Genomic DNA, 53,596 nt, shown 5'->3' with positions numbered 1-53,596 from the left:
GACAACCGCTCGCCCGCAGGCGCCTTGACCTGCCCCACCCTCGCCACACCACAACCAACGAGACAGACAGGACAAAGTCACCGGCATTGGGCCTAAGCCGCCGGAGTAGCCCGGTCCAGACGGGGCCGCTCCGGGGCTCCGTCGGCCAGGCAAGCCGCCCCCGCCACCCATTCCCCGGTCCTCCATGCGTTGTGGAGGCTCAGGTGTTCGGGCACGACCTCAGACTCGCCACTGTAGGTTTAGCCCTGTCATCAGCGCGGCCCGCCGGGCTTCCCTCCAGGGACATGCCCCCACCCGCACGAGTCACTTCGTGCTGCCTGGGAGCATGTCTTGCTGTTCCGCGACTCCGCGTCCTCGGTCGCCGCCGAGAGCCTGGCCGGATCACTGTTCGTGCGCCTCATCGACCAGTTCGTCCACAAGCACGGCCACAAGCCCAGCCCGTCCGAGGTGCGCTCCTGGGAGCGGAGCATCCCGGTTCTGACCAACGCGCTGCTGGACGCCGGGCTCGGCATGGTCGAGGTGCTCCTCGAGTACTCGCTCCCGCTCAACAGCAAGCGAGCCGACGTCATACTCGCCGGCGTCCACCCGGGCACGGGCGAGCCGTCGTACGTGGTGGTCGAGCTCAAGCAGTGGAGCAGCGCGCTGCCGGAGGACGGCGAGCCGCTGCTCTGCCGGGTCGACGCGTACACCCGGCCGGTGCTGAACCCGATCGAGCAGGTCCGCGGCTACTGCGACTACCTGATCTCCTTCAACGGCGCGCTCGCCGCCCATCCCGAGCGGTTGTCCGGCGTGGCCTTCCTGCACAACGCGACGGAGTTCGGCGTCCAGGGCCTCTACGAGGTGCCGCAGGACGAGCGCGGTCGGCTCTTCACCGCCGAGCGCCGCGGTGAGTTCGTCCAGTACCTCCAGTCGAAGCTGAAGCCGGTCTCCGGCGCGGGGGCGGCGGACCAGTTGCTCGCGGGCAAGGTGGCCCCGTCCAAGCAGCTGATGGCGGTCGCCGCCGACGAGGTCCGCGAGCGCGAGCAGTTCGTCCTGCTGGACGAGCAGCGCGTCGCCTACGAGCTGGTGCTGCGCGCGGTGCGCCAGGCGCAGCAGTCCGACCACAAGGAGGTCGTCGTCATCACGGGCGGCCCGGGTACCGGGAAGAGCGTCATCGCGCTGTCCCTCCTGGGCGATCTGTACCGGCGTGGCGTCACGGCTCTGCACGCGACCGGGTCCAGCTCGTTCACCACGACCATGCGGCGGATGGCCGGGGCGCGGAAGAAGCAGGTGCAGGAGCTGTTCAAGTACTTCAACAGCTTCATGACCGCCGAGCGCAACGGTCTGGACGTACTGATCTGCGACGAGGCCCACCGGATCCGGGAGACGTCGGCCAACCGCTACACGCGGGCCGCCCAACGCACCGGCAAGCCCCAGATCGAGGAGCTGATCGACGCCGCCCGGGTGCCTGTCTTCCTGCTGGACGAGCACCAGGTCGTCCGGCCGGGCGAGATGGGCACGGTGGCCCAGATCCGGGCCGCCGCCGCGGTGAAGGGTCTGGATTGCCAGGTGGTCGAGCTGGACAGCCAGTTCCGCTGCGGCGGCAGCGACGCCTACCTGAACTGGGTGGTGCGTCTGCTGAACCTCGAGCCCGGCGGCCCGGTCGGGTGGGAGCCCGACGGCAAGGTCGCTCTGGAGGTGGTCGACAGTCCCCAGGAGCTGGAGGCGTTCCTCGACGCCCGCCGCGCTGAGGGATACGGCGCCCGCATGTCGGCCGGGTACTGCTGGAAGTGGACCACGAAGGTGGCCCCCGGAGACCAGCTCCCCCTCGACGTGCACATCGGTGACTGGGCCCGCCCGTGGAACGTGTACGGCGACCGCTCGATCGCGGGCGCCCCTCCGGCCGCGCTGTGGGCCACCGACCCTGCCGGCTTCGGCCAGGTCGGCTGCGTGTACACCGCCCAGGGCTTCGAGTACGACTGGAGCGGTGTCATCCTCGGGCCTGACCTCGTCTGGCGGACCGACCGGTGGATCACCGACCGGACGGCGTCCAAGGACCCCGTCTTCCGCAAGTCCACCACCGACGCCGACATCGACCGACTCATCCGCAACACCTACAAGGTACTGCTGACACGCGGAATGATCGGCACAGTCGTGTACTCGACGGACCCCGAGACGCGCGCCAAACTGCGGAACCTGGTGGCCAACCACCAGGTGGAGCCCCTGCCTGCGGGCCGATGAGACCGGCCGTCCGGCCGACGCCGGCACGTGCTCGCGGCTTGCCTCGCCGCGTCCGACGAAGCGCTGCGAGGTTCCGCTCGCTCCCCGACGCCAACGCGTCCACGCGGTAGCATCATTGCGCTGCGCACCTTCCCGGAGGGTACGAGGCCTAGGTTCCATGCGCCCTCGACAGGCGGCGATTGACGAATGGTTGTGCCCGTCAGGTGGTCGACACCTGACGTGAGCGTGGTTGCCCGGTAGGGTGCCCCCTGCCATTTCTGATCACCACCTGGAGATGGCCGCATGACCTCGATCGAGTACAAGCCTGCGCGTCGTGGACGGATCCGCGAGATCCTCACCGACATCGCTGTCGGAGTCGCTTCCAACATGCTGGTGGCGGCGCTGACTTCGGTGGCGCACCTGCTCTTCTGACGCAGGTCAGTGGCGGGCCCGGCGAGCCCGCCACTTCCCCTTTCCACACCTTCCGTCAGAACAAGCGAAGGTCGTTCTTGGGCTTCTTCCGTCCCCGCTTCGGAGGGGCAAGATGCCGTGGCAAGCTCTCCCGAGTCGGCCGCAATCCGTGGATCTCGGTCTCCCCGACAAGGCCCTTGAGGTAGGCCCGGGTCTCCTCGTCCGTGGAATAGAGCACCGTCGCACGGCTGGCCCGGGTCATCAGCACGTGGTAGGCGTGCCGAATCAGGCGGGCGAACTCCTCGTCACCGACACTGCTCGCACTGACCTTCGGATCAAGCGATCCTGGAACTCTCACCCGTCTTACACCTTGCGCTGACTTCTCCGTCTCCTTGCCTCGGCGGAACACCCACTGGTCGTCCCGGCGCACCATGTCATCCCCCATGATCACTCCGCACCAGTCCCATTCGAGGCCCTGCGCGGTATACACACAGCCGATCTGGCCGATGCCGTTCTTGTGCATCGACCACCTGACACCGGGCGGGACATCGTCCGCGCAGAAGCTGTCGCTCTTCGCGTTCCACGGCTCGTGCCAGTCACCGATCCTGACATCCCGCTCCAGTCGCTTCTCCCGGCCCAGAGGCTCGGTCCAAGGCCAGCAGTAGCCGGCAACCATACGCGCGGTTGCCCCGGCGCTCTCCTCGCCGAGGATGATGTCCCTGAGCACGTCCGGCGTGTCCACCACCTCGACATGCATCAAGCCGTCCGGCGTCCAGTTCTCGGGTTCGTCATCCGACATACCGAGCAGCGCGTGCACCCAGCGGACGTACGCGTCACTGCCGCCGCATCGGAACTGCTCGCGGAGGCCGTACCGCACCACCTTGGCTCCGCGCCGATCGGCCGCCTCCTGGATCAGGTCGACCGTGCCGACCTCCTTCGGACGAACGACCTGGCCTTCGTCGAGGAAGAACACCGTCAGCCGGGACGCATCGAGGAGTTCGTCCACCTGCGGCCGAGATCCCTGCTTCTCCGGCGGCCAGAACCGGTTCTCGGAGCGGTCACGGAGTCGGTGTGCCTCATCGCAGATCAGAACATCGAGCAGCGGGTCGGGCGTCGTGACGTAATTGAAGAAGTAGGTGAAGGTCTCCTTGAACTCCCGGTCACCGACACCGACGTGCTCCTGCATCGCCGCGTTGAAGGCCCTGCTCCCGCTGGCATAGTTGACGTTCCGGCCGGCCGCCTCCAGCTCCGCCTTGATCTGCAGGCCGATAGCGCTCTTGCCGGTGCCCGCGCCACCGGTCACCAGGAAAACCACTCGTCGCTCGTCCGGAACCAGCGCGGGCTGCTTCGAGGAGGGCAGTACCTTGGCAGCTGTCTCCAGGATCTGATCAGCCACCTCCTTCTGCCGCCCCCGCAGGGAGAAGACCGTGTCTGTGCCCCGGGACAACATCATCGCGTCGAGCAGTGGTGCGTTGCGCACGCCGATGCCCCGCAGCAGCAGCTCGGCCTCGGTGCCGCCGCCGTCGGCGGCAAAGTGCCCCTGCAAGTCGGTCAGCAACCGGCGACGACGATCACCGGTGTACACCTGCGCATAGACACCCGTCGGTGCGTCCACGTCGATCAGCGGACGGACAGAGTCCTCAGTGGCGTTGTGCAGGTAGGCAAAGCCGCCGCACTCGATGTCGACCGTGCCGAAGGGACCCCGGCCGCCGGTGAACGCACGGTAGTACTCACGCAGTTGCAGTGCGGGGTGCTTCTTGGGCTTCGCCAGGCCCGCCACGTAGATCTGGTCCGCAACGGCCCGCTCGACCCTGGTCACGGTCGACCAGCGCTTCAGCTCCACCAGTTGGACGGACGGCCGGTTCTCGCGCGGGTGGCGGCCCACCAGGACGACGTCCACGATCCTGGGACTGCCCCCCTTGAGGTCCTCGTCAGCAGTCGCGGCGCACTCGACGACCATCTGCACATTGCCACGATCAGCGGCGACCAAATCGTTCGCCAGACAAATCAGACTCTCCGCCCATGCGAACCGCTCCGTCTCCGAAGCCTCGTTTTCCCGGAACTTTCGCCACCGTTCGGCAAGATGCGGCACCATCCGGCGACGCGAGTTCAGAGTGAGCAGATCCTGCGCCGACAACTTCAGCAGGAGCATGGGCACGAAGGGACTCCCCCAGACCAGACCACGAGTGATTCGTGCGGGTTGGGGGCATGTCCTCAGCGGGAAGCCTGTCGGGCCGCAAACAGTACCGCCGATCCTACGTGCAGAAGCGGCCGTCAGCGCAGGAGGTGCCGCTGTAGCCGGCGCCGAACCAGCATGCGCGGCCGGCGAGGTCCGAGGGTTCGACGCAGCAGCGGTGCCTGGTCCAGTCCATCCAGGTGACTTTCCGGCTTCGCCCGCCGAGGAAGAGGACCCAGGGCCTTCGATCTTCTCGATGAGGAGCATGGGGTCGGTGCGGCCGATCTCCCGGCGGCCGGCGAGGACGGTGAATTCGGGTGGGGCGGTGAAGACAGCGGTGATGCCCGTGAAGTGGCGGCGCCCGACCTTTTCCTCGGCGGCCGGGCCGATGAACAGCAGCTCACCGTCCTAATCGAGGAAGCCGTGGCCCACCAGGTGCCGCAGGATGGGTTCGGCACCGCGGTCGAACGGCGGCAGGCCGCGCGCGCTCGCCCGAGCCCTCGACCAAGCCCAGACGAACCGGCTCCGCGCCGTCCCCCGTGGCGACGACGACCTGCCGCTCGCCGCATAGCCGCTCGGTCGGTCACCCGACCTGCCGTGCCGGGCCGAAATGGCCCCGTCGGCCTTCCTCCCCGGTTGCCGCAGACGGTGGGCGGAGGCACACAAGGTGCCGCCTTCCGGCGCGTGCCCGGCTGTTCAGCGTCGGAAGCCGCGGTGGGGGTCGCGGGCCGTGACGTTCCCGAATGGTTCGAACCAGGCCTGCGCGCGAAGGTCCCCCACGCCGAGCTGCCGGTTGGCGTCGCCGTCGGGGTCCTCGATGCCGTCGAAGCGGGAGCTGTAGAGCATGAGGACGTCGGTGTCCTGGAAGGACATGTCCGTACAGGCGCCGAGGTCGTAGTCGTCGCGGTGCGTCGGCAGTGTGCTGTGCGTGCCGTCTGAGTCGTCCCCGAGTTCGTCGGCGCTGTCGCCGGCGTCGTCGATGGCGAGGTGCAGGGCGAGTTCCTCGGCGGTGCAGGTCGGCCGCGGCCAATGGCCGCGTTCGAGGTCGCCGGCGAGGTCGTCGGCGGCGCGGGCGAAGCGGCGCCGCCACTGGAGGTCGGTGGCGAAGGTCAGCTTCGGCAGCCGCAGGAACACCCCCCAATCGCCCTCGTGCTCATCCGGGACGAGGCGCCCGTCACCGAGTTCCTCCGCGTCCTCGTACGCCTCGTCGGCCAGCAGCGACAGCGCGGTGTGGAGGAGATCGGCCGTGCGGGGAGTCAGCTGCCACAAGCAGCTCTCTTCCTCACACTCCGGGTCCTCGCAGTGCGGAGGCTTCGCGGGGAAGAGCGCCGCGAAATCGGGAAGTTCCTCCCCGCGGCTGTGCTCAGGGGACTCCCCGGCCTTGGCGGCACGCCGGCCGGGGCCGAAGTCCGCCACGACCGGCTCGGCACTCCATTCGGCGACCTCGTCGCCCTTGTTCCGCCGCAGTAGAGAGATGTGGCTGCGTTCGGTCAGGGCGTCCGCGCCGTCGACGTCGACGGGCGGGTCCGCGAGCCACATGACCGCGCCGACCACGTCGTGCGGGTCGTCATCGTCAAGCTGATCGGCCGGCATCGGCTCCCACCCCTGCTCGCCCGCCGCGTCCAGCAGGGCCTGCCGGTCGTGGACGTGGAACTCGCGGAGCGAAGTGATCCGCACGACCTGGCCGGGCAAGTCACGCAACCGAGCCTCATCCCGTGCGGGAGCACCGGATTCCGCGGCCACGTCGTCATCGCCGCCCTCACTGTCGGCGCCGTCCTCCTGGTCGGGTTCCTCGTGCGCGGATCCTTCGGGCCAGGCGATGAGCGTTCCAGCCGCGGCCGGCCAGGTACCGGCGAGCACGTGGGCCACGGCCTGCCGGAGCGAGGACGCCGGAGCGTCCGGCAACTGCCCGCACAGCCCGTCCACGGACTCGGCATGAAGGGCACCCGCCGCCCGGCTCAGGGTCCGGCGCAGCAGTCCGGCCGCGTGGTGGGCGAGTTCGGGGTCGCGGCAGGTGAGGACTGCCTGGAGCGAGTCGGGGCCGTCGTCGTGGGAGAGGAGTGCGAGGACGCGGCTCTTGCTGGGGGTGTGTTCGCAGAGGAAGTCGCGGGGTGAGGAGGTGAGTTGGTGCTCGGGCATGCAGGGAACTCCGGTGCGGTGGAAGGCGCGCCGTGCGGAGGGCGGCGCCGAGGAGGGTGGAGTTCCGCTGGTGGGCGCGTTGCTGACGCGCCTCCGGACGGTGAGGAAGTCTGCTGACCGCAGCTGGTTCCGCCGATGCTATCGGCGGTCCGGACCTGGCCCTGCCCGACACCGTACCTGAGTCGCCGAGGAGTTGTCCCCCACGACGACTATGCCGCTGGCGGCGGAGCAGCCCCGGGCGGCCGTGTCCCCAGGGATTCCCTGGCGCGTGGCCGCCTGCGGACGGCAGCGGAGGAACGACGGCACGGGTGTCAGTGGGACCGGCTAGCGTGCCGGTATGCCGTCGATTACCGCCTCTGTCCGCCGTGTCCCGCTCGGCCGCACCTTCACTCCGGAGATTCCGCTCGGCTCTGCCGGGAACATCTCCCTCACGTGCTACGCCGCGGCGTCCGGCAAGGGCAAGCTCCATGGCGACGAGGCCTGCGGCACGTTGCGGTCGGCGTCCTCCGTCCGGAGCGCCGAGATCCCGCCGGGTGAGGTTGTGGGACGGCTGTGCGGGACCTGCCGCTGGCCGCTTCCCGCCGACAGCCCGCTCCTCCAGCTCGGGGCGGCGGTCATCGACATCGGCACTCTCAAGATCTGGCTTGACCGCGAACCCGACTCGGAGGAGGAAAGGGCGGAGGAAGCGGATGCCGCCCTCGCCCTGGCCACCGGCGAGTACCCCCCAAGCGGTACGGGTGAGCCGTCGGACGAGGCGGATGGCGAAGCCGGGGAGCTGGAGGAGGACTTCGACGACGAGGCGTGGGAGCGCTACTCCCGCGCCCGTGAGACGCGGCGCCACCGCCATGAGCACTGGCGCCGCCTGCACACCTACCTGATCAGGAGCAACAAGGCCCTCCAGGCGTTCCCCGTCCTGCGGCCATGGGCCGAGCCGTTGCAGGCCGGGTTCGCCGAGGTCATCGAGGACGAGCGCCGCGCGTTCGCGGTCTTGGTGCAGCCGGTCCCGCTGGTGGAGGCAGCGGCGGTCAAACTGCTCCCGGAACCGGATTTCACACCGGGCCCGGAGCTCGCAGGCCTCGGCGCCGACGCGGCCCAGGTGATGCAACGTGCCTGGCACGCCTGGAAGCACCGGGCGTCCTGGTCGTGGCACCGCCTGGAGGACAACGACTTCGCAGTGTCCTCCGTGGTGCGCGACGCGTTCGGCCGCCGCCGCAAGGGCCGGCCGGAGACCGAGGCCGCGTTCGAGCGCCTCGTCGCGGGCTGGATTCGCGAAGCCCGCAGTCAGGCCGCCCTGCACGGCGAAGCCCTGCGGCAGCTGCTCGCCGTGAAGATCCCCGCCGTCGAGAAGGAGGACTACGAGGAACGGGCGCACGATCCGCTCACGACGTGGGAATCGGCCGTCATCGCCACCTATCAGGTCGCGGCCGACTGGCCGGCCGGGACGGTGGCACTGCTCGTCCCGCATCTCATCGGCGAGCACCTCATCGCAGGAGCTACCGGCGCCATGCCGGTCACCCGCCTCGCGGTGCCGGACTCCGCACTTCCCGTACACGCGTTGCTCCAGGCCTGGCAACCGGAGGCCGACGACGAGGAATGAGCAGTGGCCCGGGCACGGCAGGTGCCACGGCTGTGCCCGGCAGGGCCCGGCCTCTCGTCGGCCGTCCAGTGTCCTCAGTCCGGCAGGCCGCCGCGCCGACCGGCTACCGGCTACCGGCTACCGGCTACCGGCTACCGGCTACCGGCTACCGGAACACACAGGGGCGTTGCCCTGTCGGCAGTCCCTTTCCGGGAGCACGCGCAGGGCGAGGACGGATCCGTCCGGGTGGATGGAGACGGGTCCGTCCCAGTCGTCGTCCCAGGTGGTGGTCGGCCAGGAGGAGCGGCGGGCGTGGACCTCGTCGCGGTAGTGGGTGAGGCAGCGCTTGGCCAAGTGCTCGAAGAGGTCCTCAGCCACGCCTGAGAAGGCCTCCACTCGGGTGCGGTTGAGGCGCAGGACGTGGTCGGTGCCGACGAAGGGGATGCCGAGGAATTCGTGCTCCGCGTCCTGGACGCTGCCGATCGCGGCATGCGAGATGCCCTCGTACCGCTTGCGGCCCTGCCGGGCGGTGAGGTACGGGACGGTTGCCGCCGCGTCGCCGGCGAAGGCCGTCAGGCCGGCCGCGCCGGTGCGGGCGAGGACGTGCTGGAACCAGGCGAAGTGGTCCGCTTCGATATGGAAGCCCGGAACGGAGTCGGGGTTCTCGCCGTCTCGTGCGGGCGGCATGATCCCGGGGAAGATGTTGTCCTGGTCGAGTTCCTTGTCCAGGTCGCGGGTTTCGCCGGCCGGGTGGGTGAGTGTGCCGCCGTTGCCGCGCGCGTGCAGCACGTGGACGGTCATCGGACCGTCGACGGGCAGCTCGGTGCTGAAGACCAGGGCCGGGGTGTCCGTCCATCCGCCGATGTGCACGGCGTCGGCGTGGACTGCGGCCGAGGCGAGCTGGGTGTGGGAGGCGGAGGCGCCGCTGTGGTTGCCCTTGCAGGCGATCGGGAAGACCCGCGAGGGCCGGCCGGGCTTCCACACCTCCGCGAAGTACTGGGGACGGTAGCGGTAGCCGACGGAGACACCGCTGTCCCGGCCGGTCACCGCGAAGCCCGCTCGCAAGGCGGCATCGGCGGGCACGATCGACACGCTGTGGTCCGGATAGCGCCTGGCCAGAACATGCTTGGCCACAGCCAGCGCGAACCCGACGCCCAGTTCATCGGACTGCAGCGCCTTGTAGTAGTCCGCCGTGTCACGCCCCTCGGCCGACAGGGCCATGAAGGTTCCCAGCGTCCCCTCCAACGCCTGGCTGTACTTGAGGCAGCCCCAGTGCTCTGCGAGCCCCCGCCCGGCACCGCGCCGCGCGAGCGCGGTCGCGCGCCCGAGGGTGTGCAGCACCTCCCAGGGCGTCAACTGGACGCCGGCGCCAAGCTCCCTGGACGGCACGGGTCGCAGGCCCGGCTTGCGCCGCAGCGCGTCAAGCTCGTTCTGCTCCCGTTCCTCGTCGTCCTTCGCCGCGACGGCTTCGACCTCGCCCAGCAGCTTGTCGCTGGAGTAGACCGCGACGTTCGACGGCTGAGCGAGCTGCCGGAGCACCTCGCGCACGTTCTTCGGCTCGTTGCCCTCCATGACGCTCCCCCAACTCTTCAGCCCCACAGCGCAGATGCCGCACCTTAAGCCGCACGTTCGGGGCGCGTGCCAGGGGCGTACGCGAGCACCGCTGATTCGCCGGCGTCAGCTTCGTGCTGCCACTGATGCGCGTCGGCAGGTGTAGCCGGGGATCTACCGCTCCCCCTTCGGGAAGGTCTGGGCAAAGCACAGGACAGGGAGGTCCGAGCACAGCCGTCACCCTCACCCAGTAGACGAACCGGCCCCCGAACCTGAGGCCATCACCACCACCCGCCCCGGCCCCGACACCACCACCGCCGCGTCTCCCGGCACACCGACGGGAAGCGGGACGCCGTCGCCCGCCGCCCCAGGGCCGGGCACTGCCTCCGTCACCGTCCCCCCGTCCTCAACATGACCCGGGACCAGGCCGAGAAGCTCCTCACCGAGGCCGGACTGAAGACCGGACACGTCCAGGACTTCACCGACTGGAACACCCCCGCCGGAGCGGTGATCAACACCGAGCCCCGCCCCGGCACCGCCGTCCCCCCGGACACCGCCATCACCCTCTTCATCTCGAAGGGGAAACCCTGAGCAGCGCGAAGCCCGCCCGACCTCGCCCCGCCGAGGCAGGCACCGAAGACCCCGGTGACCTCCGCTCCACAACGAGCAGGGCGCCCGGATCGCCGCGACCTCACGCAGGACAGGCCGTCGGTCTCAACGGGGAGCACGGATGCCCAGACCCGATCAGCCATTTCTGCTCGGCGTCCACACCGCAAACGTCACAACGGCATGTTCGTCTCGGTGGCACGGGACTCGTCCACAGGGGCGCGGCAGCGGAGACCGTCAGCACTGGTTGGCGATGGTCAGTGTCAGATGGCGACACGGATGTCTGGCTACAGGCTGCAATCAGAGCGGGCTCCGGGTCACTCCCCGGCGGCTAGCCAGCGCAGCCGTCCGTCCTTGGCGTACGTCCGGCACGTCAGGGCGATGCCCGCCGAGGACGTCGCGGTGGCGCCGGCTTCCCGGCACTTGCGGTGCGGCTCGTTGCAGCTACCCTTCTTCTTCCCGGGTATCTGGGCGCAGTTCTCGGTGTCGTGCGCCTCCTGCCCGGCGGGTGAGAGGTTGTCGTAGTTGCTTCCGTCGTGCCGTCCGGGAGAGTCGCTGCCCGCGGCGCCGGCGCTGGGCTTCGCCCCCGCTTCCACGCGCCCGCTCGGCGTGGCGGCCGTCCCGGGTGGAGTCGGTTCGGCGATGGCCGTCCTCGGTGCGGGCGGCGGGGCCGACACGGGCGGGGCGGGCACGGTCGACTCGGTCGGAGAGGTCGGCGGCGGCAGCGTGGACGGCGCGGCTGGGGTCGTCGGCGCAACGGAGGGAATCGGTGCCGGGGATGAGGCCGTGTCGGACGTGCCGGGGCCACAAGCCGTGGCCATGGCGAGGAGCAGAGCCGCAGCGGCCACCGCCACCGCCGCCCTCGGCATGGTGCGCGCACTGGTCTCGGGACGGGGCATCAGGCCAGTCTAGGCAACCGGTGATCTTGACCTGCCGGCTGGCCTGGCTCAGAAGCCCTTGAGCCCCTTGTCCTCGTCGACGGCGTTGGTGGACTCGCGGAAGTCCATGTTCGCGATGGACGCATTGTTCCCGGTCCCCGAAGCTCCGCAGCGACGGCCCGGATGAAGCGCCTGGGCTCGTCCCACAGGTCCACGGCAGCGGCCGGTAGCCCCGGGCGGGCTCGGCGTGACCGTGTCCGTCAGGATGGGGGTGGGTGCCGGCAGTAGCCCAGTTGCAGGTTCTTCGCCTCAGCGCAGCGGGGCGGCCCGTCCAGCACTACCACGCTCTACACGATCCGGCTGGTCACCGGATCGGCGGTGGTGGGCGAGGGAATGTGGGCTGCCACGCGAGGGGCGGCCACGAAAAGGTCCACGCCCTGACCGGTCACGACGTACCCGGATGTCGTGAGGATCTCGGACAAGGCGAGGGTCAGTGCGCCCCGGAGATGCTGGAACTCGTCGCCGACTTCGACGTCCGCCGCGTCGCAGGCGCCGGGCACCGCCGGCCCTGCGGTCGTGGGTCCCGGCCGCCAGCCCACGAGCAGGCCCCTGCCCGGTCGCAGTCGGACGAAGAGCCCGGCCGCTTGCGGCGGTGCCACGTCGAAGCCATGGCAGGCGAGAACGTCACACACCGACTCGAACAGGTGCTTGTCCTCCATGGGGTGACCTTACCGCTCGGAACCAGATTGGTAACGCAGTGTTCTGTGCCGGGACTGTTCTGGCAAGTACGAGGCCGGAGTGCAGGAGTCTCTGCCCGGCTGGGCAGCGACCCGATGCTTGCGGGCGTCGCCCGGCCGCCGGCAGGCCATCGCTTCCATGACAGCGGCCTCGGGGGAAGCGGAGCAGGGTCTGCGCACCGGTCCGAGACACGCGCACCTCCCCACGCATCGCATCTCGCTCCGGAGTCGGCCCGCCCGCTCCTGCAGCCTCTCGATGTGGACGCTCCCGGCCGCCACCGGCCCTGTTCGTCGCCACCGGTCGCTCCTTGTCCCGCCGCACCCGGACCCAACCTGCCCCCGGTTACGCGGGGTGTCCGGCGTCGATGTCCTTCACGTCATGGAAGGTCAGCGGCCCGCCGCTGGTGTGCGACGTGGTCGTGGTGTCGAACGGGGCGAGGAGGAAGCCCACGTGGTCGCCCCAGTCGGCCCGGTCGAGGACGTGGCCGGCGAACCAGGCCATGGCGCCGGTCAGGACCGGGACTCCGCCCGGCCCGGGCACCCACGCGGTGGCCGCGAACTTGTCGACGTGGTCACCCGTGCGGGCGCCGAAGAGCTCGGCGAGGTCGTGGCGGTGTGCCGGGAGCAGGTGGACCACCAGCACCCGCGAGCGGGACGCGACGGTGTAGGTGCGGTTCGCCTTGGAGATCCACACGGTGAAGCGCGGCGGGTGGAGCGAGTTCTGGCCGGCGAAGCCGACCAGGCACCCTGCTCGCTCATCGCCGACCGCCGCGCTGACGATATAGACCGGATAGTCCAACAGGGCGCTGAACGCATCGAATTGACCCACGCCTCTGCTCCTTCCCGCGGATCCGGGGGCCACGGCCGCGTTTGGTGAAACCGATCTGCCGTCCCTGGGAAGCAGCGCATTGCGTCCTCTGCCTGCCTGGGTGCGCCGGCCCCACGTGAGTGGTGTGCGCTGCCGACCGCGTCCCAGCCGGTCGTCTTCTCGACGGGTGCCACGGGGCGGGTCGCCGCAGGACCCTGCCGGGTCACGGATGGTCGTCGTGGTGGCCGCAGAGCCAGGCCAGTGCCGTGTAGGCGCCGAGGACGTAGCCGACGTCGGCGTCGTCGTTCAGGGCGGCGCGCAGTTTGACGGCTGCACTGCGGCATTCGGCGAACAGCTGCTCACGGCAGGGCCTCCCGGTCACGGGCGGCGCGGAAGCGGTCACGGGGGCTTCGGGCTGGGCACCGGTGGCCCATTGGTAGGACGCCAGGACGCCGTGCTCGAAATCGGTGTGCGGCGGGGGGTGCCGGTTGGCTGCCTTGGTCACTTCGAGTACCTCGTCCAGGCCACGCGCCCCCACCGCGGGGATCGTCGCCTCCTCTGTCGTCATGCGGGCAACCTATGTGCGCCGGCCGTCGGCTGCCTCCCGGGCGGCTTGAGCGTGGGTTTCTCAGCGGCTCGTGGCCGCTCGGCGTCGCGGGGTACCGGTGCCGGGCAAGCGGCCGCCCGCGGGGCGGAGCACCATGGAAGGGCGCCTCTATGCCGCCGCTGCCGGTCTGCCCGCTTGGGCGCGCGGCGTTCCCGATCGGCCTGTCCGAGGAGGGCAGCGATGTCTCCCCAGCTTCTGACGGAGCCCTTGAGTATCTACCTGAACGACCATCTGACCGGTGCGTTCGGCGGCGCCGCACTCGCCCGGCGCATGGCCGACACCCACCCGGACAGCCGGCGTGCTACCGACCTGCACCGCTTGGCCCGCGATGTGGAGGAGGACCGCGACGACCTCGTGCGGATCATGAACAGTCTCGCGGTGCCCGTGCGCCACTACCGCACCTGGCTCGGCCTCGCGGGGGAACGGGTCAGCCGCCTCAAGCCCAACGGGACGCTGGCGCGCCGCTCCCCACTCAGTGATCTGATCGAACTGGAAGCGATGCGCACCGGCGTCGAAGGCAAGACCGCGCTGTGGCGGGCGCTACGGTCCATCGCCGACACGGACCCGCGACTGGATCCGGCGGACCTGGACCGGCTCATCCGGCGTGCGGTGGATCAGGCGCGCACACTGAACGGCTGGCACCAGGCGATCAGCACCGGGATTCTCACCGGTGATGGCACCACTTCCGACAGGGACACCGACTCGAAACCACCCCTGTGAACTGTCCGGCAAGGAGGCAGTGGTTCGGCGCGGGGCGGTGTGAGCGGGGTGACTGTGGCGTCGCGCGTGCGGGCGGTGGGTGCGCGGTGCAGAGTCGGAAGCGACGCCGGGAGCCTGCTGTGTACGCGCCCGGTTCGATGCGAGGAGCACTCCGTGACCGCTGGCCTGTCCTTTCGACCGTCGACCCTGCCGCCGTTGCCTGCGCGGGTGCCCCGCCGACGTCATCCCCGCAGGACGGACGGCTGATGAGCGGCGGTACCGGTCAGGTCGACACCTTGAGCGGCAGCGGCGAACTCCCGGACCACTGCTGCGCTGCGTCGCACCGCCGCTGCGTCGCCCAGGAGTTCACACGGATGGCGGCCTGCGGGGAGCTCGATCTTCCGCTGCCCGGCGGCGGCAGGACCCGCGCCCGGTGGGAGGCGCTGACCCGGTGGGCGCAGTGGGACCTGTCCCTGGCCCGGCTCGCCGAGGGGCACGCCGATGCCGTAGCGATCCTCGCCGAACTCGACGCGCTGGGCGTGGAAGGCCTGCCGGCGGGCGGTGACGGGGCGCGGTGGGGGGTATGGGCGGCCGAGCCGCCCGGCTACACGCTGGAGGCGCACCGGGTGGCGGGCGGCTGGCGGCTGGTCGGGGTGAAGCCGTTCTGCTCGGGCGCACGGGTGTGTACGCACGCGCTCGTCACCGCCCGCGAGGGTGAGCTGCGGTGGCTGTTCGCCGTCGAGGTCGCACAGCCCGGTGTCGAACCGCTGCCGGGCTCCTGGCCCGGCCCGGGCATGGCGGGAAGCGACACCCTGGACGTCAACCTCGACGGTGTCCGGGCCGTGCCGGTCGGGGAGCCGGGCGCCTACCTGGAGCGTCCCGGGTTCCAACACGGGGGCATCGGCGTCGCCGCATGCTGGTACGGCGGCGCCCGCGCCGTTGCCCGCACGCTGCTGTCCGCCGCACGAAAGTGGGACCTGGACCCGCACGCGCTGGCGCACCTCGGCGCCGTCGACGCCCGCCTTGCCACGGTCGGGGCCCTGCTGGACCGTGCCGCCGCCGGCGTCGACGCCGACCCGCTCGACAAGGACGGCACGGCGCGTCTGCACACGATGCGGGTGCGTGCCGCCGTCGAGAGCGCCGCCGGTGATGTCCTGGCCCGGGTCGGCCGGGCGCTCGGCGCTGCTCCGCTGGGCCACGATTGCGCCCATGCGCGCGCCGTCGCGGACCTGACCGTCTATCTGCGCCAGCACCACGCGGAGCGCGACCTCGCCGCCCTCGGCAAAGCCGTCTGCGCCGCCCGTGTGGACTGGGAGGACATGTGAGGCGCCGCCGGGCCCAGCTCCCGGGCTGCCGCGCTGTGAAGGCGGCGCCGGCCGACTTGATCCAGGCGGCCGGTACCCGCGAACGCGAGTGGCAGGCCTGGCCCGGGCTTCGGGCTCTTCCCGCCATCGATCCGCTCGCCTGTCTGCCGGCCGTGCGGGGTCGCCCGCCGCGCGTCGTGGTGGTGGCGGCGCATCCCGATGACGAGGTCCTGGGCTTCGGCGGCACGATCGCTTCCCTGGTGGCGGCCGGTGTGCGGGTGCGGCTGGTGTCCGTCACCGACGGCGAGGCCTCCCATCCGCACAGCCGCAGCCCTACGGCCGGCAGCCTGGCAGCCATCCGCACCCGCGAACTGCGCCAGGCGCTGCGCCGACTGGGCGCCGACGTGCAGAGCGTGGCGCTGGGTGTCCCGGACGGCCGGGTCGCCAGGCACGAGCAGCAGCTGACTACCCAGCTGGCCGGGCTGCTGCGGGACTGCGACCTGTGCGTGGCGCCGTTCAGTGACGATCTGCACCCGGACCACGAGGCGGCGGGCCGCGCCGCCCGGGCAGCGGGCACAGTGCGGGGCGTCGCGGTGTGGGAGTACCCGGTGTGGGCCTGGCACTGGGCCGTGCCCGGGGACGGGCGGCTGCCCTGGCACCGGGCGGCCCGCATACCGCTGTCCCCCATCGCCCGGGCCCGCAAGCAGGCGGCACTGGAGTGCTTCCGCAGCCAGACCGAGCCGCTCGGCACCGGGCCCGGGGACGCGGCGATCCTGCCGCCGTCAGAACTCGCCCACTTCCGCCGCGACTTCGAGGTGATCTGGCAGTGACCGTGCCTCCACCCCATGACGCTGCGGGCGGGGCGGCGGGCACGCCGGATGACTACTTCACCCGCATGTACGCCGACTGCGACGATCCATGGCGGCTCGCCGACCGCTGGTACGAGGAGCGTAAGTACGCCCTCACCGTGGCCGCCCTGCCCAAGCCCGCCTACCGCAGCGCCTTCGAGCCGGGCTGCTCGGTCGGCGTGCTGTCCGCGTTGCTCGCCGGCCGCTGCCGCAACCTGCTGTCCTGCGACCGGGAGGAACGCGCCCTCGCCCAGGCCCGCTCCCGCCTCGCGCACCTGCCCCACGTGCGGGTCGAACGCCGCCAGCTGCCCGAAGACTGGCCCGAGGAGAGCTTCGACCTCATCGTCCTGTCGGAGCTGCTGTACTACTTCACCGCCGCGGATGGCGCCGACCTGCTGGAGCGCACGGTGCGGTCGCTGGAGCCGGGAGGGACCCTGGAGCTCGTCCACTGGCGCCACCCGGTAGCCGACCATGCCCGCAGCGCCGAAGCCGTCCACCGGCAGGCCGGCGGCCATCCGTCCCTGGTGCGGATCGCCACGCACAGCGAGCCGGACTTCCTCCTGGACGTGTTCACCCGCCCCGAACAGCCCGGCACCACGGCGGCACGGCTGTCGGTTGCCGCAGCCGAGGGACTGGCGTGATCCGGGCCCTGGCGGTGGTCGTGCCGGCCCGCGACGAGGAGGAACTGCTCCCCGACTGTCTGACCTCGTTGCACCGCGCCGTCCGGCATCCGCGTGTGCGGGATCTTCCGAGCCGGGTCGTCGTGGTGGCCGACGCCTGCCGGGACGCCACCGCGGCCGTCGCCCGCCGCCACGGCGCCGAGCTGCTGGAACTGGCCGCGGGCAACGTCGGACTGGCACGCGCCGCCGGCAGCCGCCGCGCCCTGGACGTCACCCTCGCTGCCCGGCCGGGCCTCAGCCCGGACGGCGTGTGGCTGGCCCACACCGACGCGGACTCCCGCGTGCCGGCCGACTGGCTCGCCCACCAGCTGGCCTTCGCGGCGTGCGGCTGGCACGCCGTTGTGGGAACGGTTCGGGTCGTGGACTGGACCGTTCATCCGGAAGGCGCCGCCACGGCCTTCCTGCGGCACTACCGGCAGGATCCGCCCGCCGGTGGGCACCGGCACGTCCACGGCGCGAACCTGGCAGTGCGGGCCGACGCCTACCGTGCGGCCGGCGGCTTCGCGCCGCTTCCCGTCGGCGAGGACAGGACGCTGGTCGCCGCCCTGGAAGCCGGCGGCTACCGCGTCAAACGCACCACCGGCAGCCCCGTGACCACCTCCGCGCGGTGCGATCCGCGCGCCCGCGGCGGATTCGGTGACTTCCTGCGTGACCTCGACGCCCTGACCGCGGAGCCCGGCCCGGGCCGGCGCACCTGACCGCACCGGGGTCCGCCGTTCGGCCCAGTCCGGGCCGCGCCGCTGAGGGCCGGCGGGCAGCGTAGCTGCCATGGGAACCCTCCTGGCACGTATCACCGCCGCAGGCCGGCCGGACGGCGGCGACGGCATCGGCATCCGGGCGTTGAAGGTACTTGACGCCGTGGGCGGCTCCGAGGAACTCGACACGATCACCGAGCCGCTCAAGCGCGCCGTCCAGGGCCTGCCGCTGGGGCGACTGCGCGATGTGCTGCACGGCCGCCCCCTGGGGCACCCGCTGCACCCGGCCCTCGTCCAGGTGCCGGTCGGCGCGTGGCTGTCCGCGGCCGTCCTCGACGTCGTACCGGGCTCGGAGCGCGCTGCCCGTCTCCTGGTCGCGGTCGGTGTCGTCACCGCCGTCCCGGCGGCCTGGACGGGCTGGGTCGACTGGGCCGAGCAGCACGAGCAGCAGATGCGCACCGGCCTGGTGCACGCCGCGTCGATGGCCGCCGCGGTGGGCCTGTACGGCGCGTCGTGGGCCGCACGCTCACGCCGCCGCAACCTGCTGGGGCGCGCACTCGGCTTCGCCGGACTGGCCGCGGTCGGCACCGGGGCCGCGATCGGCGGTCACCTCGCCCACCGGCAGGCCGCCGGCGCCAACAAGGCCGAGCCCGTCGCCCACCTGGTGGAGCCCGGCTGGCACACCCTCGGACTCGCCCGGGACTTCACCGCCGGAGCCGCGGCACGGCGGATGATCGGCGAGGTGCCGGTGCTCGTCGTGCGGGAGGCCGAGGACGTGTTCCACGTCCTGGCCGACCGGTGCAGCCACTTCTCCGGCCCGCTCTCGCAGGGCGAGGTCGCCGACGGCTGCGTGACCTGCCCCTGGCACGGCAGTGTCTTCCGCCTGACGGACGGCTGGAACGTGGGCGGCCCGGCCACCGCACCGCAGCCCCGGTTCACCACCCGGACGGATCAGGACGGCAACCTCCAGGCTCGCCTGCCCGACGCCGGCTGAGCGCCCTGCCGCACCACCGCAGCGTTCTACTGCGAACCGGTGGCACCAGGCACCGGCTGGAATCTCTTCGAACGTCACCGGGAACGCCTGCCAGGACCGTCCTACCCCCACCTCTGGGAGCACACCGTGGCAGGCGACGACTTGGTCATCGACGTCAGCCGGATCCGGGACGAAGCCCGCCAGAAGATGGCGCAGGGAGCGGTGACCAGTACCTACGGCCTCGACGCCGAGAAGGTGATCGCGGTCCTGAACGACGTGGTCGCCACCGAGATCGTGTGCTGGCTGCGCTACACCCGGCACGCCATCTCCGCCACGGGCATCGACCGCGCACAGGTGGCGGCGGAGTTCACCGAACACGCCGCCGCGGAGATGCAGCACGCCCTGCGGGCCGCCGAAAGGATCGCCCAGCTCGGCGGTGAACCGGACTTCGACCCCGCCACCCTCGCCCAGCGCGCCCACACCGCGCCGCACGAGAAGGACCTCAAGGCGATGCTGGAGCACAACCTGCTGGCCGAGCGGATCGTGATCTCCACCTACCAGGAGATCGCCCGCTGGCTCGGCGACCACGACCCCACCACCCGGCGCCTCATCGAATCCATCCTCGAAGAGGAGGAGGAACACGCCTACGACCTCACCGACCTCCTCGCCATCTGACAGGCACCCCGTCTCCCAAAGGCGATAGGCCGTACCTCGTCACGGCCGTGGTCGACCATGGCGCTGTCGGCACCCGCCGACTGACCGGCACCTGGCCTGGCCGACGCCCGCGCCCCGGCAATCCGTCGGCGGAACAGGAAGGCACGTCCGTTGACCGAGTTCGACCGTGAGCAAGCCCACCGGAAGTCCAAGGATCTGTCGCACCTCAAGGATGAGGTCGACGAGAAGAACACCGAACACATCAAGCGCGTCCGGCAGGATGAGGAGGGCACCAGCCGTCCCGACGATGAGCGGGAGGCCGTCGACGAGCCGCAGCAGCCCCAGACCGGCTGACCAGCCGACGGGGCAGTCCGACTCCACGAGTCGATCGGTGCCCGCGACCAGTTCGGCGGCGCGGCAGATCTCGCCGACACGCAGACCGCAGATGTCGGCCGCCCACTCGGGTGTGCAGGGGGCCACGCGCACGGCGAGGTCCCGGTAGCCGACCGTGTGGGCCTGGACGTAGGCGTGGTCGACGCGGCCGGTGGCGATGATCTCGCGCAGCAGCGCGTTGAGGAGGGCGAGGTTGGTGCCCGGGCGCGGCGCCAGGTGGACCGTGGCTTCGCGAGCGGTCGGTGTGGGGCGGGGTCCAGGACGAGCAGGGCCGGCGGGTCCGCGCCGTGGAGGCGATCGAGGATGCGCATCCACAGCACCGGCTGGCACTCGGCGACGTTGTGGCCCCACAGGGCGATCACCTGGGCGTGGTCGATGTCCTCGTAGCTGCCGGGCTGGCCGTCGCAGCCGAACGACTCCTTGAGCGCCTCGCCCGCGGTGGCGGTGCACAACCGGGTGTTCCCGTCCAGGTGGTTGGTGCCGATCCCGGCCCGGGCCAGCACGGTGAGCGTGTAGTACTCCTCCAGGAACAACTGCCCCGAGGTGTAGAACCCGACCCCGCCCGGCCCGCGCTCGTCGAGCACGGAGCGGCAGCGCGCGGCGACGGTGTCCAGGGCCGTGTCCCAGTCGGTATCCACCAGCCGGCCGCCACGGCGGATCCGCGGCGCCGTCAGGCGGTCGGGCGAGGCGTTGGCCTGCCAGCCGAACAGGTCCTTGACGTCCAGTCGGCCGCGGTTGACCCGGTCGCCGGGCCGTCCGCGGACGCCGACGATCCGGCCCTCGCGCACCGCGATGTCCATGGCATCGCCGTTGGAGTGGAGCAGCGACGCGGAGGGCACCCACCGCTGCACGTCCGCCTCGCTGAGGCCGTCTGCGAGCTGGAGGTCGGACCAGCACGGGCCACGGGGTGCCAGGTGCGTACGGGGTCCTGGCGCCCCACGGGGCGGTGATCCGGTCCATCGCTACGGTTCCTTCCATCGCCCCCAGGCCAGAGCGACCCCTTACTCGGTGGCGCTGGGGACCTTGAGCGGGTCGCGGGTGGCGGTCTTCTTGGCCTCTTCGAGTTGTTCGCCGAGAGCCACCAGGCGGTTGCGTCCCATGGCCTTGCGCACCTGGGGAAACCAGTCCTTCTCCTCCTCCTCGACGTGGTGGCGCACGTTCTCCATCAGCACGGTCATCTTGGCGTCGAACCGCTCGTCCTTCGGGTCCAGGTCTGCGAGTTCGGAGAGCATCCACACCACCACATGGTGTTCCTCGACGCTCTCCAGCACGTGGTCGCTGGTGTCCGGGGCGGCCTCGCGGGCCGCGGGGTAGAACACCGTCTCCTCGATCACGGCATGAACAGTCAGCTCCTCGATCACCTGGTCGGCGATGCGGCGCTTTTCGGCGTGGGCGCCGTCGCCGGCCTTCTCGAAGGCCTTGAACAGCTTCTCCACCGTCTTGTGGTCGTCCTTGAGCAGCACGATCGCGTCCATCACAACCTCAATCCGTCATCTACGTCGAAGCGTTCGGCCTGCGAGGGTGTCGCCGGTCAGGCCGGTCAGGGCGCCTGGGTATCGGCTGCGGGCGGCTCGTCCTCCCTTCCGGCGTCGTCATCGTCCTCGTGGACGTCGTCGGCCTTGGCCCGCACGTCCTTGGGGGTGGGCGCCGTGATGCTGCGCTCCTCCGCGGACCGCTCCCGTACCGTGTCGTCTTCGTGCGAGTCGTCGTGCTTGCGGGTGCCCGTGTCGTCCGTGCTCATCTCGTCGTCCTTCCGTGACGGTGGCGGATTCGGTGCGCCGGCGGCCTCGCGCCGGCCGTCGTGCCGGGGCACGGTTCAGTGGCCGAGCGCGCTGGCGAGTTCCTTCTTGTTCATCTTCGAGCGGCCGTGGATGTTGCGCTGCCTGGCCTCGTTGTACAGCTGCTCCTTCGTCGGCCCCTGGGAGCCGGAGTGCGAGTGCAGTCCGCCTCGCCGGGAGGAGGACATGTCGTGGGTGGAGGAGCGGCTGGCGGTCTTCGACTCGCCGTGGCGGGCCCTCTCCTTGTTCACGGTCCGGGCCGCGATCTCCTTGGCCCGCTTCTGGCTCTGCCCGCGCTCCAGCGCACTGTCCTTGATGTGCTCGTACTGGCGTTCACGCTTCTTGCTCGAACCCGCAGGCATGGTTCCTCCTCTGGGGGTGTGCGTCATCGTCTACCCCGAACCTAGGACGCGGGTCGTTCGCAGGCCTCCCGGATGCGGCAGACGGGCGCCGACCGCTCCGGTCCGGCCGGGCCCGCTCTGCGGGGGCCAGCGGGCGGGGCGCCTACGGGAGGCGATGAACGCCAGGCGACACAGGCCGACCACGAACATCGGGATCCCGATGAACAGCAGGTACAGCACTCCGTGGACGACAACCCCCACCAGGCCCGGCACGAAGGCGATCACCGTCAGCGCCAGGAACACGCTCACCTTCGGCCTCCCGTTCCCCGGGCCAGGCCAAGCGGACCGGCCGCTGAATCGAGTACGGCTACCACCTGTACCAGCGGCTGCGTCCGCCCTCCGCTGCCCCACGGAAGACAAAGCCGAGCAGCCACAACGCCAGGACCACCAGCGCGACCCACCACAGCACGTGGACGGCGAACCCCAGACCACCGAGGATCAGCGCGAGCAGCAGGACAAGGACAAGAGCGAGCATGGGAGGTTCCTTTCCGAGATGCCTCGGTGCCCCAGGACGTGCCCGGACGGGGGCGGAGGCGCTGTGTCCGAGCGCCTACCCGTCTTGTGCCATCCCACTCGCGCGGCACGTACCACCTCCTGACGACGGATGCTCCGGAGCGAGGGGTTCCCGGCGCCCGGGGCCGGGTGCTACCCGATCAGGTGACAGGCCGCTGCGGCGCCGAACAATGCGCCGGTCTGCGGCAACCCCTTCCGACGGGGACGGGAGGAGCCCGTCCCCAGAGATCAGGAGGCGACATGGGGCACGGCGGAAACGGGATCGACGAGCTGATGGCCGACCACCGGGAGGTGGAGGAGATGTTCGCCCGGATCCAGGCGATGACCGGCGGCGGCCGGCAGCTGCGCGACGTGGTGGACGAGGTCACCATCGAGCTGGTTCGCCACACGGTGGCCGAGGAGCAGTACCTCTACCCGGCGGTGCGCGAGCACATCCAGGGCGGCGATCGCCTCGCGGACAAGGAGATCGCCGGCCACGGCCGGGTCGAGGAGATCCTCAAGAGACTGGAGAACACGAGGACCGACGACCCGCGGATGAGCCCCCTGCTGCAGTTGCTCATGGACGAGGTCGCCGCCCATGTCCAGGACGAGGAGAACAACCTGTTCCCGATGCTGCGCCGGGCCTGTACCGCCGAGCAGCTCGACGACCTCGGGGGCAAGATCCGCCGGGCCAAGTCCATGGCCCCGACGCGCCCGCACCCTGCCGCACCCGACACCCCCGGGGCCGGCAAGCTGCTCGCCCCGGACATCGGGCTGGTCGACCGGGCCCGGGACTTCGTCACCGGCCGCGGCAAGTCCTGACCCAGCCCCGTACCGGCGAGACCCCGGGCCCTCGGGCCGGGCCGATCACGGTGCGGCCCGGGCAGACCGGGCGGGGTGCCCGGGGCCGGCCGAGCGTAGACGGCGCCGACCGCTCTCCACCGGCCGGGTGAACGGAGTCCTGGGTGCTGCGGTGTGCACCACGGCGATGTGCCCTGGGCGGGCAGACTCGGTTGGCGCAGCGGGAACCGACGAGCCGCTGCTGTGAGACGCGTCGACCGTTGTGGAGAAAGTGGTGGTGATGAGCGACCAGGACGCACCGCCGAACCCTGCCGAGCAGTACCCGCGCCCGCCGCTGCCCGAACAGAACCAACCGCACCCCGGCAGTGGGGAGCGGATGCGGCCCGAACCGGACCACGGCGAGACGTCCTACCAGGGCTCGGGGCGCCTGACAGGGCGGGTGGCTCTGATCACCGGCGCGGACTCCGGGATCGGGCGGGCCGTCGCCCTGGCGTTCGCCCGTGAGGGCGCCGACGTTGCGTTCTGCCACCTGCCCGAGGAACAGGGCGACGCCGACACGACCGTCGGCCTGGTCGAGCAGGCCGGCCGGCGCGCCCTGTCCGTTGCGGGGGACCTGCGTGACGAGGAGTTCTGCGCCAGCCTGCCCGGGCGGTGCATCACAGGGCTCGGCGGGCTCGACATCCTGGTGAACAACGCCGCCTACCAGATGTCGCAGCCCGACGGGCTCACAGCGATCAGCACCGGCCAGTTCGACCGGGTCATCCGTACCAACCTCTACGGGATGTTCTGGCTCACCAGGGCCGCCCTGCCCCATCTACGCCCGGGGGCGTCGGTGATCAACACAGCGTCGGTGCAGGCGTACAAGCCCAGCCCGCACCTGCTGGACTACGCGATGACCAAGGCGGCGATCGTCGCGTTCACCCAGGGTCTCGCCCTGCAACTGGCGCCCGAGGGGATCAGGGTCAACGCGGTCGCCCCCGGGCCCGTGTGGACACCGCTGATCCCCGCGACCATGGACGAGGAGAAGGTCGCGCACTTCGGCGAGCAGTCCCCGCTCGGCCGCGCCGCCCAGCCCGCCGAAATGGCCCCCGCCTACGTGTTCCTCGCCTCGACCGGAGCCTCCTACATCACAGGCGAGATCCTCAACGCCACCGGCGGCACCCCTCTCCCCTAGGAACCAGGCATGCGGTGCGGCGCTGCCGCTTCCCGGGCCGGCCGTTCAGTGACTGTCATCACGGGGCCCGCCACCGCCGGTGCTCCCAGCGTCGTATGCGGCCGCTTGGCGTGCGGCGGTGCGCCGCAGCACGACCTGGGGCAGGACCAGCCAGGTGGTGGTGAACCACGCCAGGACGGCGGCGCTGATGATCCATGCGGCGGCCGGGCTGCCGGTCGCGGTGCGCAGCAGGAGGAGCAGGGCGGCGGCGATCGTCAGGGCGAGGGTGAGGAGTCCGGTGGCGATGAGGTGGCCGGCGACGTGGATGAGTTCGGGTTTCATGTCGTGGCCGGCGAGGAGGCGGTGGAAGGCCACGGGGGCGACGAGGGCGCCGGTGGCGAGGGCGCCGAGGACGACGGTGGCGGTGTAGAGGTTCTTGTCGAATGCGGGCAGGGCGGCGAAGCGGGGGGTGAAGGCGACGCCGATGAGGAAGCCGAAGAGGATCTGCGCGCCGGTCTGGCACACGCGCACTTCCTGGAGCATGTCGGTCCACAGGCGGTCGGCCCGCTCCTCGGGGGTCTCGTCCCGGCCCGGCGCGCCGTTGTCCGTCGTCAGCGGATCCTCCCCGGATTACGGGCGGTTCGTGCCGCGGCGGCTCTGGGCGCGTGCGCAGCGCCAGAGTTCCTCGCCGTAGGGCAGGGCGATGAAGACGGTGACGGCGGCGGCGAAGCCGGCCAGGTAGCCGGCGGGCAGCGGGCGAGCCTTGGGGTGCAGGCGCCAGCTGCGGCGGGAGTCGCCGCCGCGCAGGAGGGAGCAAACCTGGTCCCAGTGCAGGCAGGCGGTGAAGGCCACGGCGGTGAGCGGGAGGACTTCGAGGAAGCTGTGGATGTGCTGCTCGATCGGGGTGATCTCCCGCTCGCCGGTGGCCAGGGCGACGTCCCACAGTGCGGTCGCGCCGTGGACCACGGCCGCGCCCGTCATGGCGGTCAGGACCAGCGGGTTGATCTCGGCGGTCGGGCCCAGGACGACCGGGCCTCCGGCCTCGGCCATCATCAGGGCGTGGACGAGGGACTCGCGCAGGCCGCTGGTGTCCTCGATCCTGGAGCGCCGGTGCGCGGCCCAGTCCGCGACGGCCGGGGCGAACCACAGCGGCAGGACCCCGTAGAGCAGGAACCGCCTGCTGGCGTCCTCCACGCCGTCGGACCCCAAGTCCCCCGGAAGAGCAGGTCGGGAGCGAGGGCTCCTCCAACGGAGTGGTCTGTTGGAACCGGGCACGATGTCGGCACCTTTCCGGAAGCGACAGCGGTCAGGGACGGTCGTCGTGGTGGCCGCACAGCCAGGCCAGTGCCTGGTAGGCGCCCAGGGCGTACGTCGCGTCCGTGCGTTCTTCCAGGGCGTCGCGGAGGCGGACGGCGGCGGCTTGGCATTCGGCCAGCAGCTGTGCCCGGCAGGGTCCGGCGGCACCGAGCGCGGCGGCGGCGGTGACCGGCGCGGCGGTCTGGGCTCCGGCGGCCCATCGGTAGGCGCCCAGGACTCCGTGGTCGAACCCGGTCCAGGGCGGGGGACGCCGATTGGCGGTCTCGATCGCGTCGAACACCTCGTCCAGCGGGCGCACCCCCACGGCGGGGATCGTCGTCTCGTCACTGGTCATGTCCGCAACTTACGACGACTCGCGCCCACCCGCCGGGCGGGAGGCCCGGGCAGCCGCCCCGCTTGCGGGATGACCTGCGATCGGGTCAACCTCCGGGGCGGTGGCCCTGGGGACCGGCTCCCGGCGCGGCCGTGGCAGGCCGACCGTGGCGGTGCGCCAGGCCGGGTCAGGCTCGGAATGCCGCGCGCAGCGCCGGCAGGAGGGTGTCCTCGGCCCAGTCGAGGAACGCGGGCTGGCTGGCGCCGCCGACCTGGACGAGGGCGACCTCGCCGAAGCCGGCGTCGGCGAACGGCCGTACCGCTTCGACGAAGTCCTCGACCCGGTGGCCGCAGGGGATGGCCTCGGCGACATCGTCGGGGCGGATGAAGCGGCTCGCGGCGGCGAAGCCTGCGGTCCCGGGCAGTTCGGCGTTGACCTTCCAGCCGCCGCCGAACCAGCGGAACTGCTCGTGGGCCCGCCGCGCGGCCGTGTCCCGGTCGGGATCCCAGCACACCGGCAGCTGGCCCACCGCCGGTTTCCCGGCCCCGCCGTGCTCCGCGAAGCCCGCGACCAGGGCCGGGTCGGGCTCCACGGCGATCATCAGATCGGCCAGCCGGCCCGCCAGTTCACACGAGTGCGGCCCCGAGACGGCGATGCCGATCGGTGGCGGCCGGTCGGGAAGGTCCCACAGCCGGGCGCCCTCGACGTCGAAGTAGCGGCCGTGGCGGGTGACGTACCCGCCGTCGAACAGGGCCCGGATGACCTGCACGGCCTCGGCGAGCATCGCCTGGCGCACCGCCACCGCGGGCCAGCCGTGGCCGACCACGTGCTCGTTGAGGTTCTCGCCGCTGCCCAGGCCGAGTCTGAACCGGCCCTCGGACAGGAGCTGGAGCGTGGCGGCTTTCTGCGCGACCACCACGGGGTGGTAGCGGAACGTCGGGCAGGTCACGTAGGTCATCAGCGGGATCCGGGAAGTGGCCTGCGCTGCGGCGCCGAGCACCGCCCACGCGTACGGGGCGTGGCCCTGCTCGTCCAGCCAGGGGAACGAGTGGTCCGAGATCACCGAGAAGTCGAACCCGGCGCCCTCGGCGCGTACCACGTCCGCGACCAGGTCACGCGGGCCGCGCTGCTCGGTCATCATCGTGTATCCGATTCTCACCATGTCCCGCGTCTGCCCCGGTCATGGCTCCCCTCACAGCGAGCTCCCCGGTTTCATCCGATCGGACCCGTCGGTGCGGCCCCGTTCGCGTCCCTGGCGCATCCCCCCGGCTCACCCCCTGGCCGTGACGTGCCGGCTCGCTCCTCGATCGGCAGCGGCAGGACTGGGCACGCCGGCAGACCGGCCCTCGGCGCTCAGTCACCCTCCGCGGGCACGGCGATCCGGCGCACCCGACCGGCTTCCAGCTCGACGACGACAGCCAGGACCGGGCGCAGCCAGCGCACCACCGACCGTGCTCCGGGGTGAGGCTGCCGAAGCCTGCCGGCGACCGGCGCGCCGAGCTCTGCCCGCTCCTGTTCGGAAAGCTCTGCGGTCACCAGCCGCCGGCCGTCGACGAGCATGACCAGCAGCCGGTCCCACTCGCCTGGTCCGCTGACGGCCCCGATCACCCAGCCCCTCACCGCGGGCCGCCCGGACGCAGCTCCGGCGTGGGCGGCACAAGCATCAGCACGATCCCTCCGTACGCGGGTGGCAATCATCCCGAGCATGCCACTCGGCACCCTCGGATGCGATCCGCGCGGCGGTGGTGGGCCGCACTTCCATGAGGCCCGGGTGCCTCAACCGCGAAGGAGTTGTGCAGACGTCAGGCCTGCTGTCTGGTGCCTGAGTGGCGGGGTAGGCGCGGTCGCATGCGCCGGCAGGTCCGAGAGCGGCGCAGATTGGAATTGGTGATCGGATGCAGAAGTCCGCTGTCCGCCCTATGCCCGTCACGTTCCCCGAGGGCCCGCTGCCCGATGTCCCGGTCGACGCGGAACTGAGGTTCGACGCCGCGCTTCCTCACGCTGCGTGCCTGGCGTTCCCTCTCGCCTCCTACGGCTGCGCGGGCGATGGCGGGCCCTGTTGGTACTTCGGCCGTGACCTGCTGAACGAGGGCCGCCACGCCCCGGCCGGCATCGGAGACGTCCAGGTCAGGCCCGGATCGGTCGGCGAGGTCCTCATCGTCCTGCACGGCTCCGACGGCCTGGCCGTGCTCAGCGCGCCGGAGGAAGCCGTGACGGCCTTCCTCGCCGACTCGTTCGCCCTGGTGCCCGCAGGATCGGAGGCTGACCACCTCGATGTCGATGGCGCCCTCGCCGTACTGCTCGCCGACGGCTGACCGTGCAAGGAGGCGGTGTGACGAGCAGGATGGCGCTCATTCGGTGTCGTCCCGGACGGCGACGCGCACACTGTGCAGGTCGGCGGAGTCGGGGATGAGCATTCCGGCGTCGTGCCCGGTGCGCAGGTAGTCGATGACGTCCTCGTTGAGACGCTCGCCGGGCAGGACGGCCGGGATGCCGGGCGGGGGGTGGTGGGAGCACAGCGGCCGGACGTGACGTCCGTACGGGGAACGGGCCCGGGCCGCCCACCGGCCCGGGCGCGCACCTACCGGGTCAGCATGGCAGGTTGCCGTAGTAGCCGCCGAGGGAGGTCCGGTAGCCAGCGTCGTTCTTGTGCTTGTCGGGGTCGTACTGGGGGGGCGTCCTTGATCTGGTCCTTGGTGCGGCCCACGTGGATGGTCTCGTTGTCGTGGTCGACGCGGGTGATGGTGCCGTCGGTGGCCTCGACCTTGTAGCCGTTCAGGTCGGTGCCGGGCGTGTACTGCGAGGAGGCGCTGTAGCCCAGAGGTCCGTCATGACGTGTCCATCCCCATGATTGGTGTGCGGGGTCGGTCAGGTGTGCAGGTAGCCGTTGGCCCCGTCGTGGCCGTCCGCCTCCTGGTCGTCGAACCAGTTGCCGTCACGCGCGAGGTAGCGGAAGGCGACGCGTTGCTCGGCCGGCATTTCCACGGTCACCGCGCGCGTGCCGTCCGCCCGGCTCGTGAGCGGGTGGATGCCCGGCTGCCAGTTGTTTGAAGTCCCCGACGACGCTGACGTCCCCCGCGGGGTGGTCAGCGGGCAGGACGAAGGTGATGTCGGTGGCGTTGTCGCGGCGAGTGCGCTCAAGCATGGCCGGGAATCTCCTCACGGCGGGCTGCGGGAGCCCCGATCCTGCGGCCTGCTGGGGAACCCGCGGTCGTCGCGCGGCTTGGGGGCGTGTGCGGGCCACTCGATCGGTCCACCGGGAAGCCGGTCCGGAGCCGCTACCGACTGGCAAGGAACCGTGCTGCGCACCTTGCTGTGAGCGCAGGCCCTTCCGGCAGTCCCGTTGACGGCGCACCTGAGGGCTCGCAGGCGGCCGATCAGGTGCCTCCGCCGGATCCCGCCCGCGCCACCGGTGTCCGCCGGGCTGCTGCGGCTCTCGGCCCCCGCCGTTCGCTCTCACTCGGGCGAGCCTGGATCTCCCAGGACTCTCACGGAAGGAGAGCGTCCGGTGGGAAGCGGTTCCACGCGCGGTGGGTCCCGAGGAGGCCGACGATACCGGCCAGGACCTCGTCCGGGTCCTCGCCTGTCAGGACACCGGGTGCGTGCGGATCGATGCCCGCGGCCGCCCAGACGGCGCGGGCCGCCGGGTGGCCGCCGAGCGGCTTGGCGTGACGGTAAGCCTCGTTGACGAGCAACGCGACCCGGGAGTCCACGGGCGACGAGCCGCTGGACTTGGCGTCGCGTGCCCCGTGGTCGTCGGCTCCCCGCGCGGGCGTGCCGAGCACGAGCAGAGCGTCGAACTCGACGGAGCGGGCCGCGGCGAAGGTGCGCTGTACCGGCAGGCCGTCCGCGAGGGGCCCCGCGGTGGGGGCGATGATCAGGGCCGTCATTCCGGCGCCGCGCACGGCGTCGCGGGCCGCTCGCACGTGGTCAGTGTTGCCGACAGGGTCGACGACGATGCCGACCACGCGGCCGTCGACCGGCCAGGATGTGCCGAGCTGCGAGAGCGCGGCACTGGGCTCGACCGGCGCCAGCGCCACCGTGGCTTCGGGGGCCGGAAGGCCGAGCCCGGCGGCGACCTCAGCGCACAGGACCGGGTCGACGTTGGCCAGGACTGCCAGGGCCCGTTCCCGGATCGCCGCTTCGTAGACCTTGGAGAGCTCGAAGGTGTAGGCGGCGATGACGTGCTGCTGCTCGACGGGGGTGAGGCTCAGCCAGAACAGGCGGGGCTGGGTGAAGTGGTCGCTGAAGGAGGCCGGCGCCTGGCGGACCTTTGCGGAGGCCGTGACGGGCGTCGGGTACTCCACGAAGGGGTGCTCGCCGGCGCCGGCGAAGAACGGGCAGCCGCCGTCGAGGGAGTTGGGCTTGTACGGGGCGACGCCGCTGTGCACGGCATCCTGGTGGAAGCCGTCGCGGAGCATGTCGTTGACGGGGGCGTGGGTGCGGTTGATCGGAATCTGCGCGAAGTTCGGGCCGCCGAGACGGGTGATCTGGGTGTCGAGGTAGGAGAACAGGCGCCCGGAGAGCAGCGGGTCGTCGGTGATGTCGATGCCGGGCACCAGGTGGCCGGGGTGGAAGGCGACCTGTTCGGTCTCGGCGAAGAAGTTGGTCGGGTTGGCGGTGAGCGTCATCAGGCCGATCGGACGCACCGGGGCCAGTTCCTCGGGCACGATCTTGGTCGGGTCGAGCAGGTCGATTCCTTCGAAGGTCTGCTCGGGTGTGTCCGGGAAGGTCTGGATCCCGAACTCCCACTGCGGGTAGGCGCCGGCCTCGATGGCGTCCGCCAGGTCGCGGCGGTGGAAGTCGGGGTCCATGCCGCCGATCAGCTGGGCCTCCTCCCAGACCAGGGAGTGCACGCCGAGCCTGGGCTTCCAGTGGAACTTCACCAGCGTGCTCGCGCCGTCCGCGTTGACCAGGCGGAAGGTGTGGACGCCGAAGCCCTCCATCATGCGGTAGGAGCGGGGGATGCCCCGGTCGGACATGTTCCACAGGGTGTGGTGGGTGGCTTCGGTGTGCAGCGAGACGAAGTCCCAGAACGTGTCGTGGGCGCTCTGCGCCTGCGGGATCTCCCGGTCGGGGTGGGGCTTGCCCGCGTGGATGACGTCCGGGAACTTGATGGCGTCCTGGATGAAGAACACCGGGATGTTGTTGCCGACCAGGTCGAAGACACCCTCGCCGGTGTAGAACTTCGTCGCGAAACCACGGGTGTCGCGCACGGTGTCCGCCGAGCCCCGCGAACCCAGCACGGTGGAGAACCGCACGAACACCGGCGTCTCGACGTTCTCCGCGAGGAATGCCGCCCTGCTCACCGCACTCGCGGTGCCGTAGCCGCGGAACACACCGTGCGCGGCGGCGCCGCGGGCGTGGACGACCCGCTCGGGGATCCGCTCGTGGTCGAAGTGCGTGATCTTCTCGCGCAGGTGGTGGTCCTGCAACAGGACCGGTCCGCGCGGGCCGGCTTTCAGGGAGTGGTCGCTGTCGGCCAGGTGTGTGCCCTGGGCGGTGGTCAGGTAGCCGCCGCTCTGCGCCCGCGCGTCCTGGGATGCGCCGCCGCTACGGCCGGTCGCCGACAGGACGGCGGGCGGGCTCTGGTCGGGCTTGGGTGGCAACGGGGCGCGCGGCTGCGTGGGCTCCGCCACCGGCGGCGGCTGCACGCCGGGCGCGCCCGGCACTTGCGGCCGGCCGTGGTCCATCATGTCCGAGACGGCGTCCGTCACGGCGTCCACGAGCTTGCGCACAGGGTTGGACTCGGTCATTGGTCCTCCAAAAAAACTCCGGCCCAGCCAGGTCCGGGCGGACGGCTCAGCGGCACACACCCGGGTGCCCGGCGCCACTGGTCGGCTCCGAGCGGTGGCCCGACCCAGCGAGACGGCAGGACGTCCGGCCACCGTCTGCCCGGTCCGCAGCGCGTTGCACGCCTCGACCGGCCCGCTGTGCGGGGCGCTGGGTGGGCACGATGCCTTCCCCAGCATCGACGGTCGTGGCAGGTGCCGCGATGCGGGGCGCCGTTCGGACCAGCGACCCGTGGGTCCGTCGGCGGGCACGATCACCCACTCGGCGGCACCGGCGGCCAACCGTCGTAGAGGAACCGGGACGGCCCCCTGGTCACCGACGGCGACCCGCTGGGCGGCGAGCAGTTCGCCACCCACCACCTCCCCCTCGCCGAGGCCCCGCCGCCCACGAGATGTTCCAAGAGAAGCGGACGGGGCCGTCAAGGTGCTGTTCCACCCCTGACCGGACCACGCACCGCCCAGCTCATACTCGTTCCGGCTTCCCGACCCGCCCGGCTATCCGTGGCCGCTGCGCAATCGGGAGGCCGTCAACAAGGGAGCGTGAACCGCTGCGGGCGCCTCGGTGCGCGGGCCCATCGGTCAGGAAGGGCGCGTGTCTCACGATCCGGTGAAGTCCGGAAGCCGGCACGGCACCGGTCGCCCGGGACTGTCCGGCCCGTCCCGGGGACAGGATTCGGCTTGCCCGACAACACACGCGTTCTTCCGGATCCCACACGATCCGGACCGGGAACAACGTGGACTGTTGCAGGGGCCTGTACGCAATCCCGGCCGGCGGTCGCGGGCTTCGGCGCCGGGACCGCTTCCGGCGCTCAGTCTGGTGGTTCCTGTGGCCGGGGGCGGCCGGGTTCCGGCGGCTTCGGATGTGTCGGTGGTCCCGGCTTCGGCCCGCCCGGCCGACCGGGAGGCGCCGGGGGGTCGGGTGACGGGTCGGGCGAACCGGGCGGCTTCGGCGGGTCCGGGGGCAGGGGCGGTCCATCCGGGCTCGGCGGTGCGGGAGGTTCGGGTGGCACAGGGGGTAGGGGGGTGATGTCGGGGTCCGGCGGGACGGGGATGGAGGCCATCGTGTGCCTCTCCTTCCGGTGGCCTGCGTTGGCCGGCCGCTTCCTGCTTCGGCGGTGGACGCCCTCGCCGCGGGCGGTGGTCGGATCTGGGTCTACCAGTAGTGGCGGCGGCCGCGGACCTCGTGGCCGACCGCGCCCATCACCCAGAGGATGAGGCCGATGAGGGCCAGGATGATGCCGATGGTCCACAGGATGCCGATTCCGGTGACGAATCCGATGACGAGGAGGATGACTCCGAGGACGATCACGATGACCTCCGTACGTACCCCCCGGTGTGGCCTTCCACCGGTGCGGCGGAAGTGGTGAGCAGTGCCCCCCGTTTCCCGGGCCTTCGGTCCGGGGTTCGCGTGTTTCGCCTCAGGTCGGCGGCCGTCGGTGTCCGGGCCGAGCCTTGGCGTGCGCTACGGGGGTGCGGTGGCCAGGCCCGCGAGGAGGATGTCGAGGCCGCGTTCGAGTTCGGCGGCACCGTCGTAGGAGGCCAGAGCGGTCGCGAGGCCGCGCAGGAGGGGGAACTCCCCGATCGGCAGCCGGTACAGGCCCAGGCGCAGCGTGTCGTCGGTCTCGTCGGGGTTGTCGACGAGTTCCTGCAGTTCGTTGAGGACGTGGCCGTGGAGGAGTCCGAACAGGGCGCGGTAGATGTGCAGGGCGTCGGCGCCGGTGAAGCCGGAGCGGGTGAGCAGGGTGAGGATGGCTTCCAGGGGGCGCAGGGTGCCTTTGGGGCGCAGGGCGAGCGGGGTGGCCAGGGGGCGGGTGACCAGGAGCGGCACGACGTTGGGGTGGGCGAGGGCGAGGTGGCGGTAGCGGCGGGCTACGGCGCGTAGCTGGGCGGCCCAGTCGGGGTCGGTGGGGTCGACGGTGAGTTCGTTGAGGACGGTCTCGGCGACGCCGTCGAGGAGGGCCGCCTTGTTCGCGGCGTGGCGGTACAGGCTCATCGGGTCGTGCCCGAGGGCGTGCGCGAGGCGGCGCATGGACAGTTGTTCGATGCCCTCGCGGTCGACGATCTCCAGTGCGCAGGCCAGGATCCGCTCGCGGCTGAGCCTGGGACTGGGGCTGGTGGGCGGATCGCCGTTCTGGACGGTCGGGCCGATCCGAGGAGGGGCCATGTCGGCACCTGCTCTCACTGGCGGTGATCACCGCCGGCCGTGAACTTCGTAGGCCTACGGTGTGGACACCAGTCTAGTCCGGGAGTTGACTGGAGGCATACGACGTAGATCCGATCGGAGTACGTCATGATCATTGTTCTCGGACTCCTCCTCCTGGTCGCCGCTGCCGTGATCGCCGTGGCCGCGGTCGTCGGCAACGCCGGCAGCGGGCACGCACTCACCAACGCGTTCACGGTGTTCGGCCAGCACGTGCACGGCTCGACCGGCACGCTGTTCCTCTACGGCCTCGCCGTCGGGGCGGTGGGCGTACTGGGACTCGGCCTGCTGCTGGCAGGCGCGCGCCGCGGCGCCACCGCCCGCCACGCACTGCGCCGCTCCCGCGAGCCGGCAGCCGAGAGCAGGCGGCGCGACGAGGCGGTCGATCAGCACGACAGCGCCCGAGTCGACGCGGCATCGGCCGTGCAGGACCGCGAGGACCGCCTCGCTGCGCAGCGCGACACGCTCGCCCGGGAACGCGACGATCTCGCCCGCATCCAGGAGCGGACCCGCGAGCACACAGCCGGCACCCGCCTGAACCCGATGGCCCGAGGTGAAGGCGAAGACGCGCCCGCCGCGCTCGGCAAGGGCCACCACCGGCCACACCTCCTCCTCGGGCGCGGCACCGGGCGCCGATAGGGCCCGCACCCGCCCGTCAGAGCCAAACCCGCAAGGGAGTCAGTCATGGGCATCGGCAAGAAGGCCGCCCACAAGGCCGAAGCGGTCAAGGGCGGCGTGAAAAAGAACGTCGGTCGCGCCACCGGAGACCGCGTCCTCGAAGCAGAGGGCCGCGGCGACCAGATCAAGGGCAATCTCAAGCAGGCAGGCACCAAGGTCAAGGACGCGTTCAAACACTGAGGCCGGACCGCGACAAGGCGGTCCCGCCCGGTCCCGGTGCCCGCGGCGCGATACGGCGCCTCGGGGGCGGGCGGGGCGGGCGGGGCGGGCGGGCCACTTTCCAGGGGGAGTGGGGCAACCGAACACCTACGAGGAGAGCCATGAGCAGCATCTGGGGCTACAGCCCCTCATCGCAGTACACGCCCGGTACCAGCCTGACCGGTTACAAGGTCGAGGCCAGCGACGGGCACATCGGCAAGGTCGACGACGCCACCGACGAGGTCGGCGCCGCCTACATCGTGGTCAACTGCAAGCCCTGGCTGATCGGCAAGCACGTGATGCTGCCCGCCGGGACCATCACCCGCGTCGACCACGGCAACGAGACGATCCACGTCAACCGCAACAAGGAACAGATCAAGGACGGCCCCGAGTACGACCCCGACGTCCACCGGGGAGACGCCGGCTACCGCGACACGGTCGGGAAGTACTACGGATCCCACGGGCTCTGATCCCGCCCGGCCCACCACGCCCAGGGCGGCTTGAGGGGGCGAGGACGACGCCCGCGGCTCCGCTGGCGGACCCGGCTCCTCGACGGAGTCGGGTCCGCTGTCCGTGAATCGAGGAACGATCATGGTGAAGGTTCTGCTCATCCTGCTGTGCCTGGTCCTGCCGTGGCTCGCGGTGCTCATCAAGGACGGCCCGAGCATCAAGGTGCTCTGGGCGTTCCTCCTGCAGTTGCTCGGCCACGTGCCCGGCGTCGTCTACGGCATCTACCAGGTAGCCAAGGACTGAGCGGGGCGCGTCCGCTCCCGGCGGCGGCCTCACGGCGCATCCCCCAGCCGGTCCACAGCCGCGCGGGCAACCCGGGCGCGCCGGCACCGGTGCAGGGACAGCGGTGCCAGGAGGCGCCACTGACGAGCGCTCTCCTGTTCGCCCCGACACCGGGCTGCGCGGTGCGCCACCCGCGCGGAGGCGGCCCGGGAGATGAAGGCGGTGCTGAACGGCGAGCCGCGCGGCAGCCCCGGCCGGGAACGGCGTGACAGCCGGACCACCGGTCACTACGCCCCGCTCAACCCTCAGCGACTCCTCGTTGCGGGGATGTAGGGCGTTAAGCCGGGCGGCCGCTTGGCCTGCCGGGGCTCTCAGGACTCGGAGTAGCTGAGGTCCCCGACCGTCCAGCTGCTGACGTCCTCGATGGCGATGCGGTACATGCCGCCGGCGTGGGGGAGCCCGAAGTCGCCCTGAAGGATCTTCGCCCGGTGGAGATGCAGATGGGTGGGCCGTGCGGGCGGGCCGTCGGCGGGCGGGGCGAAGAGAGCGGCGAACGGTTTCAAGTGCTCCGAGGTCTGGAGGACTTCCGCCACCCGCTCCAACCACAGGGTCACCGGCGCGAGCCTGCCGGTGACCACCGCGCCGGGGACCACCACGGTCAGGGACATCTGATTGCTGTGCTCGGACTCGACCATCGCGGCGATGTCGACGAGCAGCCCGTCAGGGTTCGACATGCCCACCAGAATAGGACACGGCCGCCGCGGCGCCCACGGGCCGGGGCAGCGGCCATGGCGGCCACGGGCCGTGCGCCTGCTGCATGGCCGGGAGCTACACGGCGGCGAACTGACGTGTCGATCGGCTGCGCCGTGGTGCAGGGCAGTTGGGTGCGGCCGTGAGGGTCGGGGCATCGCCCGGATCGTGTGGGCCGACGGTGACGAGCAGGTCGGCTCCGAGAGCGGTGACGGTGAAGCCTGCGGAGCCGAGGACCTCCGCCAGGGCCAGCATCAACGCGCCGCGGATGCCGCGGAACTCGGTGCGCACGGCGGCGTCGGCGGGATGCGGGCAGGCGTGGAGGGTCGGTCCGATCAGATCCTGACCCGGGGTCCATCCCAACACCAGGCCGACCCCCGGACGCTGCCGGGCGAAGAGCCCGGCCGCCTGGGACGGTGCCGGCTCGAAGCCTCGGCGGGAGAGCACTGCGCAGACGGACTCAAACAGATGTTTGTCATCCATACGCGGAGTTTATCGCCTGCCCAGCCCACAGCCCGTCGACATTGATGTCTCGTCACATACTTTTCCGGCCATGGCCGGTGAGCCTACCGGGCCGGAGCGTCGGGCCCCCTTTCGACCCGATCGGGGCGCGTGTCCCCTGGACGGCACGCCTGAGGCGACGGGCCAGGGGCGTCCCGCAGGGGTCCGCACCACGCGCGGCGCACTCGGTGGAGAGCCGCGTGCGCTCTGAGTCAGAGTTTGAACATCGCGGTGTAGGGCTGGGTGATGCGTTCCCGCCGCGATCCGAAGTCGACGAGTACCGCGATGTCGCTGTCGCCTTCGACGCCGATGGCCCGGCCGAGGCCGTACGTGTCGTGGGTAACGCGGTCGCCGACGGCGAAGTGCTTGCGCGGTGCTTCGATCCGGGCTTTGAAGGGGCTGGTGGGCAGGACACGGCGGACTGCTGCAGATTTCGTCATTCCCTGCAGTATGCGCCGGAAATCGCGGGAGCGGGTCTTCTCGGCGCACTCGATTTCGGAGCTACGACAGGAATTTCGCGCAAGCCGTCCAGCGCTCCCCCGGATGGCGCCGGTGGGCGTGGTGCGCGGCTTTCACCGGCCAGTCGCGGCCAGGGCGCGCTCCGCACCCGCGCGACTCGCCTCCCCCGGGTAAGGCGAGGATCGACGCCGAAGGAGCGGGGGTGAGCGCTCAACCGGGCTGCTCCCCCTGTGTGTTGATGGCCCTGCCGCCCAGCGGCCGACAGCTCCGGGGGAAGCCTCCCGGAGAAGTGGGGGTGAAATATCCACCCGCGACGGGCCCGGGCCTGCTAGAGTCGCCTTAGTTGCAGTAGTGGTTCCCATGAACTTTGTGTGCGCCTGCTGATGTATCGCAGGCGCCTTTTTGTTTCCCGGCTCTTCCCCGGGTGGGTGCTCATCGCGGCGACTCGAAGCGCGCGCTGTGCACGCTTCGGACAGCCCCTTGAAGGAGATTTCTTTATGGCTAATGGCACTGTGAAGTGGTTCAACGCGGAAAAGGGCTTCGGCTTCATCGAGCAGGAGGGTGGCGGCCCCGACGTCTTCGCCCACTACTCGAACATCAACGCCAACGGCTTCCGTGAGCTGCTCGAGGGCCAGAAGGTCGAGTTCGACGTCACGCAGGGCCAGAAGGGCCCGCAGGCCGAGAACATTCGTCCGCTGTAGTTTTTCTGCCACGGCACCCGCCTGGTAGCGAGGGGCCCGCACCGCGTACATGATGCCCGGTGCGGGCCCCTCGGCATTGCGCCACGACGCGCTTCCCCGGCTGATTCCGGCCCCCTGGCTCCGCCACCGGCGGCCGTCCCCACGCGAGACGCACAGCGCCGCGTCCGGATCGCCGCCCTGCCGTGACACCCCGCGGTTCGAGGTTCTCCGCTCCCGCCCTCCGCGGCGAGCGCCGACCTCAAGGTGACGTGCCGCACGGTTCCACCGTCCACGCCCCGCACTCCACACTTCGGCCCGTTCCTTGCGGCCTCCTGCCGGCGCCCCGCGCTGCGGAGCTTCCTCGCGACGTGCCGCCCCAGGAAGGTCTCACATGAACCGCTCCAGCCGCTCCCCGTACCAGAACGCCAACTCCCGCTCCTCGTCCTCCTCCCGCTCCGGCGGCAGCTCCTTCTACGGCGACCGGCCCGCCCGCGGCCGTAGCGGCCGCCAGGGTTCTTCTCCGCAGGGCGAGTTCGCGATGCCGGTGAGCACCACCCCGGCGCTGCCGGCCGTCGAGACGTTCGACGCACTGGACATGCCCAAGGCCCTGCTCTCCACCCTGACCCGTCAGGGCGTCACCGAGCCGTTCCCGATCCAGGCCGCGACGCTGCCGAACTCGCTGGCCGGACGCGACGTCCTCGGACGGGGCCGGACCGGCTCCGGCAAGACCATCGCGTTCGGCCTCGCCGTGCTGGCCCGCACCGCCGGCCGGCGCGCCGAGCCGCGCCGCCCGCTGGCCCTGGTGCTGGTCCCCACCCGCGAGCTCGCGCAGCAGGTCACCGACGCCCTCACCCCGTTCGCCCACGCGGTGCGGCTGCGGATGGCGGCCGTGGTGGGCGGGATGTCGATCGGCCGCCAGGCCCACGCCCTGAACCAGGGGGCGGAGGTCGTGGTGGCCACCCCCGGCCGACTCAAGGACCTCATCCAGCGCGGCGACTGCCAGCTGGACGGAGTCGGCATCACGGTCCTCGACGAGGCCGACCAGATGGCCGACATGGGCTTCCTGCCGCAGGTCACCGAGCTCCTGGAGCAGGTCGCCGAAGGCGGCCAGACCATGCTGTTCTCCGCCACCCTGGACCGCAACGTCGACCGCCTGGTGCGGCGCTTCCTCAAGGACCCGGTCACCCACTCGGTGGACCCGTCCGCGGGAGCGGTCAGCACCATGGAACACCACGTGCTGCACGTGCAGAACTACGACAAGAACGCCACGATCGCCCACATCGCCTCCCGCGACGGCCGGGTGATCATGTTCACCGACACCAAGCACGGTGCCGACCGCCTGGTGGACGACCTGCTCGCCAACGGCGTGAAGGCCGCCGCCCTGCACGGCGGCAAGTCCCAGCCGCAGCGCACCCGCACCCTGGAGCAGTTCCGCACCGGCCAGGTCACGGCCCTGATCGCCACCAACGTCGCCGCCCGCGGCATCCACGTCGACGGCCTCGACCTCGTCGTCAACCTCGACCCGCCGAGCGACCACAAGGACTACCTCCACCGGGGCGGACGCACCGCCCGGGCCGGCGAGTCCGGCACCGTCGTCACCCTCGTCCTGCCCAACCAGCGTCGCGAGATGGCCCGCATGATGACGACGGCCGCCATCACCCCCGTCACCACCAGGGTCAGCGCCGGAGACGAGGACCTGGCCCGCATCACCGGCGCCCGCGTGCCCACCGGCATCCCCACCGTGATCGCCGCCCCCGTCGTCGAACGCCCCCGCCGCAGCACCTCCACCAGCCGCAACCGTCGAGGACGCCCCGCCCACGCGGCCGGTGACACCCGCGCGACCGCCGCGGGCCGCGACAACCAGGGCTCCTCCGGCCGCCGCCGGGCACCGAGGCGCGTCGCCCTCGCCGCCTAGTAGGCAGGTGTGGGCCTGGACCGCCGCCGTGGTCCAGGCCCACACGACTCACCAGCGCGAAACACGAGTCCCGGCCCGCTCCGGCGGACCCCGCCGGCCATCCCACCGCCGAGGCCCCGACCATCGCCGGCCCCGGCGGAACCGACACCAAGGAGTCCGCCCATGACCCTCACCCTCGAACACCCCGCGACCACCGCCACGGTCGGCGACCTCATGAGACACCCCGAGCTGCAGATCAGCGACGACGTCATGGTCGACATGGCGATCGATATCCTGCACAGCTCCGGCGCCGACCACCTCCTGGTCCGCGACGACGACGGCCGCTGCGCCGGGCTCCTGACCCGACTGCACCTCGCACCGTTCCAGACCCGGTCCCGGTCCACCGAGTGCACGCCCGTGCGCGACATCGTCCCCGACCAGGCCCCGTTCGCCACCGCCGACATGCCCGCCGACACCGCGGCCGCCGCCATGCGCGCCCGCGGCCTGGACACGTGGCCGGTGGTCGACTCCGACGGCCACGCCATCGGCCTGCTCAGCTTCTAGGCCCGCGCCGACGCGTCGGCGGTCGCGTGTCCAGGGCGCGTCCGGCGGCGTTCAGCATTGGGCCGCTGTCCTGGTCCCGGTCGCCCACCGGGTCGAGCATCAGTGCGCCGGTTCCCGGTCGCAAGCGGATGTCGAGGGCAGGGAGTCGGACTCCGCGGGGACGGCCACCGAGCACTCCTCGCGGCCCCGGTCTCGGGCGGGCCGGCGTGCGCCCGCAAAGCGGGCGACTTGCCTGACAGCCTGCGTGCGGCAGCAAAACCCACTGTTGCGACCGCGCGGACCGCCCGCTCAGCGCAGGCCAGCCGCCAGCGGCAGGCGTGGCCAAGGGCCGGGCAAGGAAACGCAGTTGTGCATGAACGCGGCCCGGAACCGGTCCACGCCGGTGAGGCAGGGTGCCGGACTCCTGGCCGCGCGGGGAACGGTCGGCCGGCGATCGGGGGCTGAGGGGTAGTCGTGTCCGGGGCGGCCTGCGGTGAGCGGCCGTGGCTCACCGCGGACCGGTCTCGTCGGCCTGGCAAGCTGGTCAGGTGTCGGCGGCGGACTCCTGGCCGCGCGGGGAACGGCGGAGCTCTTCGTTGATGCGCAGGGCTTCTTCGAGTTGGTCCTCGAGGATGATGATGCGGCAGGCGGCCTCGATGGCGGTGCCCTGGTCGACCAGGTCACGGGCGCGCATGGCGATGCGCAGCTGGTAGCGGGAGTAGCGGCGGTGGCCGCCTTCGGAGCGCAGGGGGGTGATGAGGCCCTGTTCGCCGAGGGATCGTAGGAAGCCGGGGGTGGTGCCGGTCATCTCGGCGGCGCGGCCCATGGTGTAGGCGGGGTAGTCGTCATCGTCGAACGAGCTGACGGCGTCGGGGGTATGCGGTCGAATGGTTGCCGTGGTCACTGCACCTCTTCTTGTTGTTGTGTCCGGGGACGCGCTGAGGGGCCCCGGGGCCGTTGCGGCTCCCGGGGCCCCGAAGGGTTTTACACCATCTGCCGGCCTTGTGGCCGGCTTCCTTATATCCGCACTGCCCCGGGGGAGGGGGCATGCGGGGATCGCGTATGCGTGACCGGAAACCACCGTCCTTGCCTTGGGGTCTTCGGATTCCGCCCGGGCGACTTCATCACGGGCCGGGCGATCCTGATGGCGCTCCGTCCCCTCCGTTCATCTCTGTACTGACCTGGTACTGCTCACTCGGGTACTGCTGGTACTGCTAACTGCGGGGTAGTGCCAACCACTCGGTACTGCTGCGGCGGTCCTTGCGGGCCGCCCGGGTCCGGCAGCCAGCCCCGTCGCCCGTCCTGCCAACCACTCGGCTTGGAACCCCACTGCCGGACTCCCAGCGCGCGCGCCCGCAGTCTGGGCGCCTTCACCGGGATACCGCGTACATCGACTGCTGGTACTGCACCATTCACTTCACACTGCTGGTACTGCGGTACCGCTCGATGGCGACCCCTGATACCTACGGGTCACCGGGCCCGGCCGCCGGTCATGTCGCCTTAACTGCACCATCCCTGGCTTCAAGACCCTGCAACCGTGCCGGCCTGCGAACTCCTGTACTGCTACCCGCCAGTTCGTGTCTGGCGAGTACTGCTGATCTCGTCGACGAGAGAAACACTAGCCACGGCGCGCGGCAATGTCTACTACAGCGGGCATAGATTTTTCGGTGCCGACTGGGGAGGTAGTCTTCGCCCCGCACGAGGTGGGGCGGCCGGGCGCCGCCGGACGGTGGACGCTGCGCCCAGCGGCCAGGGATCACGAGTGAACGGGAGGCGAGCGGTGGAAGGGCCGCAGGCCGCGCGGCAGGTGCGCACCCCCGACCCCCATACCCAGGCGTCGCTCGCGGCGGCCATAGGCGAAGCAGTCCGGGACCGGGACGAGAGGGTCCTCCGCCGGCTACTGGCCCGCTTCGCCGAACAGGCCACCATCACGGACCTGCCCGCCCTGCGCGACGCCATCGACACCCCCCGCCACGATGGCCCACGGGGGCTGCGATAGGCCCAGCCGACCCGCCCCACTCCTGGATCAGAAGGCGCGGACAGCGGCATCACAGGTCAGGCAGCCGAATCCGGCCCAGCGCGGCGGATACCACCCCCGGCTCGGGCGCTCCGGGCTCCACCGCTCGACCACCATCGCGCTGGACGGCCCGGGGCCGCCGGGGGCGTCCCACCCCCAGGATGCGCGCGTCCAACGGCTCAGCGAGCGACACCCGGCAGGGGGCGGCGGCCGGTCGGCGCGGCAGGGACTGGGAACGAACGTCCAAGCCGCGCCGCCGGGGTCAGGCGGAGATGGCCTCGCGTTCGGCCGACTGTGATGGCGATCTTGCGGGGGCGGGCCTTCTCGCTGATCGGCACGCGCACCACGCCCTGGCCGTGGTCGGCCTCGATCCGATCGGCATCCCGTGCGTCGCCCAGGAACACCTGCCGGGGGATCCGCCCCAGCACCCGCTCGTCCACCAGCACCTCCGCACCCTGCGGGAGCCCGGAAGCGCGCTCCGCGCGCACGGTCAGCACGTTGCGTCCCACAGCCAGGTCGATCGACTGCGGGTCGATGCCCGGCAGATCCAGGCGCAGCACGAACACCTCGCCGTCGAGGTAGGCAGCGCACCCGCCTGGCCGCCCAGGCAGGTGGCGTCGCCCTGCTGCTGGCGGGTCCGAGCCCGCAGGCGCGTCGGCTGCCGAGAACGCCGCAACCGACGAGCGGTTCACCGTCCGGTCGAACGTGCGCGCCGCGGGACCTCGACCGGGACCGGGACCGGCTGAGCCGGCGATACCCGGTCATCCCGCCCGGCACCGCCGGTCGGCACGGCCCACCGCACGTCGCCGTCCGCGCCACCACCGGGACCAGCGCCGGCGGCATCCCCGTATCGCGGACGAGAACAGCACGTTCCGGGAGGGGAACAGGGAGGGGGTGGCCCGGCCACCGGACGCGGCCTGCGGCGCGGGCCGCACGTGTCTGCACGCCATCCCGCCGTCCCGAGTGCCTGCCTGCGGGCAGGCGCACCCGTGGCTCCCTGCCGTGCCGCTCGTCGGCCGCCGTGCGACCGGGGCCTACGCGGAGGAGTAGTCCCGGCCACACGGCCCCGCCCCGACGAATGCAGCCCTGGCTTTCGAAGGGCCGAGGGCTGCGTCACGGCGCATGGCCCGCCTTCCCTACCTGCGCCTGGAGCGCCGACTGCCCAGACGCATGCCGCCGAGCACGAGGGCGGCGAGGAACAGGACGATCCCGATCACGAGCAGCCACAGCAGGCCCTTTACGAGGGCACCGACGAAGCCGAACACCACGGCGATCAGGACGATGAACAGAAACAGTGCCATCGCGGCTCCGCCTTTCTCACTTGTCGCGCTTCAAGACGCCCTTCACGCGGTCGGCGACGTCGCGCACACCGTCCTTGACGTCCGCGGCAGCCTGCTTGAGCTTCGACTCCGCCTGGTCGGCCTGCCCGTCGCCCTTCAGCTCCTGGTCGCCGGTCAGATCCCCGACTTTCTCCTTGGCCTTGCCGGTCACGTTCTGCGCCTTGTTCGACAGGTCACCCATCGGTTGCTCCGTCCATCCGGTAGTGCGCGAATCCCACTGTCTGATCGTCCATCTTTGCCCGGCTTTGGGGATTTTATGCTCGCGGCACGGCTGATGAGGCGCGGGCCGTCCCGCGAGGACCGCCCGTGAGGCCGGACGGCGGCGCGAGGCGGTACGCGGGCCGGGGGATCGGCGCCGCGGACCGCCGGCCTGATGACCGCGGATGACCGCGGACAGGCGCCCGGTTCAACGAGCCGCTCACGCGGACGGGCATGGGCGGCGGTCCGGGCTGCCGGGGGTGTCGGGGCCCTGCGGGGGCCAGGGTTGGGTGGCGAGCCGGCGACGCAGGGCGTCCAGGCGGGCCAGGTGGGTGTCGAGGGTGGTGAGGGCCGCGGTGCTCTGATCGCGGATCCGCAGTTCGATGGCGGCGAGGCGGTCCTCGATGTGCTGCCATCGGTCCTGGGCCGGAGCCGAGGGGTCAGGCGCGTCGTTGGTCGCTGTCATGGCGGAGGCGGTCGGTGCGGTCGGTGAGATCGTCGAGGCGGGCGGCGAGGTCGGGGTGGGCGTCGCCGAGGTGGGGGCGCATACGGGCCAGAGGCGCTATGAGGTCGGCCGGGTCGGTGGCGCCGAGGGCGGCGGTGAGGTCGTCCAGCGCGGGCCCGGCTTCGGGTGCGTGGCTGGAGGCGGCCGTGATCCGGGCGGCCAGGACTCGCAGGCCGGCGGCGTGGTCGCGGGCCCAGGCGTCGACGGCGCGGTCGGCGGCCCGGCGGTCGCGCACGACCTTGACCCGCTCCGCGCCGGTGCCGGTGTCGGTGGCGGAGCGGGCAGGGCGCAGACGCAGGTAGCGGTTCTCGGCGGCTTGGCGGCTGGCAACGCCCATGGGCTGGGCGAGGTCGGCCCAGGTGGCACCTGCGGCCCGGGCGGCCTCGACCATCGGGCCCTCCCAGTCGGCAAGCCGGGTACGCAGCTCCCGCAGCAGCACGAGGGCGGCCAGGGCCTGTTCGGCACCGTCTTCCCGTGCGCCGCGGCCCGCGGGACGCCCGGGGTCCCGGGCGGTGCGCACGGCGTCGTCGATGGCGGCGAGCGCCGCGGTGGCGGCAAGGACGGAGATGGGCTCGGGTCTGGCCTCGGACTTCGGGGACTGTGTACTCATGCAGTCATTCTACGGACGACGCACGGGATTGTCATCGGATGGACGACGTGCTACAACGGTGTCACGTAAAGCGCACTGGCACCCAACGATCAACGGAGGTGTTTCGCGATGCTGCTGCGCACTGACCCGTTCCGCGAGCTGGACCGGCTGACCCAGCAGTTCCTCAGCACGACCGGTACCTGGTCGCGGCCGACGCCGATGCCGATGGACGCCTACCGCGCGGGCGAGGAGTACGTGATCTGCTTCGACCTGCCGGGGGCGACCCCGGACGCAATCGACATCGACGTCGAGCGGAACATGGTGACCGTCAAGGCCGAGCGCCGTCCGCACCGGCAGGGTGACGACGTGAAGTGGGAGCTGTCCGAGCGCCCGCTCGGCGTCTTCTCCCGGCAGGTCATGCTCTCGGACACCCTCGACCCGGAGGGGATCACCGCCGACTACGACGCCGGCGTGCTGACCCTGAAAATCCCGGTCGCCGAGAAGGCCAAGCCCCGCAAGATCGCCATCGCCCACGACGACGGCCGCAAGCAGATCCAGGCCTGACCTCCCCCCGAGCCGTCCCGTGCCGCCCCGCAATCCCCCCGGCGGCGCGGCACGGGACACCCCGACCCCGGCCCGACCTTCCGGACACGCCCTCGACCTGCGGGCCCAACGGACAGCGAGCCGCCCCATGATCACCCGGTGCCACCGTTCACGGTGAGGGCGTGCGGCGAGGTCGACCTCGACTCCGCCCCGGACCTTCGACGCGAGCCGTTCCGCGCGCCGGCGGACCACCGGCAGGTGCTGCTCGACCTGTCACAGGTGACGTTCACGGACTGCTCAGGCCTGAACGTCCTGCCGGAGGCCCCCAACCAGACCGAGCGGAACGGGGCGCCCGGCCCTGCGCGGCACCCCCGCCCGTTGGCCCGGCTCATCGAACTGACCGGCCTGACGACCTTGCCGGCCCCAGCGCCAGTCGGCCCGGCCGCACGGCCCAGACCCGGCATCCGCCGCCGACCGGACGGAGGAACCCGCAATGACACTGTGCTGGGAGGCGTTCCTGGACCAGGTCCAGGAACGCGGCGAATACGGCACGCCCCAGGAAACCGAACGCTGCGCGCGCGTCGTCCTGGCTCTGCTCGGCGCGCACCTGGTCGGCGCCGTGCGTTCGGACCTCGCGGCCCGCCTGCCCGAGACGCTCGCCCCGGTCCTGCTCAACCCGCTGCAGGCCACCGAACCGCTCAGCCCCGAACGGTTCGTGCGCGCCACCGCCGCCTGGATCGAAGGCGCCGCCGACACCACCGCACTGTGGGACATCGGCGCCGTCCTGTCCACCGTCGCCGACGCCGCCGGCGACCAGCTCATGGAGCAGGTCCTGCTCCAACTGCCGCCCGGCTACGACGTGCTCTTCGGCCGCCCCACCGCCGGCCACCGCCCCTGACCCCCATCACGGCCGCCCCGGCGCGGCGGCCCACCCCCGGAAGGCCACCGCCATGACCCGGCACCGCCACCTGATCCAGCAGGTCCGCACCCTCGGCCGCTACCCCAGCGACCACGAAGCCGAACGCGCCCTCGCCGCCGTCCTGGCGCTGCTCGGCTCCCAGCTCACCGGCGACGAACGCTGCGACCTCGCCGTCGCGCTCCCCGAGCGGGCGCGCGCCGTGTTCGCCTCCCAGATCCCCCTGCCCCAACCGGTCTCAGCCCCCGCCTTCGTCGAAGCCGTAGCCGGCGCCCTCGGCACCACCCTCGCCGCGGCCCGCTGGGACACCTCCACCGTCCTGGCCGCCCTCACCGACCTCGCCGGCGACCACCTCACCGACCGCATCCTTCACCAACTGCCCCACGGCTGGGCCCTACTCTTCGGCCGCGCCGACCTCACCCCCACCGCCGCCTGAACCGCCGGCCGTGACGCGGCGGTGAAGTTCCACCCTGCGGCTGGAGGTTGGACACGGAGACGAGCGCACCAACGCAACCGTGTCCCGCCTGAACTCCGCCGTATACCGCTCACATGTCCCAGCCTCCAGGTCGCCGGGGCCGGGCGGCCAATCGGAGGAAGGTGGAGCGGATCATGCGCGAGCGCGGCATCGCGGGCGTCACCCGGCGCCGGGGCCGCGGCCTGACCCGCCAGGCCCACAAGCCGGTCCTCACACCGGACCTGATCGGCCGCGATCTCACCGCGCCGCAGCCCGGGATGCGGCTGGTGGGCGACATGATCTTCCTGCCGATCGAGGAGGGCTGGCTCTGGCCACACGAGGTGGTCGGCTACGCGATGGCCGACCACCACCGCGCAGAACTGCCGGTGGCCGCGCTGCGAATGGCGGCCGGCCGTGGTGGTCTGGAGCCGGCTGCACCTTTCACTCGGGTCGCGGAATTCAGCAGCGAGATAAGCAAGTTGAACATCGGACAGTCGATGGGGAGAGTCGGCTCCTATCGCGATAGCGCCGCTGCGGAGAGCTTCTTCGTCGTACTGAAGGAGGAGATCGGCGTTCGGGTCCGGCCGGACCGGGCCGCCGCCCGCGCGGAGGTCGTCGCATTCATCGAGAACCTCCACAATCGCAGGCGCCCGCGCAAGCATCCCAAGTGGGCCATCTCACGCCGCTCGAGGTCCGCCAACGGCACCAGCAGTGGAACTTCACCGACGACCTCCTCCCCGACCCCGCCGGCCTGCGCGAACAACTCGAAGACATCGACGACGACCTCGCCCAACACACCGGCCCGGACCCCGACCCCGAGGACACCGGCCTGCGCCTGACCCCGCTCGACCCCAAACGCCCCGCCCCCGCCCTCCTCGAAGACCGCCTCGCCGGCATCCACGGCTGCTGGCTCCTCCACGAGGAACACGACGAACTCGACGGCGAGGACGGCTTCGGCGGCGACGCGGACCGGGACGGCGAGCACACCGGACAGCCCGGAATCGACCGAAACCGGTTCGCCCGCCTCGTCCGCGAAGCCGCAGCCGCCCACCGCGACCGGCTCGTCTGACCGTCCGGCCCGACCGTCGACCAGTCGCACCCACCCGCCTGCGGATCCCCCTCCGTCCCGTCCGTACGAGGACCGATCGGCATCGACACACCGTTGCTCCGACACCGGTAGGCCCGCACACCTCGCTCCGGCCGCCACATATCGCCACGGTCGCCCATGCGCCCCGCCGATCAGTGACACCATGTAGGCGGTCCTGTGGTGGTCGGCATTCGGCGGCCACGTGGGGCTGCTGCCCCCCCCCCGCAGCCCCATCACGAGATCCCCAAACCGAAGTCCGCCGCCCACCCGGTCCGCGCGAGCACCCGGTGCCGAGGGTCAAACCTGGCTCCAGCTCGGATGGGGGTGCGCCCCGTGTCGTGCGCTGTGGGTGTGCTTCGCGCCCCTTTGCTGAGTGCGACTTCGCGGCTGCCGACTGGGCATTCATGTGGCGGAAGTTGCTTGCGTGAAGGGAGAGTTCAATGGTGGCTAGTGAGGCTGACTTCGAGCGTGGGCGGGTCTACCGGCGCTGTGGCTGCCGGGGTGCGGATCGCCGTCCGATCGGGGCCCGCTGCCCGCGACTGGCGGCGGATCCTGAGCACGGGAGCTGGGCGTACGCGGTGGACATGCCGACGAACGGCGAGGGACGCAGCACCCGGCGGCGCAGCGGCTACGAATCTCGGGCGGATGCTGTGTACGCATTGCAGTGCGTGCTGAACGCGGAGGCGACGGGCGTGTTCGAGGACCGCAAGCTCACGGTCGGTGCGTTCCTGCTGGAGTGGGTGGCGTTGAAGGAGCGGACGCTCAAGCCGTCCACCGCGGCCTCCTACGCCAAGTGCGTGCGCCAGGAGCTTCTCCCCGTGTTCGGCCGGATGCGGCTGAAGGACCTGCGCTCCCGGCACGTCGCCGCCTGGCAGGCCGACCTGCGGGATCAGGGCCGCGGCGCGCCGACGGTCTACCGGCTCGGGGCGACGCTGCGCAAGTGCCCTGAATCATGCCGTCCACAAGGAGCATCTGATCGGCTACAACGCGGCCGATGGGGCCATCGGCGCGCGGCCTGCGGCAGCCGAGCGCCTGTGCTGGACCGCGGTGCAGGCGGCGGCGTTCCTGCGTCACAACGAGCTGTACTACCGCGACCAGGTCGCCGACGTGTTCGAGGTGATGCTGGGAACAGGGATGCGACGCGGGGAGGTGCTGGGGCTGCACTGGGAGGACGTCCACTTCATGGAGCGCAAGATCTTCGTCCGCTGGACGCTGGCCACCATCGACAACAACGAACTTCACCTCTGCTCGCCGAAAACCAAGGCGAGCCGGAACTGGGTCAGCGTCAATCCGCGGGTCCTGGCCGCGCTGCAGCGCCAGGCCGACCACCAGCAATCCCTGCTGCCCCCGGGAGCCCCGTTGCGTGGACTCGTCTTCGCAGGCGTCGACGGAGCCCCGCTTCGCCCGCAGTACGTCCTGGACCAGCTGCGGCACCGCCAGGCCGAGGCCGGGCTGCCGCAGATCACGATCCACGACCTGCGGCACACGGTGGCGACCATCATGATCACCTTCGAGGTACCCATCGCGATCGTGTCCAAGGCGCTGCGTCATTCGACCATCGCGACGACCATCAACATCTACGGGCACCTTCTCAAGCACGCGGCCGACGACGCGGTCAACGCACTCGCCCATGCCTACGAACTGGCCGCCACGGACCTTGAGGACTGGCCCGGCTTCCAGCCCCGCCACGCCGCTTGACCGGCCCGGGAGTCAACCGCCCAGGAGCAGATCGGACACCGCCCGGGGAGCGGCGAGCGTGACGCGCCCGGACGGCCAGTCGACGCCGCTCTGGTGGACCGCGATCACCCCGGCCTGCCAGAAGGTGAGCGGATCGTGCTCCCGACCGGTGAACGGCTCCGTCTCAAGTCGCGGGAGCGCCATCTGAACCAGATGTACGGACCCGGCGTACTCCTCTTCAGCGAGCCGCCATGCCTGGTCGATTGAGGCCGTGATGAGGCGCTGGACGTTGTCCAGCGCCTCATCACGTGCCTTTCGCCGTCTGCCGAACGCCTCGTAGACCGCTGCGGACGCCGCCCGTACGCAGTCCGCCACCCGCGCCTCGCCTTCGGCGCAGGCGCTCTGCCAGCGCATCCACGCCTCCAGCAGCAGCCACTCCCCGTCCACCCCCCAGCTCCCCGCACCCGCCGGCAGCCCTTCCCTCAGCCCGACCGGCACGGGCAGGGCCGCCACGCAGGCAGCCGTCAGCAGTTCGCGAGGGTCAACGCGGCAGGCAACCGCTCCGCGAGCCTGCTCGACCGCGCCGGTCAGCGCGGACAGCCTGGGCCCTGCCCAGGGCTCCAGCCAGGGGAAAGCGACAGCGGCCGCAAAGCCCTCGAGCGCGCGCGTCTGCGCGCGCCGCCACACCCGCACCGCCTGGGCGGGTGTGGCGCCCGCAGGCCCTGGTGTCGGCACCGGACCCGCCGGCGCGCCGTCGCCCGCTACCACGGCGGGAGTTCTCAGCCCTGCCACCGCGACCGCGAACTCGCTCACGGGATGGTCCGCCGGCAACATCCACGCGCAGGACCCGCACAACGGCCCGGCCGCGAGCCCGACACGGCCCAGCCGCGCACCGGGCCCCAACTGGCGGCATGCCCGGTCACCGTGAAGCACAGCCCGGCCCCCGGGGGCGCTGTAGCAGTCCAGGAGGAGGGAACCCAGCGAACCCAAGGGCACGTCATCGCCGAAGATCTGCCCCAGCCGCACCCGGCGCGCCCCACCCCTCAGCACACCGTCTCCCGGAGCCCGCGGCCTGCCGGGCCCCTTTGCGCCCCGGCAAGGAGGAGCGCCTGGCCAGGGCGGCTCCCACCTGCGTGGTGGTCGCTTGGTGGTCGCAGACCTTCGCCTTGCTGGGCCGCCCCCGCGCCGACGTCCGGCCCGGAGAATGCGGACAGAGCGGAAGAAAGCTCACAAATTGAACGATGCTCACGCCCGGCCTCGTCAACCTCGCAACGCGAGGTCACCCGCCACAGGACACCGTGAGTGGTTAACGATCCGACCAGCGATCGGGCCACGTTCGCCAACTCCAGCCATACAGCAGCGAGTTGACCAGGTCAGCCCGCGCCCGGCTGCGATCCGCGACCGGACGAGGTGCGACCACCCTGCGACCACTACCCCACGACACGCACAAAAAGGCCGTCCCCATCCTCAGATGGAAACGGCCTCCGACCTGCGGATTCGCAAGTCGGGACGACAGGATTTGAACCTGCGACCCCTTGACCCCCAGTCAAGGGGTTCAACTATTGTCGGCAGCCGAGACCTCAAGGTCTCGGCTGCCTTGATACTCAATTACCCTGAGGTGCAAGTGAGTTGGAGATTCTCCGCAGCCGTGGCGCCACGGAATGCTGACGGTGACTCAGTGTTTACTTTGCGCACAAGCGTCCGTTTTCGACCATCAGCGTTCATGGGCGCTCATCGGGCGTGGTCCCAAAGTGGTCCCAGGGCCAGCGACCCCGTCGCAGCTACTGGCGGTTACCGAGATCTGTCGGTCCTTCAGCAAGCACGGCCGTGCGATCCCGACAGCCGCTGCGTCGACGACGCCGGCTGGCCTGCAGCACCGGTTCCTGCAGGCGGATCACGGTCGCTTACCCACTGGCTACGGATGGTGATCTTTCGGGCGGTGTGTCGTCTTGAGCGTGTCTTCGCCGTCTGGTTCTGAGTGCTTCGCGCACCGTCCCGCACGCTCTGCCGCCACACCCGACACAGCAGCCACTCTTGCCCCAGAGGCACCACCCAGTCCGAGAAAAGGGGAAGCTCATGGGACAGCGTGCGCAGCGTGGTCGGGTGTACCGGCGGTGTGGTTGTTCGGACGGGCACGGGAGGCAGTTGGGTCCGTGGTGTGTGCGGTTGTTGGAGGAGGCGGGTCACGGGTCGTGGACGTACTGCGTTGACCTGGCCCCGGAGGACGGGAAGCGAAAGACCCGTCGGCGCGGTGGGTTCGCCAGCCGAGCCGAGGCGGCCCGCGAGATGAGGGCGGTGCTGGACGGTGAGCTGCGCGGGGTGTACGAGGACCGGCGCGTCACGGTGGCGGGCTTCCTGCGGCAGTGGCTGGCGGTGAAGAAGGAGGAGCTTGCGCCGAACACGTACGCCGGCTACGAGGCGTGCGTGGAGCGGGACCTGATCCCCGCGTTCGGCCACTACCGGCTGCCCGACCTGCGCCCGAAGCACGTCGAGCGCTGGATCGCCGCCCAGCGCAAGGCCAAGCGCGGCAAGGTCACCGTCTACCGGATCGTCTCCACCCTGCGCAACGCCCTGAACGCCGCCGTGCGCGCCTGGGGGCTGCGCTACAACCCGGCCAAGCACTCCGTGCCGCCCAAGCCCCGCGCCGCCGAGCGCGCCTGCTGGACCCCCGACGAGGCCGCCACCTTCCTGCGCCACGGCGCCGAGCAGTACGCGGACCAGCTGACCGACCTGTTCGAGGTCATGCTCGGCACCGGCATGCGCCGCGGCGAGATCCTCGCCCTGCACTGGTCCGACGTCCACCTCATGGACCGCAAGCTCTACGTCCGCTGGACCCTGGCCGCCATCGACAACGGAAAGATCCACCTCCGCGAGCCCAAGACCGAAGCCAGCCGCGCCTGGATCAGCCTCTCCCCCAGGGTCATGGCAGCCCTCCACCGCCAGGCCGCGATCCAGATGGCCGCCCACCCGAACGGCCGGCTCGAAGGACTCGTCTTCGCCCGCCCCGGCGGAACGCCGCTGCGGCCCCAGTGGGTCCTCGACCAGCTCCGCAAACGAACCGCCGAACTCGACCTCCCCAAGATCGGGCTGCATGACCTGCGCCACACCGCGGCCAGCATCATGATCGCCGAAAACATCCCCATCGCCGTCATCTCCAAGACCCTGCGCCACTCCACCATCGCCGTCACCATCAACCTCTACGGCCATCTCCTCAAAGACTCGGCCGACGAAGCCGTCACAGCGCTCGCCTCTGCCCTCGACCGGGCGGACGCCCACATGGCGGGCCCGGCCGACCCCACCACCGGCCACCGCCTCGGACAGGCGGCGTGAGCCAGTCGGCACTCCTCAGGCCCTCGTGCCCGGCCGAGGATCGGCGAGCTCCCAATCGCCGGAGTGAGCCTCCTCGGCCGCGCCCTCTGCCGAGTCCTGCTGGAGGAGTTCGAGAAGGTCCTGTGCTGCCCAGTCCGGCAGGGTGACCGCTTCTGGGACCGGAAGCCGGGCATCACGCCGCCGGGATTCCTCCTCGAAAATGGCCGCAGTGAGCCAATCGAACGTGTCGTCGTCGAGTATGTCGGGGCAGCCGGCGGCTGCGTCCGCGAGCCGCTCCGCATCGGGGAAGGCGACCGAAGCGGCCCCGGCAAGCTGCCGTTGCCC

60 protein-coding genes and 5 pseudogenes are annotated in these 53,596 nt (G+C 71.3%); 32 read left to right on the top strand and 33 right to left on the bottom strand.

Features of this window, described 5'->3' with window-relative positions; translation table 11 throughout:
- Positions 1–330 precede the first annotated feature (330 nt).
- Both ACFQ6N_RS29690 and ACFQ6N_RS29685 read left to right on the top strand, forming a co-directional pair.
- Positions 331–2,220, top strand: a complete 1,890-nt coding sequence (locus ACFQ6N_RS29690; protein ID WP_380655493.1) for a DNA/RNA helicase domain-containing protein — start codon at positions 331–333, stop codon at positions 2,218–2,220.
- Between the two features lie 282 nt (positions 2,221–2,502).
- Positions 2,503–2,631 carry a DUF6408 family protein gene (locus ACFQ6N_RS29685; protein ID WP_220783974.1) on the top strand — a complete coding sequence of 43 codons (129 nt, stop codon included), beginning with the start codon at positions 2,503–2,505 and terminating at the stop codon, positions 2,629–2,631.
- 55 nt (positions 2,632–2,686) lie between these two features.
- On the opposite strand, the gene ACFQ6N_RS29680 is transcribed toward ACFQ6N_RS29685, so the two are convergent.
- Positions 2,687–4,762 carry a DUF2075 domain-containing protein gene (locus ACFQ6N_RS29680; RefSeq protein ID WP_380655511.1) on the bottom strand — a complete coding sequence of 692 codons (2,076 nt, stop codon included), beginning with the start codon at positions 4,760–4,762 and terminating at the stop codon, positions 2,687–2,689.
- A 720-nt stretch (positions 4,763–5,482) separates the two neighbouring features.
- Complete coding sequence (locus tag ACFQ6N_RS29675) at positions 5,483–6,925, bottom strand: hypothetical protein (protein WP_380655489.1); 1,443 nt, start codon at positions 6,923–6,925, stop codon at positions 5,483–5,485.
- A gap of 337 nt (positions 6,926–7,262) precedes the next feature.
- Here ACFQ6N_RS29675 and ACFQ6N_RS29670 point away from each other — a divergent pair, with 337 nt between their 5' ends.
- Positions 7,263–8,522 (top strand): hypothetical protein, encoded by a 1,260-nt coding sequence (locus tag ACFQ6N_RS29670; RefSeq protein ID WP_380655486.1) that lies wholly within the window; start codon positions 7,263–7,265, stop codon positions 8,520–8,522.
- A 138-nt stretch (positions 8,523–8,660) separates the two neighbouring features.
- Here ACFQ6N_RS29670 and ACFQ6N_RS29665 read toward each other — a convergent pair whose 3' ends face one another.
- Entirely contained in the window at positions 8,661–10,073 is a 1,413-nt protein-coding gene (locus ACFQ6N_RS29665; RefSeq protein WP_380655483.1) for a hypothetical protein, read from the bottom strand.
- A gap of 387 nt (positions 10,074–10,460) precedes the next feature.
- Between ACFQ6N_RS29665 and ACFQ6N_RS29660 the strand changes: the two are divergent.
- Positions 10,461–10,643 (top strand): annotated as a pseudogene (locus ACFQ6N_RS29660) (PASTA domain-containing protein); the annotation flags it as partial.
- 332 nt (positions 10,644–10,975) lie between these two features.
- Here the strand turns inward: ACFQ6N_RS29660 and ACFQ6N_RS29655 are convergent.
- The 4 genes from ACFQ6N_RS29655 to ACFQ6N_RS29640 all read right to left on the bottom strand — a co-directional run bounded on the left by ACFQ6N_RS29655 (position 10,976) and on the right by ACFQ6N_RS29640 (position 13,649).
- The gene (locus ACFQ6N_RS29655) at positions 10,976–11,350 is read right to left on the bottom strand and encodes a hypothetical protein (protein WP_380655481.1); all 375 of its coding nucleotides are present in this window, start codon (positions 11,348–11,350) and stop codon (positions 10,976–10,978) included.
- 533 nt (positions 11,351–11,883) lie between these two features.
- Positions 11,884–12,255, bottom strand: a complete 372-nt coding sequence (locus ACFQ6N_RS29650) for a hypothetical protein (protein ID WP_380655478.1) — start codon at positions 12,253–12,255, stop codon at positions 11,884–11,886.
- Positions 12,256–12,616: 361 nt separating this feature from the next.
- Positions 12,617–13,102, bottom strand: coding sequence for a flavin reductase family protein (locus ACFQ6N_RS29645; RefSeq protein ID WP_380655476.1), 486 nt, complete (start codon positions 13,100–13,102; stop codon positions 12,617–12,619).
- A 202-nt stretch (positions 13,103–13,304) separates the two neighbouring features.
- On the bottom strand, positions 13,305–13,649 hold the full coding sequence (locus ACFQ6N_RS29640) for a hypothetical protein (protein ID WP_380655473.1): 345 nt from the start codon (positions 13,647–13,649) through the stop codon (positions 13,305–13,307).
- 219 nt (positions 13,650–13,868) lie between these two features.
- Here ACFQ6N_RS29640 and ACFQ6N_RS29635 point away from each other — a divergent pair, with 219 nt between their 5' ends.
- The 8 genes from ACFQ6N_RS29635 (at position 13,869) to ACFQ6N_RS29600 (ending at position 19,895) form a co-directional block, all read left to right on the top strand.
- Entirely contained in the window at positions 13,869–14,408 is a 540-nt protein-coding gene (locus ACFQ6N_RS29635) for a hypothetical protein (protein WP_380655470.1), read from the top strand.
- Positions 14,409–14,653: 245 nt separating this feature from the next.
- Positions 14,654–15,712: an acyl-CoA dehydrogenase gene (locus ACFQ6N_RS29630; RefSeq protein WP_380655468.1), complete on the top strand. Its 1,059-nt coding sequence runs from the start codon at positions 14,654–14,656 to the stop codon at positions 15,710–15,712.
- A 35-nt stretch (positions 15,713–15,747) separates the two neighbouring features.
- Positions 15,748–16,521 (top strand): PIG-L deacetylase family protein, encoded by a 774-nt coding sequence (locus ACFQ6N_RS29625; protein WP_380655465.1) that lies wholly within the window; start codon positions 15,748–15,750, stop codon positions 16,519–16,521.
- Positions 16,522–16,586: 65 nt separating this feature from the next.
- A complete protein-coding gene (locus ACFQ6N_RS29620; RefSeq protein WP_380655508.1) occupies positions 16,587–17,180 on the top strand; it encodes an SAM-dependent methyltransferase in 594 nt (197 codons plus the stop codon).
- Complete coding sequence (locus ACFQ6N_RS29615; RefSeq protein WP_380655462.1) at positions 17,177–17,917, top strand: glycosyltransferase; 741 nt, start codon at positions 17,177–17,179, stop codon at positions 17,915–17,917. The genes ACFQ6N_RS29620 and ACFQ6N_RS29615 overlap by 4 nt, the downstream gene beginning before the upstream one ends.
- A 70-nt stretch (positions 17,918–17,987) precedes the next feature.
- Entirely contained in the window at positions 17,988–18,908 is a 921-nt protein-coding gene (locus ACFQ6N_RS29610; RefSeq protein ID WP_380655460.1) for a Rieske 2Fe-2S domain-containing protein, read from the top strand.
- A gap of 186 nt (positions 18,909–19,094) precedes the next feature.
- The gene (locus tag ACFQ6N_RS29605) at positions 19,095–19,562 is read left to right on the top strand and encodes a ferritin-like domain-containing protein (RefSeq protein ID WP_380655505.1); all 468 of its coding nucleotides are present in this window, start codon (positions 19,095–19,097) and stop codon (positions 19,560–19,562) included.
- A 150-nt stretch (positions 19,563–19,712) separates the two neighbouring features.
- On the top strand, positions 19,713–19,895 hold the full coding sequence (locus tag ACFQ6N_RS29600; RefSeq protein ID WP_380655514.1) for a hypothetical protein: 183 nt from the start codon (positions 19,713–19,715) through the stop codon (positions 19,893–19,895).
- An 18-nt stretch (positions 19,896–19,913) separates the two neighbouring features.
- On the opposite strand, the pseudogene ACFQ6N_RS29595 reads toward ACFQ6N_RS29600, so the two are convergent.
- From ACFQ6N_RS29595 to ACFQ6N_RS29570, 6 genes and pseudogenes are all read right to left on the bottom strand, one after another.
- Positions 19,914–20,912, bottom strand: a pseudogene (locus tag ACFQ6N_RS29595) (molybdopterin-dependent oxidoreductase); the annotation flags it as partial.
- A 23-nt stretch (positions 20,913–20,935) separates the two neighbouring features.
- Positions 20,936–21,409, bottom strand: a complete 474-nt coding sequence (locus ACFQ6N_RS29590; protein WP_380655457.1) for a hemerythrin domain-containing protein — start codon at positions 21,407–21,409, stop codon at positions 20,936–20,938.
- Positions 21,410–21,474: 65 nt separating this feature from the next.
- Positions 21,475–21,675, bottom strand: a complete 201-nt coding sequence (locus ACFQ6N_RS29585) for a hypothetical protein (RefSeq protein ID WP_380655455.1) — start codon at positions 21,673–21,675, stop codon at positions 21,475–21,477.
- 75 nt (positions 21,676–21,750) lie between these two features.
- Entirely contained in the window at positions 21,751–22,074 is a 324-nt protein-coding gene (locus tag ACFQ6N_RS29580; protein ID WP_380655454.1) for a plasmid stabilization protein, read from the bottom strand.
- Between the two features lie 30 nt (positions 22,075–22,104).
- Positions 22,105–22,362 carry a hypothetical protein gene (locus ACFQ6N_RS29575; RefSeq protein ID WP_380655451.1) on the bottom strand — a complete coding sequence of 86 codons (258 nt, stop codon included), beginning with the start codon at positions 22,360–22,362 and terminating at the stop codon, positions 22,105–22,107.
- Positions 22,363–22,420: 58 nt separating this feature from the next.
- On the bottom strand, positions 22,421–22,588 hold the full coding sequence (locus ACFQ6N_RS29570; RefSeq protein ID WP_380655450.1) for a hydrophobic protein: 168 nt from the start codon (positions 22,586–22,588) through the stop codon (positions 22,421–22,423).
- Positions 22,589–22,866: 278 nt separating this feature from the next.
- Between ACFQ6N_RS29570 and ACFQ6N_RS29565 the strand changes: the two genes are divergently transcribed.
- Both ACFQ6N_RS29565 and ACFQ6N_RS29560 read left to right on the top strand, forming a co-directional pair.
- Complete coding sequence (locus tag ACFQ6N_RS29565) at positions 22,867–23,427, top strand: hemerythrin domain-containing protein (protein WP_380655447.1); 561 nt, start codon at positions 22,867–22,869, stop codon at positions 23,425–23,427.
- Between the two features lie 259 nt (positions 23,428–23,686).
- The gene (locus ACFQ6N_RS29560) at positions 23,687–24,580 is read left to right on the top strand and encodes an SDR family oxidoreductase (RefSeq protein WP_380655446.1); all 894 of its coding nucleotides are present in this window, start codon (positions 23,687–23,689) and stop codon (positions 24,578–24,580) included.
- 45 nt (positions 24,581–24,625) lie between these two features.
- Here the strand turns inward: ACFQ6N_RS29560 and ACFQ6N_RS29555 are convergent, their stop codons facing one another.
- From ACFQ6N_RS29555 to ACFQ6N_RS29535, 5 genes are all read right to left on the bottom strand, one after another.
- A complete protein-coding gene (locus ACFQ6N_RS29555) occupies positions 24,626–25,174 on the bottom strand; it encodes a DUF6328 family protein (protein WP_380655502.1) in 549 nt (182 codons plus the stop codon).
- 15 nt (positions 25,175–25,189) lie between these two features.
- Complete coding sequence (locus tag ACFQ6N_RS29550; RefSeq protein ID WP_380655443.1) at positions 25,190–25,753, bottom strand: diguanylate cyclase; 564 nt, start codon at positions 25,751–25,753, stop codon at positions 25,190–25,192.
- Between the two features lie 112 nt (positions 25,754–25,865).
- Positions 25,866–26,210 (bottom strand): hypothetical protein, encoded by a 345-nt coding sequence (locus ACFQ6N_RS29545; protein WP_380655441.1) that lies wholly within the window; start codon positions 26,208–26,210, stop codon positions 25,866–25,868.
- A 166-nt stretch (positions 26,211–26,376) separates the two neighbouring features.
- Positions 26,377–27,351: an LLM class F420-dependent oxidoreductase gene (locus ACFQ6N_RS29540; protein WP_380655439.1), complete on the bottom strand. Its 975-nt coding sequence runs from the start codon at positions 27,349–27,351 to the stop codon at positions 26,377–26,379.
- 191 nt (positions 27,352–27,542) lie between these two features.
- Positions 27,543–27,797: a hypothetical protein gene (locus ACFQ6N_RS29535; RefSeq protein ID WP_380655436.1), complete on the bottom strand. Its 255-nt coding sequence runs from the start codon at positions 27,795–27,797 to the stop codon at positions 27,543–27,545.
- Between the two features lie 311 nt (positions 27,798–28,108).
- Between ACFQ6N_RS29535 and ACFQ6N_RS29530 the strand changes: the two genes are divergently transcribed.
- Positions 28,109–28,504, top strand: coding sequence for an SsgA family sporulation/cell division regulator (locus ACFQ6N_RS29530; RefSeq protein ID WP_380655435.1), 396 nt, complete (start codon positions 28,109–28,111; stop codon positions 28,502–28,504).
- A 553-nt stretch (positions 28,505–29,057) separates the two neighbouring features.
- Here ACFQ6N_RS29530 and ACFQ6N_RS29525 read toward each other — a convergent pair.
- The 4 genes from ACFQ6N_RS29525 to ACFQ6N_RS29510 form a co-directional block, all read right to left on the bottom strand.
- Positions 29,058–29,180 (bottom strand): hypothetical protein, encoded by a 123-nt coding sequence (locus ACFQ6N_RS29525; protein ID WP_380655432.1) that lies wholly within the window; start codon positions 29,178–29,180, stop codon positions 29,058–29,060.
- A gap of 497 nt (positions 29,181–29,677) precedes the next feature.
- Complete coding sequence (locus ACFQ6N_RS29520; RefSeq protein WP_380655429.1) at positions 29,678–31,945, bottom strand: catalase; 2,268 nt, start codon at positions 31,943–31,945, stop codon at positions 29,678–29,680.
- A 1,189-nt stretch (positions 31,946–33,134) separates the two neighbouring features.
- Positions 33,135–33,290 (bottom strand): DUF6131 family protein, encoded by a 156-nt coding sequence (locus tag ACFQ6N_RS29515; RefSeq protein ID WP_375892204.1) that lies wholly within the window; start codon positions 33,288–33,290, stop codon positions 33,135–33,137.
- A gap of 153 nt (positions 33,291–33,443) precedes the next feature.
- The gene (locus ACFQ6N_RS29510; protein ID WP_380655426.1) at positions 33,444–34,145 is read right to left on the bottom strand and encodes a TetR/AcrR family transcriptional regulator; all 702 of its coding nucleotides are present in this window, start codon (positions 34,143–34,145) and stop codon (positions 33,444–33,446) included.
- 126 nt (positions 34,146–34,271) lie between these two features.
- Between ACFQ6N_RS29510 and ACFQ6N_RS29505 the strand changes: the two genes are divergently transcribed.
- The 4 genes from ACFQ6N_RS29505 (at position 34,272) to ACFQ6N_RS29490 (ending at position 35,810) form a co-directional block, all read left to right on the top strand.
- Positions 34,272–34,820, top strand: coding sequence for a hypothetical protein (locus tag ACFQ6N_RS29505; protein ID WP_380655424.1), 549 nt, complete (start codon positions 34,272–34,274; stop codon positions 34,818–34,820).
- Positions 34,821–34,865: 45 nt separating this feature from the next.
- Positions 34,866–35,039, top strand: coding sequence for a CsbD family protein (locus tag ACFQ6N_RS29500; protein ID WP_380655421.1), 174 nt, complete (start codon positions 34,866–34,868; stop codon positions 35,037–35,039).
- 140 nt (positions 35,040–35,179) lie between these two features.
- On the top strand, positions 35,180–35,527 hold the full coding sequence (locus tag ACFQ6N_RS29495) for a PRC-barrel domain containing protein (RefSeq protein ID WP_380655418.1): 348 nt from the start codon (positions 35,180–35,182) through the stop codon (positions 35,525–35,527).
- A gap of 121 nt (positions 35,528–35,648) precedes the next feature.
- On the top strand, positions 35,649–35,810 hold the full coding sequence (locus tag ACFQ6N_RS29490; protein ID WP_380655415.1) for a YqaE/Pmp3 family membrane protein: 162 nt from the start codon (positions 35,649–35,651) through the stop codon (positions 35,808–35,810).
- Between the two features lie 350 nt (positions 35,811–36,160).
- Here the strand turns inward: ACFQ6N_RS29490 and ACFQ6N_RS29485 are convergent, their stop codons facing one another.
- The 3 genes from ACFQ6N_RS29485 to ACFQ6N_RS29475 form a co-directional block, all read right to left on the bottom strand.
- Positions 36,161–36,523, bottom strand: a complete 363-nt coding sequence (locus ACFQ6N_RS29485; RefSeq protein WP_380655412.1) for a hypothetical protein — start codon at positions 36,521–36,523, stop codon at positions 36,161–36,163.
- A 94-nt stretch (positions 36,524–36,617) separates the two neighbouring features.
- Positions 36,618–37,022: a hypothetical protein gene (locus ACFQ6N_RS29480; protein WP_380655410.1), complete on the bottom strand. Its 405-nt coding sequence runs from the start codon at positions 37,020–37,022 to the stop codon at positions 36,618–36,620.
- Between the two features lie 230 nt (positions 37,023–37,252).
- Positions 37,253–37,480 carry a hypothetical protein gene (locus ACFQ6N_RS29475; RefSeq protein ID WP_280682232.1) on the bottom strand — a complete coding sequence of 76 codons (228 nt, stop codon included), beginning with the start codon at positions 37,478–37,480 and terminating at the stop codon, positions 37,253–37,255.
- A gap of 516 nt (positions 37,481–37,996) precedes the next feature.
- On the opposite strand from ACFQ6N_RS29475, the gene ACFQ6N_RS29470 reads away from it, so the two are divergent.
- The 3 genes from ACFQ6N_RS29470 (at position 37,997) to ACFQ6N_RS29460 (ending at position 40,637) form a co-directional block, all read left to right on the top strand.
- Positions 37,997–38,200, top strand: coding sequence for a cold-shock protein (locus tag ACFQ6N_RS29470; protein WP_030918248.1), 204 nt, complete (start codon positions 37,997–37,999; stop codon positions 38,198–38,200).
- 370 nt (positions 38,201–38,570) lie between these two features.
- A complete protein-coding gene (locus ACFQ6N_RS29465) occupies positions 38,571–40,094 on the top strand; it encodes a DEAD/DEAH box helicase (RefSeq protein WP_380655408.1) in 1,524 nt (507 codons plus the stop codon).
- A gap of 162 nt (positions 40,095–40,256) precedes the next feature.
- Positions 40,257–40,637 (top strand): CBS domain-containing protein, encoded by a 381-nt coding sequence (locus tag ACFQ6N_RS29460; protein ID WP_380655406.1) that lies wholly within the window; start codon positions 40,257–40,259, stop codon positions 40,635–40,637.
- 523 nt (positions 40,638–41,160) lie between these two features.
- On the opposite strand, the gene ACFQ6N_RS29455 is transcribed toward ACFQ6N_RS29460, so the two are convergent.
- Positions 41,161–41,442, bottom strand: a complete 282-nt coding sequence (locus tag ACFQ6N_RS29455; RefSeq protein ID WP_380655499.1) for a MerR family transcriptional regulator — start codon at positions 41,440–41,442, stop codon at positions 41,161–41,163.
- 936 nt (positions 41,443–42,378) lie between these two features.
- Between ACFQ6N_RS29455 and ACFQ6N_RS29450 the strand changes: the two genes are divergently transcribed.
- Positions 42,379–42,615 carry a hypothetical protein gene (locus ACFQ6N_RS29450; protein WP_380655403.1) on the top strand — a complete coding sequence of 79 codons (237 nt, stop codon included), beginning with the start codon at positions 42,379–42,381 and terminating at the stop codon, positions 42,613–42,615.
- Between the two features lie 197 nt (positions 42,616–42,812).
- Here ACFQ6N_RS29450 and ACFQ6N_RS29445 read toward each other — a convergent pair whose 3' ends face one another.
- From ACFQ6N_RS29445 to ACFQ6N_RS29425, 5 genes are all read right to left on the bottom strand, one after another.
- Complete coding sequence (locus ACFQ6N_RS29445; RefSeq protein WP_380655400.1) at positions 42,813–43,199, bottom strand: Hsp20/alpha crystallin family protein; 387 nt, start codon at positions 43,197–43,199, stop codon at positions 42,813–42,815.
- 570 nt (positions 43,200–43,769) lie between these two features.
- Positions 43,770–43,934 carry a hypothetical protein gene (locus ACFQ6N_RS29440; protein ID WP_380655397.1) on the bottom strand — a complete coding sequence of 55 codons (165 nt, stop codon included), beginning with the start codon at positions 43,932–43,934 and terminating at the stop codon, positions 43,770–43,772.
- Between the two features lie 16 nt (positions 43,935–43,950).
- Positions 43,951–44,154: a CsbD family protein gene (locus ACFQ6N_RS29435; protein ID WP_380655394.1), complete on the bottom strand. Its 204-nt coding sequence runs from the start codon at positions 44,152–44,154 to the stop codon at positions 43,951–43,953.
- Between the two features lie 237 nt (positions 44,155–44,391).
- A complete protein-coding gene (locus ACFQ6N_RS29430) occupies positions 44,392–44,637 on the bottom strand; it encodes a hypothetical protein (RefSeq protein ID WP_380655391.1) in 246 nt (81 codons plus the stop codon).
- Complete coding sequence (locus ACFQ6N_RS29425) at positions 44,612–45,286, bottom strand: hypothetical protein (RefSeq protein WP_380655388.1); 675 nt, start codon at positions 45,284–45,286, stop codon at positions 44,612–44,614. Before ACFQ6N_RS29425 ends, ACFQ6N_RS29430 begins: the two co-directional genes overlap by 26 nt.
- Positions 45,287–45,394: 108 nt before the next feature.
- Between ACFQ6N_RS29425 and ACFQ6N_RS29420 the strand changes: the two genes are divergently transcribed.
- The 7 genes and pseudogenes from ACFQ6N_RS29420 to ACFQ6N_RS29390 all read left to right on the top strand — a co-directional run bounded on the left by ACFQ6N_RS29420 (position 45,395) and on the right by ACFQ6N_RS29390 (position 49,963).
- Positions 45,395–45,829, top strand: coding sequence for an Hsp20/alpha crystallin family protein (locus ACFQ6N_RS29420; RefSeq protein ID WP_380655385.1), 435 nt, complete (start codon positions 45,395–45,397; stop codon positions 45,827–45,829).
- A 138-nt stretch (positions 45,830–45,967) separates the two neighbouring features.
- Positions 45,968–46,156 (top strand): annotated as a pseudogene (locus ACFQ6N_RS29415) (STAS domain-containing protein); the annotation flags it as partial.
- Positions 46,157–46,301: 145 nt separating this feature from the next.
- The gene (locus ACFQ6N_RS29410) at positions 46,302–46,706 is read left to right on the top strand and encodes a DUF2267 domain-containing protein (RefSeq protein WP_380655383.1); all 405 of its coding nucleotides are present in this window, start codon (positions 46,302–46,304) and stop codon (positions 46,704–46,706) included.
- Between the two features lie 52 nt (positions 46,707–46,758).
- Positions 46,759–47,160 carry a DUF2267 domain-containing protein gene (locus tag ACFQ6N_RS29405; protein ID WP_380655380.1) on the top strand — a complete coding sequence of 134 codons (402 nt, stop codon included), beginning with the start codon at positions 46,759–46,761 and terminating at the stop codon, positions 47,158–47,160.
- Positions 47,161–47,845: 685 nt separating this feature from the next.
- Positions 47,846–48,247: a hypothetical protein gene (locus ACFQ6N_RS29400; protein WP_380655378.1), complete on the top strand. Its 402-nt coding sequence runs from the start codon at positions 47,846–47,848 to the stop codon at positions 48,245–48,247.
- A gap of 458 nt (positions 48,248–48,705) precedes the next feature.
- Positions 48,706–49,137, top strand: a pseudogene (locus tag ACFQ6N_RS29395) (hypothetical protein); the annotation flags it as partial.
- A 175-nt stretch (positions 49,138–49,312) separates the two neighbouring features.
- Positions 49,313–49,963: a site-specific integrase gene (locus ACFQ6N_RS29390; protein ID WP_380655376.1), complete on the top strand. Its 651-nt coding sequence runs from the start codon at positions 49,313–49,315 to the stop codon at positions 49,961–49,963.
- A gap of 12 nt (positions 49,964–49,975) precedes the next feature.
- Here ACFQ6N_RS29390 and ACFQ6N_RS29385 read toward each other — a convergent pair whose 3' ends face one another.
- Positions 49,976–50,755 carry a hypothetical protein gene (locus tag ACFQ6N_RS29385; protein WP_380655374.1) on the bottom strand — a complete coding sequence of 260 codons (780 nt, stop codon included), beginning with the start codon at positions 50,753–50,755 and terminating at the stop codon, positions 49,976–49,978.
- 1,263 nt (positions 50,756–52,018) lie between these two features.
- Here ACFQ6N_RS29385 and ACFQ6N_RS29380 point away from each other — a divergent pair.
- Positions 52,019–52,228, top strand: a pseudogene (locus ACFQ6N_RS29380) (Arm DNA-binding domain-containing protein); the annotation flags it as partial.
- Positions 52,229–53,272, top strand: a complete 1,044-nt coding sequence (locus ACFQ6N_RS29375) for a tyrosine-type recombinase/integrase (protein ID WP_380655496.1) — start codon at positions 52,229–52,231, stop codon at positions 53,270–53,272.
- 15 nt (positions 53,273–53,287) lie between these two features.
- Here the strand turns inward: ACFQ6N_RS29375 and ACFQ6N_RS29370 are convergent.
- Positions 53,288–53,596 (bottom strand): hypothetical protein (locus ACFQ6N_RS29370; RefSeq protein WP_380655371.1); only part of this gene is annotated, 309 nt, incomplete at its 5' end.

Origin of the sequence: Kitasatospora sp. NPDC056446 (assembly GCF_042796115.1) — a bacterium.
Classification (GTDB): Bacteria; Actinomycetota; Actinomycetes; order Streptomycetales; family Streptomycetaceae; genus Kitasatospora.
Note: the sequence above shows the minus strand (reverse complement) of the source record. Positions and strands in the feature narration are given on the sequence as shown.

What these genes read in the sequence shown, in the direction of transcription:
- ACFQ6N_RS29485 (WP_380655412.1), bottom strand. Translation starts at nt 36,523, where the DNA reads ATGTCGAACCCTGACGGGCTGCTCGTCGACATCGCCGCGATGGTCGAG.
- ACFQ6N_RS29470 (WP_030918248.1), top strand. Translation starts at nt 37,997, where the DNA reads ATGGCTAATGGCACTGTGAAGTGGTTCAACGCGGAAAAGGGCTTCGGC.
- ACFQ6N_RS29685 (WP_220783974.1), top strand. Translation starts at nt 2,503, where the DNA reads ATGACCTCGATCGAGTACAAGCCTGCGCGTCGTGGACGGATCCGCGAG.
- ACFQ6N_RS29465 (WP_380655408.1), top strand. Translation starts at nt 38,571, where the DNA reads ATGAACCGCTCCAGCCGCTCCCCGTACCAGAACGCCAACTCCCGCTCC.
- ACFQ6N_RS29665 (WP_380655483.1), bottom strand. Translation starts at nt 10,073, where the DNA reads ATGGAGGGCAACGAGCCGAAGAACGTGCGCGAGGTGCTCCGGCAGCTC.
- ACFQ6N_RS29635 (WP_380655470.1), top strand. Translation starts at nt 13,869, where the DNA reads ATGTCTCCCCAGCTTCTGACGGAGCCCTTGAGTATCTACCTGAACGAC.
- ACFQ6N_RS29565 (WP_380655447.1), top strand. Translation starts at nt 22,867, where the DNA reads ATGGGGCACGGCGGAAACGGGATCGACGAGCTGATGGCCGACCACCGG.
- ACFQ6N_RS29560 (WP_380655446.1), top strand. Translation starts at nt 23,687, where the DNA reads ATGAGCGACCAGGACGCACCGCCGAACCCTGCCGAGCAGTACCCGCGC.
- ACFQ6N_RS29520 (WP_380655429.1), bottom strand. Translation starts at nt 31,945, where the DNA reads ATGACCGAGTCCAACCCTGTGCGCAAGCTCGTGGACGCCGTGACGGAC.
- ACFQ6N_RS29440 (WP_380655397.1), bottom strand. Translation starts at nt 43,934, where the DNA reads ATGGCACTGTTTCTGTTCATCGTCCTGATCGCCGTGGTGTTCGGCTTC.
- ACFQ6N_RS29510 (WP_380655426.1), bottom strand. Translation starts at nt 34,145, where the DNA reads ATGGCCCCTCCTCGGATCGGCCCGACCGTCCAGAACGGCGATCCGCCC.
- ACFQ6N_RS29670 (WP_380655486.1), top strand. Translation starts at nt 7,263, where the DNA reads ATGCCGTCGATTACCGCCTCTGTCCGCCGTGTCCCGCTCGGCCGCACC.
- ACFQ6N_RS29650 (WP_380655478.1), bottom strand. Translation starts at nt 12,255, where the DNA reads ATGGAGGACAAGCACCTGTTCGAGTCGGTGTGTGACGTTCTCGCCTGC.
- ACFQ6N_RS29640 (WP_380655473.1), bottom strand. Translation starts at nt 13,649, where the DNA reads ATGACGACAGAGGAGGCGACGATCCCCGCGGTGGGGGCGCGTGGCCTG.
- ACFQ6N_RS29610 (WP_380655460.1), top strand. Translation starts at nt 17,988, where the DNA reads ATGGGAACCCTCCTGGCACGTATCACCGCCGCAGGCCGGCCGGACGGC.
- ACFQ6N_RS29675 (WP_380655489.1), bottom strand. Translation starts at nt 6,925, where the DNA reads ATGCCCGAGCACCAACTCACCTCCTCACCCCGCGACTTCCTCTGCGAA.
- ACFQ6N_RS29455 (WP_380655499.1), bottom strand. Translation starts at nt 41,442, where the DNA reads ATGGGCCGCGCCGCCGAGATGACCGGCACCACCCCCGGCTTCCTACGA.
- ACFQ6N_RS29460 (WP_380655406.1), top strand. Translation starts at nt 40,257, where the DNA reads ATGACCCTCACCCTCGAACACCCCGCGACCACCGCCACGGTCGGCGAC.
- ACFQ6N_RS29605 (WP_380655505.1), top strand. Translation starts at nt 19,095, where the DNA reads ATGGCGCAGGGAGCGGTGACCAGTACCTACGGCCTCGACGCCGAGAAG.
- ACFQ6N_RS29475 (WP_280682232.1), bottom strand. Translation starts at nt 37,480, where the DNA reads ATGACGAAATCTGCAGCAGTCCGCCGTGTCCTGCCCACCAGCCCCTTC.
- ACFQ6N_RS29410 (WP_380655383.1), top strand. Translation starts at nt 46,302, where the DNA reads ATGACACTGTGCTGGGAGGCGTTCCTGGACCAGGTCCAGGAACGCGGC.
- ACFQ6N_RS29430 (WP_380655391.1), bottom strand. Translation starts at nt 44,637, where the DNA reads ATGACAGCGACCAACGACGCGCCTGACCCCTCGGCTCCGGCCCAGGAC.
- ACFQ6N_RS29495 (WP_380655418.1), top strand. Translation starts at nt 35,180, where the DNA reads ATGAGCAGCATCTGGGGCTACAGCCCCTCATCGCAGTACACGCCCGGT.
- ACFQ6N_RS29570 (WP_380655450.1), bottom strand. Translation starts at nt 22,588, where the DNA reads ATGCTCGCTCTTGTCCTTGTCCTGCTGCTCGCGCTGATCCTCGGTGGT.
- ACFQ6N_RS29480 (WP_380655410.1), bottom strand. Translation starts at nt 37,022, where the DNA reads ATGGATGACAAACATCTGTTTGAGTCCGTCTGCGCAGTGCTCTCCCGC.
- ACFQ6N_RS29585 (WP_380655455.1), bottom strand. Translation starts at nt 21,675, where the DNA reads ATGAGCACGGACGACACGGGCACCCGCAAGCACGACGACTCGCACGAA.
- ACFQ6N_RS29505 (WP_380655424.1), top strand. Translation starts at nt 34,272, where the DNA reads ATGATCATTGTTCTCGGACTCCTCCTCCTGGTCGCCGCTGCCGTGATC.
- ACFQ6N_RS29500 (WP_380655421.1), top strand. Translation starts at nt 34,866, where the DNA reads ATGGGCATCGGCAAGAAGGCCGCCCACAAGGCCGAAGCGGTCAAGGGC.
- ACFQ6N_RS29425 (WP_380655388.1), bottom strand. Translation starts at nt 45,286, where the DNA reads ATGAGTACACAGTCCCCGAAGTCCGAGGCCAGACCCGAGCCCATCTCC.
- ACFQ6N_RS29530 (WP_380655435.1), top strand. Translation starts at nt 28,109, where the DNA reads ATGCCCGTCACGTTCCCCGAGGGCCCGCTGCCCGATGTCCCGGTCGAC.
- ACFQ6N_RS29420 (WP_380655385.1), top strand. Translation starts at nt 45,395, where the DNA reads ATGCTGCTGCGCACTGACCCGTTCCGCGAGCTGGACCGGCTGACCCAG.
- ACFQ6N_RS29375 (WP_380655496.1), top strand. Translation starts at nt 52,229, where the DNA reads ATGAGGGCGGTGCTGGACGGTGAGCTGCGCGGGGTGTACGAGGACCGG.
- ACFQ6N_RS29435 (WP_380655394.1), bottom strand. Translation starts at nt 44,154, where the DNA reads ATGGGTGACCTGTCGAACAAGGCGCAGAACGTGACCGGCAAGGCCAAG.
- ACFQ6N_RS29490 (WP_380655415.1), top strand. Translation starts at nt 35,649, where the DNA reads ATGGTGAAGGTTCTGCTCATCCTGCTGTGCCTGGTCCTGCCGTGGCTC.
- ACFQ6N_RS29630 (WP_380655468.1), top strand. Translation starts at nt 14,654, where the DNA reads ATGAGCGGCGGTACCGGTCAGGTCGACACCTTGAGCGGCAGCGGCGAA.
- ACFQ6N_RS29580 (WP_380655454.1), bottom strand. Translation starts at nt 22,074, where the DNA reads ATGCCTGCGGGTTCGAGCAAGAAGCGTGAACGCCAGTACGAGCACATC.
- ACFQ6N_RS29540 (WP_380655439.1), bottom strand. Translation starts at nt 27,351, where the DNA reads ATGGTGAGAATCGGATACACGATGATGACCGAGCAGCGCGGCCCGCGT.
- ACFQ6N_RS29545 (WP_380655441.1), bottom strand. Translation starts at nt 26,210, where the DNA reads ATGACCAGTGACGAGACGACGATCCCCGCCGTGGGGGTGCGCCCGCTG.
- ACFQ6N_RS29680 (WP_380655511.1), bottom strand. Translation starts at nt 4,762, where the DNA reads ATGCTCCTGCTGAAGTTGTCGGCGCAGGATCTGCTCACTCTGAACTCG.
- ACFQ6N_RS29590 (WP_380655457.1), bottom strand. Translation starts at nt 21,409, where the DNA reads ATGGACGCGATCGTGCTGCTCAAGGACGACCACAAGACGGTGGAGAAG.
- ACFQ6N_RS29620 (WP_380655508.1), top strand. Translation starts at nt 16,587, where the DNA reads ATGTACGCCGACTGCGACGATCCATGGCGGCTCGCCGACCGCTGGTAC.
- ACFQ6N_RS29405 (WP_380655380.1), top strand. Translation starts at nt 46,759, where the DNA reads ATGACCCGGCACCGCCACCTGATCCAGCAGGTCCGCACCCTCGGCCGC.